The following is a 55,141-nucleotide window of genomic DNA, read 5'->3' as shown; positions in this document are numbered from 1 at the left end:
CGACATCGTCGACCTGCTGCCGTTCAACTTCGCCAGAACCGAAGCCGCCTGACACAATACGATTCCAAACGTTGATCCGATGCCAATCAACGGGTTGGCGTCAACGTGCAGCGAAAATCGCGCTTACGAACAGTGGGCAAAGGTTCACAAAGTTTATCGTGGCATGGACGGCTGGATCGATGAGGCTAAGATACCGCGCTGGTACGGGACAACCGACGAGGAGCCATATATCACCGCTTCAGCTGAGCCGAGCGGTCTTGTTTTTGAAGGTAATGTCGAGCCTATTTTGTGGACGGGTTGGATATCGGTCATCTGTGCGAGGTTGACGATAGCGCTCGGCACCACTGTTCATGATGCAGAAATGTAGAAGCGGTTCCCGACGTTGGCTTGAATGACTTATAATGGCGCATTGTTTCCATCTCCGTCACAGGGCAATCTTCAACACGGGACAATGCGTTAAAGTCAAGGTGCTAAGCAACCAGCGCTTACAGTTTTTACGGGTCGCGAAGTCTCTATACCGTGCGGAAAGTGCTGCCCTTAGATCCGCGCTAAACGAGACTCTTGGGAAATCTCCGGCGCGTAAGCCAGAACAGAACGCCGGCGCAGTATAGGATAAATCCCCCTGGCATTGCGCGCCGCAAAACATCTCGTATTTCCGGCGAAACCTTTAAAGGATAAAAGAAATCAGCCCGATCCGCGGGTATCATAAACATGAACACCAAGGCAAAGCCGCCAAGTGCAACGCAAATCCACCCCATGGTTCTCGGAGAGATCATAAATCCGAAAAATTTCATATGTTTATTGGGTGGCTCATACAGCGGTGCAACAGTCAATGCGCCCACTCTGTCTCGTATGGTACAGTGGAATTTGAGAGACTCCCCCTCGCCCGAATGCAAGATCTCGATCTTTACGCCTTCCTTTGGCGCGAAAAAATCAAATTTCGCTACGAGAGTCTTAGCGTCCTCCTGCAAATTCAAACTCGCTTTATTTTCAGGCCTCGAAGATCTGATTAACTCGTAGTTTAAAATACGACCGTCTCCCTCTAGCTTAAATATTAGTGAGCCATCGTCAGCAATATCATTTGGAATCAACCTATCACGACCAATATTCCAGACGATAAATTGCGAGAGAGTTACTCGCCTCAATACAATATCATCGAATATTATTTTCAATTTATTAGATAGCTGTGGGCTGCGATTTCCAACAAAGTTGGTATGCCTGAAATAGCAGAAGATCCCTCGTTTTGGTTTTGAAAGTATATATAGCCAAACCGTTACAATAATACCGACAACGCCTAACCCCGCTCCTATCAGAAATTGCGGTTCAACAAGGCTGGCTAAATTCATAGAAGTAGGTCTCCAAAAGACGTCTGGAAAGAACGTTCATTCTGAACAATACTGTTAAAGAATGGCAACTATAGAATGCATTTTTTTCTGCGCAAGTGTCCCAGCGCGCAAATCAATCGCACTCTTGATAAGGGTGAGATCAGTGGTTCAATCCCACTCGGCAGTACCAGTTTTCTTTAGAAAAACAGGGGGCTATGACAGAACATGCTCGCCCATCTATTGGGCAACTCGTCTGCAACGCAGAACGGAACGCCAATCGCGGCGAAAATCTTTACAGTGAGTTCGAAATCTGTTCTGGAGTTTTCACGGGCGAAACGAGCAACGCGACCGAATGACCTTGACCCCGCGATACCCTTTTGCTCGCAACTCATCCGAAACCTCATCGACCGTGCGCGTGTTATTGGGGCCGACGATCACTTCGGCAATCGCCCCGCTTGGATCCCACCGGCCGGACCTGTACCTCCCAAACTGCATATCGAAGTACGGCACTTCAACATCGCCCCTTGTCCGAAGTAGTGGGTCACGAGCGGGGATCTCTGTCCCGTCACGAAGAATTCCTACCGGGATATTCACTTTTCCATCGACCGATGGTCGAGACATACTCGAAAAAATCAGTCGAACCTCGTCCTCATGCTGCCAGGTGTCCTCTTTGGTTGCTGTGATTAGACTGAGAAGCGAGGTTACGGCACCAATTCGCAGTGCAATATCATCCTGGCGACCAACCAATGGCGCTGCAATTTCGGCCACTGCAGTATGCAACGCGCCGAGATGCTCGGACTGCACGTATCTGACACGCTGGACACGCAGAGACATGTGATCAAAAGCTGAAGGTCGGAACCCAATGCAATATCCCCTTCCACGGTCCGTGTACTCTTGCCACATGGGAAGCTTGTCGGACTGGAGGGACAAGCTGAACGAGTGCATCCAAAACCGCTGCCGCAGAGTTTGGAGTTGAACCTTCATGCCGGCATAGGCGGCACGGACTTGAGGCAATGCTTCCTCGCGTATCACTTCCATGAGTACACGATCCACGATCTCAGCAAGCTGGAGTTCCTTTGGATCGTTTGCGTATTGGAGATCACTTAGCCAAATTGAACCGTTCGAAGTAATGCCGGCGAAACCAGCAGCGGAACAGGAGTGATAAAGCATCGAGGTTGGTCGATAGTCGTAGAAAGCCATGGTTCTCGAATCAGAAGAGTTAGATCTCATCCACTACATTGACTTGAGCACCTTGACATCAGTTTCGACAGCAATGTCATAGGTACGCCTTCCTTCATCGCCCTTCAGCCCCATCCCCTCACCCCTCCAACTCCACAATCGCACACCCATACCCCTCAAGCTCCAGCCTCCCCGCCACCATCTTCTCCCCATCCAGCAGATCCCGCCCGGCCGGCACGCCGCCCACCATCACCGCCTGATCCGTATAATTCTGCACAAACAGCAGCCGCCGCTCCTCGTTCATCCGCATCGTCACCTCCACACCCTCGGGCAGCCCGCCGACCAGCGGCTCGATACCGGCAGGCGTAAACAGGCGTTCGGTCAGCGCCTCGGTCAGCTCAGGCGTGAGATAGGTGCCGAGATAGACCACCTGGCCCTTGCCGACCTTGCGGGAGGTCGCCATCGGCTGGCCCTCGGCGTAGCGGTTGGACCAGGCGGCGATCACCTCGACGTCGGGCTCGATGGTGAGGTTTTCGTAGAAATGGCCGGCCGTCATTTCGCGGTTGCCGATCTTGAAGCGGCGGTGGCGGCGGTTGCTTTCGGCAGGCTTGGCGGGCGGAATGACAAGTCCGCCGGAGCGCTCCATCACGTCGAAGAGCCCGTTGGCGCCGGGGGCGGCGAGACGGCCGAAATCTTCCACGCGCACGCCCGTCAGCTTGGAAAGCGCGGTCCCGGGCGCGGTCTCGCGGATGACGTGGTTATCCCCAGTGCGGGTGCCGGTGCGCGCGCCGATGACGACGGTGCCGCCTGCTTCGGCGAAGGCTTCGAGCTTTGCCGTCCATTCGTCCTTCCACATCACCCAGTGCGGGACATAGAAGAGCTTCAGCCTGGAAAGATCGTCCTCGGGATGGATGAAGCCGCAGGCAATCCCCCTGTCATAGCAGTGCTGATGCAGCAGGATCGCATCGTCCTGCGGGCTCGGCAGGCCGATCGGATAGGTCTTGTGGGCTTCCTGATTGTCGAAATCCGAGCCGGCAATGCCGACATCCATGCGCACATAGGTGCCGAGGATCTTGGGCTCCAGCGCCGTCATCTCGCTCGCAAAGCGCTTGGCCTCCTCATAGCGATGGCGGCCGATATCGTCGTGGTCGATGATGCCCATCCAGTAGATCTCGGCGCCGAAATGGGCGGGCCGCCAGCGGAAGAACATCAGGCCATCGGCGCCATGGGCAACCGAGGAGAGCGCCATGCGGCGCAGCTCCCCCGGCTCCGGCGTCAGCGTGCAGAAGCCCGGCTGGCTGCCGAAGCCCGATTGCTGCTCGGGAACGATGTAATTGCCGGAGAAACCGCGGCAGATATCGAGGTGCAGCGCCTGCACCTTGGCGTGGTTTCCAAGCCGCTGGAACTCGTCATAGAGCAAGGGATAGATGTCGTAGCCGACGAAATCGAGATCCTTGCTGAACTGGCCGCGGAAATCGATATCCCTCAGGCCCCCGAGATTGTGGAAGACGAACCAGCTGGGTTTCACATCCCGCAGGATCTCCACCTGGTCGTGCTGGAAGCGCGCCGTGGAGAAGGCGAGGAAGCGGTGGTAATCCTGCACATGGCCGGGGCTCGGAAAGGTCGGGCCGAATTCGATCGGCAGCACCACCTGATCGAAGCTGTCATAGGCCGTCGCCCAGAAATCGCCGCCCCAGGCCGCGTTGAGCTTTGATATCTCGCCGTATTTGCCGGCAAGGTATGCCTGGAATTCGGTGAGCGTCGCCTGGGAAAAGCTCTCCGGCATGCTGGTGTTCAGCTCGTTGTCGGTCTGCCAGCCGACGACGAAAGGATTGTCGCGATAGTGCTCGGCCATCGCCCTGGTGATGCGCCGGCTGTGCTCGCGGAAAAGGGGGCTTGCCGTGTCGCAGTGCTGGCGCGAGCCGTGGCTCATCGGCCGACCCTTGCCGTCGACCCTTAAAATTTCAGGGTGTGCTGCCGTCAGCCAGCGCGGCGGGGTCGCCGTCGGCGTGCACATGATCGTGTCGATGCCGTAGCGCCCGAGCATTGATATGGCGCGGTCGAAGAGATCGAAATTGTAGGCGCCGAGCTTCGGTTCCAGAATGTGCCAGGCGAATTCGGCCATGCGCACGACGTTGAAGCCGGCCTTCGCCATGCGCTCGGCGTCGCGCTCCCAATAGCTTTCGTCGACATGCTCGGGATAATGCGGCGCACCGACGAGAAAGCGATCTGTCTTGACGGTGTTCCATACGGAGAGGGTCTTGTCGGACACGGGCTGATCTTTCCTATCTGTCGAGAATGGTCTTGCGGGCGCTGATCGTGCGGCCGCCGTCGGGGGAAAAGAGATAGAGTTCGCTGGCATCGAGCTTCAGCGCCACCTTCTGGCCGGCGGCAAAGGGCGCGACGTAGCTGAGCTGGGCGGTGATGTTGCCGGTGCCGCTTTCCGAGGCGATGGTGCGGAGATTGCCGGCATCGACATAGAGAATGGTCTCGCGGCCGAGATGCTCGACGAGGCGCACCTCGCCATGCACGGCCCCGTCCCCACTGCCCTCGGCAACCACGGAGATCGCCTCCGGCCGCACGCCGAGCGTGAGGCCTGTGCCTTTCGCAAGCGTCGTCGGCTGGGCAAGCTCCACCGTCAACGGTGCAAGGCCGGGTGCGGAAACGGTGACGCTACGGCCAGACACATCATCGAGGGTGACGCCGAGGAAATTCATGCGCGGCGCGCCGAGGAAGCCGGCGACGAAGAGATTGTCGGGGTTGCGGTAAAGCTCCAGCGGCGATCCCACCTGCTCGATGATGCCCTGGTTCAACACGACGATGCGGCTTGCCATGGTCATCGCCTCCACCTGGTCGTGGGTGACGTAGACCATGGTGGCGCCGAGTTCGGCATGCAGGCTGCTGAGTTCCACGCGCATCTGGGTGCGGAGCGCCGCATCGAGGTTCGACAGCGGCTCGTCGAACAGGAAGACCTCGGGCGAGCGGGTGATCGCCCGGCCGATCGCCACGCGCTGACGCTGCCCGCCGGAAAGCTGCTTCGGCCGCTTTTCCAACTGGTCGGTGATCCTGAGGATCTTGGCGGCGCGGGCGACCGCCGCATCGATCTCCGCCTTCGGGCGCTTCGCCATTCTGAGGCCGAAGCCCATATTCTCAGCCACCGTCATATGCGGATAGAGCGCATAGGACTGGAACACCATGGCGATGCCGCGTTCGCCCGGTTCCTGCCGGCTGACATCGCGGCCGTTGATCAGGATCTGGCCTGAAGAGATCGCCTCCAGCCCGGCGATCGATTTCAGCAGCGTGGACTTGCCGCAGCCGGATGGTCCGACCATGACGATGAACTCGCCCTGCGCCACGGAAAGATCGATGCCGCGCAGCGCATGATAGGCGCCGTAATTCTTGTTGATCTCGCGGAGTTCGAGACTGGTCATATCCTGGCCCTCTCTTGTTGAAACGGAAGACGCTCGCTCATCCCTTCACCGCGCCCATGGTCAGGCCGGCGATGAAATGCCGCTGCATCAGGAAGAACATCACGACGGGCGGCACGGCGACGACGATGGTGCCCGCGGAAATCAGGTTCCAGGCCGAGACCCACTCGCCGCGCAGATTGGCAAGGCCCGCCGTAACCGGCTTGACGCTGTCGCTGACGGTCAGCACCACGGCCCAGAAATAATCGTTCCAGACGAAGGTGAAGATCAGGATGGCAAGGGCGGCAAGCGCCGGCTTGACCAGCGGGATCACCACATGCACCAGCGTCTGGAACGGGGAAGCGCCTTCGGCGCGCGCCGCCTGGAACAGCTCGTCGGGAAGGGCTGCGATGAAATTGCGCATGAAGAGTGTCGCAAAGCCCGTCTGGAAGGCGACGTGGAAGATGATCAGCGCTGCCGTCGTATCAATCAGGTCGAGCTGCACCATCAGGTCGCGCACCGGGATCATCATGATCTGGTGCGGCAGGAAATTGCCGCCGACGAAGAGCGCGAAGATCAGCATGTTGCCGCGAAAGCGGTAGCGCGACAGCACGAAGCCGGCGAGCGTCGACAGCACCAGCACGCCGATGACAGAGGGAATGGTGATCGTCAGGCTGTTGAGGAAATAGCGCGCCATCGGCGTGTCGGTGAAGACGGCCCGGTAATTGTCGATGACGCCGATCTCGGTCGGCCAGCCCCAGAGATTGCCGCCCATCACATCCGCCGTCGAGCGGAAGGAGGTCAGCACGATCGCAAACAGCGGGCAGAGCCAGGCCAAGAGCACGATGACGACGGCGAGCACATAGACGCGGCGCTGCCAGATCGCGGTTTCGGGAATGGGACGAGGATACATCAGCCTCCCCTCTCTTCGCTGCGGATGATGTGGGTGAGATACCAGGCGATGAAGACGGCCATGATCACGAAGAGCACCGTGGCGATCGCCGCGCTATAGCCGAAGCGGTAGGAAAAGATCGATTGCTCGTACATCTGGTAGGCAAGCACCGAGGAGGAGCCGAACGGCCCGCCTGCGGTCATGACCGAGATCATGTCGAATGAGCGGAGCGCCCCGACCACGGTCACGGCAATGGCGATGAAGGTCACCTGCGTCAGCTGCGGCAGCACGATGTGGCGCAGCATGTTCCAGCCCCTCGCCCCGTCCACGCGGCCCGCCCCGATCAGCTCTTCGCTCAAGTTGTTGAGACCGGCGAGATAGAGCACCATGCAGAAGGTGATCTGCGGCCAGAGGGCTGCAATGACGATCGCGAAGGTCACGAAATGCTCGTCGGAAAGAACCGCCGGCGCCACCGCCCCGAAAGCCCGGAAGATCAGCGCGAGCAGCCCGAACTCCGGCGTATAGACCCAGGTGAAAACAACTCCGACGGTGACCGAGGCGAGCACCAGCGGAATGAAGAACAGCGACTTCAGGAAGCGCATGCCTGCGATTTTCTGGTTGACCAGCAGCGCGATGGCAAGCCCGATCGGCGGCGCCGCCATGAACATGACGAGCCAGATCAGGTTGTTCTTCAGCGACACGTAGAATTGCGGATCGCTGTAGAGCTCGATGTAATTGCCAAGCCCGATCCAGACCATCGGCCCGAAGCCATCCCACTCGTGAAAGCTGATCCAGACACTCCTGACCGCCGACAGCAGGATGACGATGAAGAATAGCAGGATCGCCGGCGCGATAAGCAAAACCGGGGTAAGCCACCACCGCTGGCGGCGCCATAATGTCTGCATTTTGAGAACCTCGTTGTGACAGGGGCAGGCATGCCTGCTCCGGCTGCCCGAGCATCAAGCCTTCCCTGGGGAGTGGAGAGATCCCCACTCCCCAGGCAGGAGCAGTTCGGCCTGCCCCTCTGGGAGAGCCCTCAGATCTTATAAATCCGCTTCCGCGTCCCCTCGAGGCGCGTGAGGATCGCCTTGCGCCGTTCGGGCTTGGCCATGAACTCCTGGAAGCCGACGAGGCCGGCCTGGGCCATGTCGGGATCGCTGTCGCGGTCGTAATATTGCGAGGCGCCCTGCACCGTCTTCATCGTCTCCACGGCGACGTTGACGAGCGGATCCTTGCTCGGCGGCAGGTCGTGGCGCGGCGGCACGTTGCCACCGGGCTCCATATAGATCGCCAGATTCTCCGGCTTGTAGAAATAAGCGAGGAAATCGCGCGCGCCCTGCTTGTTCTTGGCCTTGGCCGGAATATGGACCGAATTGACCGAGAACTCCTCGAAATGGCCGATCTTGGGGTCGAGCACCGGGAAGGTCGCATAGGTCAGCTGCGGCAGGTCCTCTTCGGTGAAGGCCGAGCGCAGGAAGGCCCCGAGGTTCATCATGCCGGCCTTCTTTTGCGCCAGCAGCGCCGCCGCCTCCTGCCAGCCGAAGGAGGTGTGGTTCGGCGTGAAGAAGCCCTTTGATATCATCGCCTCCCACTGGTCGAAGACCGGGGTCAGCGCCGGATCGAGATAGCTCATCTCGCCGTTCATCAGCGCCATGTGCCTGTCCAGCCCATTGATGCGCAGGTTCATCTGGTCGAACCAGCCGGCCGCCGGCCACAATTCCTTGGTGCCCATCGCCACCGGCGTAATGCCTGCCGCTTTGCACTTGTCGCCATAGGCCATGAATTCCTCGGCGGTCTTCGGCATCGTCAGCCCGTACTGCTCGAACACGTCCTTGCGGTAGAACATGCCCCAGAGCGTGCCGCCCGTGGGAAGGCCGTATTGCTTGCCGTTATCGGTGACGGCGCCGACCGTCGCACCGAACACGTCCTTGTATTTTTCCTTCTCGAAGAGATCGGAAATATCGTCGAACAGGCCGCGCTTGACGAAGGCGCGCATGCGGTTTCCCGAAAACCAGAAGCAAATATCAGGCGCGCCGGCGACGAGATAATTGCGAATGGCCGTCTTGTGGGCCTCGTGGTCCATATTGTTGATGACGACGTTGACGCCGGCTTCCTTGCCGAAACCAGCCGCGATCGTCTTCAGCGCATCGAGTGCGGCGGCATTGTTTTCGGACGAAATGATCGTGACGTCCTGCGCCTGCGCGATCGCGGGGATCGGAAAGCTGCCGACCGCCGTACCTGTGACGGCGGCTGCGGAAACCATGCCCGCCCCCTTCAGGAAGCTTCTGCGCGTGGTTGCCGGAAATTGCTTCGAAAATGCCATTGAATTCCTCCCAGTTGATCGATCAACACTGCCTGGCGAGCGGCCTCCTCCTTGGAACGCGCTCGCAGGCATTCAACGTGCCGATCCGTTCATGATCTCAGGCGTATAATCCGCTTGGCTCAGTTGATCGACGGCCGAACTTATGCATAAATCGAAACCGCCCGCAATAATTAATTTACAAAATTAAGGAATGCATCGTGAAGCTCAAAGGCGACCAGACCACGGCGAGAGCCATGAACCGACGCCTCATCCTCAACCTTCTCCGGCGCGAGGGGCCGCGCAGCCGTGCCGATATCGCGACGGTGATCGGCCTCAGCCCCGCCGCCGTCACCTTCGTCGTTTCAGATCTTCTGGAGGAAGGCATCGTCATCGAGGGCAAGACCGTGCCCGGCCTCACCGGCCGCCGGCCGATCCCCGTCGAGATCAATTACGAGCATTCGCTCGCCCTCGGCTTCAAGCTGATGGTGGATTCGGTGGAATGCGTGGCGACGGACCTTGCCACCAACCCCGTCGCCGCCATGCGCGTAAGCCTTGCCGACCACGATCCGGATGCCGTCGCCGACCTTCTGGCGGGCACCGTGCCTGAACTGGTGAAACTCGCCGGCCGGCCGAAAGCCAAGCTTGCCGGCATCGGCATCTCCATGCCCGGCGTCATCAACCACGAGCAGACCGCCTGCGTGCGCAGCCACCGTTTCCAATGGGACAACGTCCCCCTCGCCTCGCTGGTCGCAAGCCGCGTCCACGTGCCGGTCTGGCTGGAGGACGACACCAACGCCTATGCCATCGCCCAGCAGCTCTTCGGCCTCGGCCGCCAGCACCGCAACATGGCGGTGCTCGCCGTCGGCGTCGGCATCAGCTGCGCCCTCGTCATCGACGGCAAGCTTTATCGCGGCGCAAACGGTGCCGCCGGCAAGTTCGGCCACACGCTGTTCGAGGAGAACGGCCGCCTCTGCGAATGCGGCAAGCGCGGCTGCCTGATGGCCTATCACTCCGAACTCTCGATGCTGCGCCGCTGGCGCGAGGCGACCGGCAGCAGTGAGGAACTCGGCCTGCCCGAACTCTGCCAGGCGCTCGCATCAGGCGATGCCACCGCGACCGCCCTCGTCGCCGATTCCGGCCGCGGCATCGGCACCGCGCTTGCCAATCTCGTCAACATCACCGACCCCGAAGTCATCGTCGCCGGCGGCGAAGCCGTCTCCCTCGGCGACCCCTTCCTCATTCCGCTCCGCGAGGCGCTGGCCGCCCGCACCTTCCGCGCCGCGCCGCCGCTTTTGCCCGACTGGGAAGACAACTCCTGGGCCAGGGGTGCGGCCGCCCTGGTGACCCAGAAGATCTTCGACTTCGAGTCATCGGGCGGGGTGACGGATGTTGGGACGCTTGACGTGAGAGGCTCGACCTCAGCGGCTTGAGGGGTGTGACAGCAGGTTGGCTCTGTCAGGCAGGGCATGCCGTGCCGCCCCCTCATCCGCCTGCCGGCACCTTCTCCCCGCTGGGGAGAAGAGATTCGCGGTGACGCCTCGCCTTTGGTCTACCGCCATGGCTTGAATGTGTATTCGACAGTGCCACAAGTCTCTTCTCCCCTCGGGGAGAAGGTGCCGGCAGGCGGATGAGGGGGCTACGGTTGCCGTCGAATGTTGGTGGCCGGTTGCATTTCGCTCTCACGCGACTAGTTTTTATACCGAGCCCCAGAAAAACGACCGCGAGCAAGCCATGTGCCGAAACATAAAACCTCTGTTCAATTTCGATCCGCCAGCAACGGATGAAGAGATTCATGATGCCGCGCTTCAGTTCGTGCGGAAGCTGAGCGGAGCGGCCAAGCCGTCGAAGCGCAATGAAGCCGCGTTCGAACGCGCGGTCAGTTCGATCGCTGCCTGCGCCCGCGAACTGCTCGATTCAATGGAGACGTCTCAACCGCCTCGCGACCGCGAGGAAGTCGCGGCGAAGGCGCGCGCGAGGACCGCGATGCGGTTCGCGTAAGAAGGTCCCGCCCTCACGGGAAAGTCAGTGCAGATACACTGGCTTACAAAAATGCGGGTTTCCCGACACATCCCTGGTTCAATCATCGAGTGAAATCCCATTGCGGCCGATGAGCCGAGAATGGTCGAGTCAGGAAGGATGACACGATGAAAACGATCCAGGTTATAGCGCTCGCCCTCGCTCTCGGCACCGCCGCGGCAGCGCATGCCGAACAGCCGCTGCAGCGCACCGATCTCGTGAAGAACGATATCGATGTGGCCGGCCACGAAGCCGTTCAGGTGCGCGTCGATTTCGCGCCCGGCGTTCTCGCGCCGAAGCATTCGCATCCTGGCGAAGAGATCGCCTTCGTCATCGAGGGCACGCTGGAATACCAGCTCGAAGGCCGGGAGCCGGTGACCCTCAAGGCCGGCCAATCCCTGTTCATTCCCTCCGGCACCGTCCACTCCGCAAAGAACGTCGGCAACGGCAAGGCGTCGGAACTGGCGACTTACATCGTCCGCAAGGGTGAGCCGCTGGTCGTGCCTGCCAAGTAAGCTGCTTGGGGTTGGCGTCGCTGACATTCAAAGGTGTGCCGTGTGGCCCCCTCATCCGGCTGCCGCCACCTTCTCCCCGCTGGGGAGAAGGGACGCGTGGCGGCGCCTCGCTTCGATCTACCGCTTGCTTCAATATGTATCCGGCGGTGCGTCATCCCCTTCTCCCCGGCGGGGAGAAGGTGGCGGCAGCCGGATGAGGGGGCTGCACGGCACAACGTTAGCCAACACTCTTCCCTAATCCCTCATCCCCAAACAACACCCTCAAAACTCATCCCACTGACCGCTCGCCAGCGCGGCATTGCCTTGCGCCTGATACGCCTTGCCGACCTTGGCCCTGAGTTCGCGCGCCGGAGAGCCCGCATCCGCAGGTTTTGCCGGCGCCGGTCGCCGCGCCTGGGAGGCGGACGTCTTTTCGATGTTGAATAGGCTGAGCATGTCGGCGATGCGGCCGATCTCGCGCACCAGCGCGTGGCTTGCGGCCGTGGATTCCTCCACCATGGCGGCGTTCTTCTGCGTGCCCTGGTCCATGGCGTTGACGGCCATGTTGATCTCGGCGAGCGCGGTTGCCTGCTCGCGCGCGGCTTCGACGATCGAGCCGATGTGGCGGTCGATCTCCTTGACCTCGTCGGCGATGACGGTCAGCGCCTCTCCCGTCTCCCCGACCAGCGAAACGCCGGTCTTCACGTGCTCGCCCGAGGTGTTGATCAGTGCTTTGATCTCCTTGGCCGCCTTGGCCGAACGCTGGGCAAGCTCGCGCACCTCCTGGGCAACGACGGCAAATCCCTTGCCGGCCTCGCCGGCGCGCGCGGCCTCGACGCCGGCGTTCAGCGCCAGCAGGTTGGTCTGGAAAGCGATCTCGTCGATGACGCCGATGATGCTTGATATTTCGCGTGAGGAGCTGTCGATTGCGCCCATGGCCGTCACCGCCCGCTCGACGATCCGGCCGGATCTTTCCGCACCGGTGCGCGCCTTGGCGACCAGATCGCCCGCCTCTTCCGCGCGCCGGCTGGAATCCCTGACCGTCGTAGTGATCTCTTCGAGTGCGGCCGCCGTCTCCTCGATCGAGGCGGCCTGCTGCTCGGTCCGCCTAGCGAGATCGTCGGCCGCCGAGCGGATCTCCTGCGCTCCCGCGTTGATCTGCGCGGCGGCGGAATCGATCTCGCGGATCGTGCCCGTCAACTGCTCGAGCGCGTTGTTGAAATCATCGCGCAGCCGGTGATAGGCGGCGGGCAGCTCATCGGTGATGCGGTAGCTGATATCCTTGGCGACGATCGCGGCCATCGCCTTGCCGAAGCAATCGCTCACCAGCTTCTGTTCGCTAGCGATCGCTTCCGCCTGCGCCTTCTGCTTGGCGATTTCGGCCTCGTCGATATAGACCGAGATGGCGAGATCCATGTCGAGCATCGCGGCCTTGACCAGGCTCGCGAGCGCCTTGCCGAACTCCGCCGGCTTCATGCTCTTCCGGGAAAACATCCCCTGGGGGAACATCTCCTCGACGGCGCTCCGGATCAGATGATCGACGATGATGGCGTAGCCGCCGATATACCATCTCGGCTCCAGGCCGATGCGGGCGTGCACGGTGCCGATGGTGCGGACCTTGCCGACGTAATCCTCGCTGAAATTGCCGTCGGAAATATGGGCCCAATGCCCCAGCTGGGCGCCCTTGGCCCGGGCGATGTGATCGTCGGAGGAAAAGAAGCGTTTGACTTCGGGGCTGTTGCGCAACTGCGCATAGAATTTGTCGAGACCATGCGGCAGTTCCCGCGCGATCAGAGCTTTCAGTGAACGGATGCCGGCGCGCCCCTCTTCGTCGAGCCCCATGAATTCGAGGCGGCGTTCGATGTTCTGGCCTTGCGCGGCGGCATCAGCCTGCCCGGAAGCGGCGCGCTGATGAGAGTGGAGACCGGTATGCGCATGGGAATTGTTCTGCATTGATGCCCCCTTGGAAACGGAATTCGGTAAACGATGCGGAGCGGGAATCCATCCCCGAAACCCTTGTTCCTGCAGCCTGTCATGCAGTCCCACGCCCGTCAGCTAAGATCGAATTGATGGCCCTATGGTTTCCAAGAGGTAAATGGCCTCGACAGGCCGGCACTCTTCGTGCGCGCATTGGATAGAAGTGCCGGTTTCGGATATCGTCTCGGCGCAATGCTTCCGCTACAAGAGATGATCGTCCGATCGGATGCTATACAGACTGCAAAATGAGTTGCATTTCAACAACTTAGATCCGCACCCGCAAGTTGCAGCGACTCACCCTTTTTCGTTCGCCACGCCTCCATCGAAATCGAGTTTTGCTCGAGATCGGCGCCAACTTGGCAATGGCGTCCCGTTGAGATCCGGCGACGTCATCCGCGCCGGCGGCTCCACCCATATCAAGCGCGCGGCCCAGACTCCGCTCGACATGGTTCTCGAGGTGACGCGACGGCAAAAGGCCGGGGCGATGGAAACCAAGGCATCCCCGGCCCGAGCGGCGCCTTCGCGCCAGATCAAGCGACGCCGGCCAACCGCAGCAACTCGTCATTCTCGTCTGCAACACCCTCCGTCAGCCGGGCGGCGGCGATCGGGGCAAGCCAGGCCAGGATGGCGCCGACCTCGGCGCCTGACATCGCAGCATAGGTCTCGACATAGTCCATCGCCCGTTCCGGCACCGCATGGCGCAGCAAGAGATAGGTCCGGCAGACATCGGCCAGCGGATTGCCGCAGCAGGCGTCGAGCCAATCGACGATCATGGCCGCCTGCCCCGCGCCGTGAATGTTGAAGGGGTGAAAATCACGGTGGCAGACCCTGTCGCCATCGGGAAGAGATTCCAGTTCCGACAGAAGCCGGTGTCTCGACGAAGCATCTAGGCCCTCGGCCCGCCGGATCGCGGCCTAAAGCCTTGCCGTCAAAGACGGCAAACCATCGTCGGACTGTTGGTGAAGTCTCCGATGCAACTGCGCCATCTCCTCAAACGGCGCACATGCGGACACGAACCGTTCGGCAAAACAGGAACCGGGCGCGCGGTCCATCACCACGCCCCAACGCCCGTCGAACTCTCCAACCGCATGAACCTTTGGCGCCGGCAGCGAAAGCCTTTCGACGATCGCAAGGTTTGCCCCCTCCCTGAACGCCGACGCCTTGGCGGCGGCGTGCTTGTAGAGCTTGAGCGCCAGCGCGCCATATTCGAAGACCTCAGCCTCCTTGCCCGAGCCAAGCAGCCGGCCGATTTCGGTCATTGCGGTGCCTCCGGTTTCTGAGTTCAGGACTAGGGCGTGGGTGGTCCCGAGAAAAGATCCTGCTATTTTAGATCGGATGGCCTTTCACCGCCCGGACAGACGGCTGGTCTGGGGCGTTGACGGGGCGCCTATTGTTGGGGGGCGGAATGGATCGTCTCGACGCAATGCGGGTCATTCTTGCGGTCGTCGATGCCGGCAGCCTGTCGGCGGGCAGCCGTAAGCTCAATGCACCGCTTCCCAGCGTCAGCCGCAAGGTCGCCGAGCTGGAACGGCATCTTGGCACCACGCTCATCGTTCGCACCAGCCGGAATATACAGCTGACCAGCGCAGGGCGTGATTATGTCGAGGCGGCGCGGCGGATCGTCGCCGATCTCGACGAGGCCGAGCGGCGCGCCTCGGGCGAGTACCAGACGCCACGCGGCGAACTGGCGATTACCACCTCGGTCGAATTCGGCGCGCGTATTGTCCAGCCGATCGTGCTTGCCTTCATGGAGCAATATGCCGATGTCACGGTCCGCTTCCTTGCCGTCGATCGGATGGTGCATCTGATCGACGAGCAGGTCGACATCGCCATTCGCCTCGGGCCTCTCGCCGACAGCGCGCTCCATGCCGCCAGGGCTGGCAACTATCGAATGCTGACATGTGCAAGTCCCCGCTATCTCGACCGGCGAGGAACGCCGCAACATCCGCTCGAATTGATTGACCATGACGGCATCCTCTTCGGCAATCCCTCCAAATTCTGGACCTATCATGTCGGCGGCGACGAACTGGTGGCGGCCCCGTGCACGAGGCTTTCGGTCAGCACGGCGGCCGGCAATCTGATGGCGGCGCTCAGCGGCGTGGGGATCGCACGCCTGTTCGATTATCAGCTGCGGGATGAATTCCAGTCGGGCGCGCTCGTCCCGATCCTGACCGAATATGACGGCGAAGCGCGGCCGGTGCACATCGTCTATACTAGACAAGGACTGCTTCCGCTGAAAGTGCGCGCCTTCATCGACTTTGCAGCGCCACGATTGCGCGCCGCCTGCTGCGGGGAATCGGCCGGGCCACTGGAGCCATACGGCTCTCACGAAAGCTCAGAACAACTCTAATCCCTTGTTTTGCGCACTTCCGGGCATAATCGCCTCGCGCTTGTCTGGAGTTGCATGGGGCCTGGAATTGGTTGGGGCCTGAAATTGCATGGGGCTTGTCGGATTCGAGAGCCTGACTCTCGCATTCCCGTTCTACCAGCTGCGGGGTGCTGCCGCTTATCTTCGGCATCACAAGGCCGGCCGGCACGTAGACGCTCAGGGCGACCTCTCAGCAACCGCCAAGAACCAGGAATAATGACATGCCGCAGCATAGGCAGCAGCCGAAGGTCGATATCGGTTCCATCGCGATCGATACCGACATCACGCTCCGCAGAATGGTCATCCATCCCGAGGAGTCGAAAGGGACCGTGCTCCTTCTGCACGGCTTTCCAGAAACCCTCCACGCGTGGAAGGACATCGCGCTTGCGCTCGCCGACGATTATGAAGTCCACGCTTTCGACTGGCCTGGCTTCGGGCTTTCGTCGCGCCCGCCGGCCGATCGTTTCTCCTATGCGCCGCGGGATTATGCACGCGTCGTGAAGGACTATGTCGATCGCGCCGGCATCGACCGGTCGACGCTCACCATCTACGCGACCGACATCAGTGCTCTGCCGGTTCTCCTGCTTGCGCTGGAGGAGCCCGGCATCGCGAGATCGCTCATCGTCGGCGACTTCGCGCCCTTCGACCGGCCGGCTTATATGTGGGAGAACCTCCAGGCGCTGAAGTCGAAGCCCGCCTCCGATCAGGTTCGGGCCTTCATGAACGCCAATCGCGAGAAGATTCTCGCAAATACATTCTGGCGCGGTCTTCCGAAGCAGGCCCACTACGAATTGTCACGCGAATTCCGGGACGACATGGCACTCGGCTGGAGCCATGGCGAAATGACCTCGGTGGACGCCTTCTATCACTATTACTCCCATTTCACGCGCGACCAGGATTATTTCGAAGCGAATCTGGCAAGGCTCGCGACGTCAGTGACCGTGGTCTGGGGCAGCGAAGACCTCTACATCAAGAAGGAAATGGGGATCGAACTCGCGGATCGGATCCGGGCGGACCTCAGGCTTCTCCCCGGCATCGGACATTACCCGCATCTGCAGGCTCAGAAGCAGACAATCGAAGAAATTCGCGCCTCCTTCCGATGATCCCCAACCAAAAGTGAACATCATGAACACCATCGTGAAAGCCGCGGCCGTTCAGATCAGCCCCGTGCTCTACAGCCGTGAAGCGACCGTCGAAAAGGTCGTCCGGAAAATCCATGAGCTCGCCCGGAAAGGCGTGCAGTTTGCCACTTTCCCCGAGACCCTGGTGCCCTACTATCCCTACTTTGCCGCGGTCCAGACGCCGTGGCAGCAGCTCTATGGCACCGAGTTCGCAAGGCTGCTCGACCAGGCAGTGACGGTGCCCTCTCTAGCGACCGAGGCGATCGCCAAGGCGGCGCGGGAGACGGGCATGGTGGTGTCGATCGGCATCAACGAGCGCGACGGCGGCACCCTCTACAACACGCAATTGCTCTTCGATGCCGACGGCAGCTTGATCCAGCGCCGCCGCAAGATCACGCCCACCCATTATGAGCGAATGATCTGGGGCCAGGGAGACGGCTCGGGTCTGCGTGCCGTCGACAGCAAGGTCGGCCGCATCGGGCAGCTCGCCTGCATGGAGCACAACAATCCGCTCGCGCGTTATGCGCTGATAGCCGATGGCGAAGAGATCCATTCGGCCATGTATCCGGGCTCCTGCTTCGGCGAGCCTTTTGCGCAAAAGATGGAAATCAATATCCGCCAGCATGCGCTGGAGTCCGGCTGCTTCGTGGTGAACGCGACGGCCTGGCTCGACTCCGCCCAGCAGGCTGAGATCATGAACGACACCGGCTGCGCAATCGAACCGATCTCTGGCGGCTGCTTAACCACGATCGTCGCGCCCGACGGCAGCCTGCTCGCCGAACCGCTGCGTGAGGGCGAGGGCGAGATCATCGTGGACCTCGACTTCACGCGGATCGACCGGCGCAAGCAGGTGGTGGACATGCGCGGCCATTATGCCCGTCCGGAATTGCTCAGCCTGCTGATCGACCGCACGCCTGCTGCCTATGCCCATGAGCGTGCCGCGCATCCGGCAATCGATGCCGGGCACGGCACGAACGTCTGCTGATGCGGCGGCACCGCGCCCGACCAAACCGATCCCTCAACAATTATGCAGCAGCCAGTCATCCCGCCCGCGGAAACGGTGTTGCCATGAAAGGATTCGACATGACCTCGAAGATATTGCTTGGCCTTACAGCCTCGCTGCTGGCGCTCGCACCCTTGCCGGTGCTGTCGCAATCCGCCGCTCCGGCTGCCACGGCACAGGTCTCGCAAACCGATCCCTTCGCCGACGTCGTGCATCACGTCGCCCGCGTGAATGGCGTGCGTTTTCACTATGTGGTCGCTGGCTCGGGCGAACCGGTGGTGCTGCTTCCCGGCTGGCCGGAAAGCTGGATTGCGTGGCGGAAGATGATCCCGCTGCTGACCGCCGCCGGGCGGCAGGTCTATGTGATCGAGCCGCGCGGTTTCGGCGACAGCGACAAGCCGCAGACAGGCTATGACCTCGATACCGCGGCCCGTGACCTGCACGATTTCTTCACGGCGACCGGGCTGAACCGCCCCGGCGGCGTCGACATCGTGGCGCATGATGTCGGCACATGGATCGCCCATGCACATGCCGTCACCTATCCCGGCGACGTCAAACGGCTCGTGCTGTCCGAGGCCCCGATCCTGGGCGTCTCGCCGCTGCCGTCGGGCGTTCCGAGCGAGGCGCTGAACCTCAAGCTCTGGCAATTCGACTTCAACCGGCTGCACGACCTTCCCGAAGTGCTCGTGCAAGGGCATGAGCGCGCCTATCTCACCTGGCTATTTCAGACCAAGAGCACGCGCAACTATGCGATCGAGCCCGCGGCGATCGACGAATATGTCAGGGTGTTCTCCGCTCCCGGCGCGGCGCGTGGCGGGTTCGAATGGTATCGTGCTGCTTTCAGCCCCGAAGGGGTCGCGCGGGAGGAAGCACGCGCCAAGCTGCGGTTGACGATGCCGGTGCTGGCACTCGGCGGTGGTGATGGACTTGCCGACAGGCTGCACGCTGCCGTCGCGACGATCGGCGATCATGTCGAGGGCGGTGCGCTGCCGGGTTGCGGGCACTTCCTGCCGGAAGAATGCCCCGATGAGTTCACGAACTCGGTCCTCGCCTTCTGGCAGAAAAATCCCTGATGGGGCGCAGCGGCGCTGGCCTTCCCCAAACGGTCAGCGCTCACGTGCATAGCAAGCTGGCGGAAAGCAGTGCCCGCCGAAACGGCAGGCCAAACCTCCGGCTTGTCTTCATTCGCGGCGGCATTTGCAGGGGACAACAGAACGAGGCTGGCAAACAACAAGATTGAAATGAATGGCCCAATCAAAAAACAACGAATGAAACCACGCATGATAATTTCTACTTCCCCAATAAAATCTCCCTTCGCGCACCTGGAGTCATAGAAGTCTTTATGTTTTTGCTGCGGCGAAATTCGCCGGTCCCAAATAGATTCCTCACCGCCCCAAAATTCTTGCCGCCAAACCAAAGCAAAACCCACCACCTCTCCGTGTCATCCCCTTGCCGTGCACCCGCCCACCGCCTATCCTCCGACCGGCGGTCGCGCTCCGATTCAGGAGCTGCATTTGGGGGAACCGCAAGGGATTGACGATGCTTCGTATGTTGACCGGATTTTTCAGCCTTCTTCTATTGTCGTGCCTCGCCTCGCCGGCCCTTGCGTCGGATGAGTTCTGCCCGCAAAGAGAAACAATCCTCGCCTTCAGCGATATCGTGCTTGCCGATTGGGCCACCTTCGCGCCATCGGCTCCCTACAGGTATGGCGCCGAGGCCGCCTATCTGAAGATCCGCTATACGCCGCTTCCCGACGAGCAAATCCCCGTCCTGCTGGCAAACCTGCTTCAGCAAAACAAATACGCGTCCGTCGACGATCTCGCCGGGGCTTGGTACTTGCACCATTTCGGCTACAAGGCCATTCAAGTCTCGGCTGGCGCGAAATTCGACCAAACCTTTTCGGGTATTGGCATATCCGGCATCCGAGCGCTGCTGCTGCAGGAAGGCGGCGAAGACGTGCTGATGAAGCACTTCGCCGCTACTCCCTTCATGCCGCTCAACGATTCGGGCCAAGCGTTCACTGTTGAGGGCGGCATCGTTGCCGCTGCCATCGCCGATCAGCCGGACGAATTCAAGGAGAGGGTCGTCCAGGCGGCGGAAGCCCACGGCTTGAATGATATCGCAAACTCCGTCTCCGCCAGCGAAACCGATCCCCTGGCATGGCATCGATTCATGGCGCGCGGCGGGGCAAAGGACAACCTGGACAAGCTGACCTACTACGCCAATTTTGCGGGGGCCATGGTCGGCCATCCCAGGGTCAAAGCGGCTAAAACGCTCAAGGAGGAGCGGCTCCAGCGAATCATGGCGGGCGCAGCGTTCGAGCCCCAGGAGAGCTTTCTGCAGCACATGAGGGCAGTTGACCGCGAGGACGAGATCGCGGCTCGCGTTGCTGAGCGTCTGGTCCTGTCAATGTTGGATAAGGGCGTGGTCAGGAGGAGCGGCACGATGGATGCCGCGTGGCTGTTTGAATATCGAGCCGCCGTGGCTCTCTCCGGGCGATCGGCGATCGAGACGACTTTCGACTCCAGACCCTATGACGGCAATCGCTACGTCAGGACATCAGCTGTCTTCACCGTCCGCAATGTCATAGATCGCCTGCTCGCCGTCGAAACGCTGCAGCCTTACCTCACAGGCGAAGCCGATACCATACCGCCAAAACCCGAGGATTTATCCAACAAGATCGACTGGCCGCGCTGGACCGAGATGGCAGCCAAGGTTCGCGATGGCGCCGTCTCGCCGATCCTCGCCGCCGATCTGGAAACCTTCGGCATCGTCACGGAACTTCTCCTCGCCAAGGGCGATCAGGAGGCTTTGCGGGCCTTCGTCCAGCAGGCGCCGAGCGGTGAAGCCCGCCTCTCCGTCGCCAATGACTTCGCCATGCGCCTCGCCCGCGCCTGCGCCGCCTATCTCTACCATCCGGGCGAAGCCTTCACGCTCAACGGGCGTCCGATCTTCAAATTCGATACGCCATGAAGGAATGGGCTGTGCCAAACAGCCGAACCAGGAAATACGTTGCCGGGCGGTAATGCTCAGTTAAGGGGATAGATCATGCGCCTTAACCAAGTGACTGTTACGATGCCTGACCTGGATGCGGGTTGGAACTTCTACCGCACGCTCGGTCTCAAACCCGTCGTGGACGCCCGCCCCCGCTATGCGCGTTTCGTCTGTCCTGATGGCGACAGCACCTTCTCCCTCCATCAGGGCGAGAGTGGCGGCGGCGGAACCACGGTGTATTTCGAGTGCGAGAACCTGGACGAGACGGTCAGCCGACTGAGCAGTGCCGGCCTTCGCTTCGCGAGTGGACCTGAGGATAAAAGCTGGCTCTGGCGCGAGGCGGAATTATCAGATCCGGGCGGCAACCGTATCATCCTCTATTATGCCGGACAGAACCGCATCGAGCCGCCCTGGCGGGTGGATGTGCGATAACACGGAAACCGCCGCGCCTTTCGCAAATACGCGAGCCTGGACCAATCCCACAGTGATGAGAGGTTGTCATGTCTATCGCTACCTTGCCTGCGCCGCCTTATTATGTGGTCTGCTTCTCCTCGCAACGAACGGAGGTCGAAGACGGCTATGGTGAAATCGGCGCCGTCATGGTGGACCTGGCGAAACAGCAGCCCGGCTTTCTCGGTTTCGAAAGCGCTCGCCGGCCGGATGGTTTCGGCATCATCAACTCCTATTGGCAGGACGAGGAGAGTATCCGGGCCTGGAAAGCCGTCGTCGATCACGTCGAAGCGCAACGCCGGGGCCGCGCGGATTGGTACTCGCGTTACGAAATCCGGGTGGCGCTCGTTCAAAGAGCCTATGGATTCGATGGAACGCACGCCAAGGAGTAGCCTTTCGCACCGGATGGGAGGTCGTGATGTCCGACCACTGTGAGGTTCTTCAAGTCTGGATTGCCGGCCGGACGATACCAGTGAATTTCCGCATCACCGGATGACGGCGGGCTCCCACGACTGGCAACGGAGCCGACGTTCTGAAGTGGAAAGCAGCGCCCGGCCAAACGGCAGGCGCTGCCTCCCTCGCGAACATCGGGGCGTCGAACGTAACGCCTTACTTCTGCGGCTGCGCCGGCGGCGGGGTGCCGATCTTTTCCAGGACCTTTTTGGCGAGAGCCGGGTCGCTCTGCGCTGCCGTCAGGATCGACGAATATTCCTCGACGGAGATGTCGTGAGAGGCCTGGACGGTGTCGACCATCTGCTTCTTGGCCTCATCCTGCAGCTTTTGCTTGGCAGCCTCATCCTTCGTCGCGTCGATCTTGGCGGAATATTCCTGCCTGACCTTGTCGACCTGCAGATAGGCAACGGCAAAGGCCTCGAGTTTCTGATCGCTGACGGGCGCGGCCGCCCCGTTGCTGCCCGCCTGTCCCTGCACCGGCGCCTGGCCTTGGGCGGGCTGCTGCGCCTGCGCCATTTCAACGGCCGATGCCGGGCTGAATGCAAGAAGGCTGAACACCGCGGCGGTCATCGTTGCGAGGGATGTATAACGAGTGATCATTTTCATTCCTTTTCCGGTGATTTGAACGGCGGCAACACCGCCTCGGTCGATCGCTCAGCCTCTCACAGGCTGGCGAGGTCGCGACGATGAAGCCTGAAATGGGCTCGATGCGGCGATAACGGGGTTATTTGCTGACGATTGAGCGGCAGCTTTGTGACCGGCGACCGGAGCTCAGCGACTAACGCGCAAACCTTCGCGCGCCCATCACGCAGAAGATGACGGCGACCGTCACGCCGAGCATCGCCCACGTCACCGGCTCGTGCAGAAGGGTGGCGGCCACCGCCAGGCCGAAGAAGGGCTGGAGCAGCTGCAGCTGGCCGACGGCGGCGATGCCGCCTTGCGAGAGGCCGCGATACCAGAAGATGAAGCCGATCAGCATGGAGAACAGCGAGACGTAGCCAAGGCCGACGAGCGCCGGCGTCTCGATCCCGGCGAAACTCGCCGGCCGGTAGAGGAATGCGACCGCGATCATCACCGGCAGCGACAGCACCAGCGCCCAGGAAATCACCTGCCAGCCGCCGAGCGTGCGCGACAGCTTGCCGCCTTCGGCATAACCGAGGCCACAGACGAGGACGGCCGCCAGCATCAGGAGATCGCCGGCCGGCGAGGCCCTCAGCCCTTGCGCCACGGCAAAACCCGCCACGATCGTGCTGCCGAGAATGGAGAAAATCCAGAAGGCCGGCTTCGGCCGTTCGCCGCCGCGGATCACCCCGAAGGTCGCCGTCGCAAGCGGCAGGAGGCCGATGAAGACGATCGAATGGGCTGATGTGACATGCTGCAGCGCCAGCGCCGTGAGCAAGGGAAAGCCGACCACGACGCCGAGCGCGACGAGGGCAAGGGAGAGGATCTCGCGCCCCGCCGGCCGCTTCTGCCGGAAGACGATCAGCAGGCAGAGCGCCAGCAGCCCCGCGATCGCAGCGCGCGCGACCGTCAGGAAAACGGGATCGAACTGCGCCACCGCCACCCGCGTCGCCGGCAGCGAGCCGCTGAAGATCACCACTCCGATCAAACCGTTGACCCATCCTGCCGTCATGCGTTCCATCTTGCGCTCCATGCGCGGCACGCCCTTCCAAAGGCATGCCGTCCAAAACCGCGCGGCGATCCTTGCGAGAACGAACATGCGCGAAAACAATGATCTAAGGCGCGTTACCTGAATCGGTTTCACAGCAACGCGCGACAATCCTTATCCGCCGGCACGGATGGTCATGACAGTGACGGTCTGATACGGTTTGGCAAAACTGTTATGGCTCTGGAAGCAGTACAGATGAACGAAGAGATGGCTGGGCGCACCCGCGTCGAGACTGTAATGGCGACGATCCGCCAGCGCATCGCCGGGCGCAGCCTGACGCCGGGGGCAAGGCTGCCCTCCGTGCGGGGCCTGGCGGCAAGCATGAAGCTGTCGACCTCGACCGTCGTCGACGCCTATGAGCGCCTGGTCGCCGAGGGCGCGATCCTTTCGAGGCCGGGTTCCGGCTTCTATGTCGCCAACCAGGCGGCGCCCTTCGCGCTGGCCGAGGCCGGGCCGAAGCTCGACCGGGCGGTCGACCCCTTCTGGATCTCCCGGCAATCGCTGGAGGCGGATGAAACCGATCTCAAGCCCGGCTGCGGCTGGCTGCCGCCCTCCTGGCTGCCGGGCGATAGCATGCGCCGGGCGCTCAGAACGCTTGCCCGCGCAGAGGGGGCTGCCCTTGCCGATTACAGCCCGCCGCTCGGCCTGCCGCCGCTGCGCCAACTGATTTCCCGCCGCATGGGCGAGCGCGGCATCGAAGCCTCGCCGGATCAGATCATGCTGGCCGATTCCGGCACGCAGGCGATCGACCTCATCTGCCGCTTCCTGCTCGAACCCGGCGACACCGTGCTGGTCGACGACCCCTGCTACTTCAATTTCCATGCGCTGCTGCGCGCCCACCGGGCAAAGATCGTCGGCGTGCCCTACACGCCGTCAGGCCCCGATCTCGAGCTTTTCGCCCACGTCGTCAGCGAACATCGGCCGCGGCTCTACATCACCAACTCAGCCATCCACAATCCCACAGGCGCAACGCTTTCCCCGGTCACGGCCCACCGGGTCCTCAAACTCGCCGACCAGTTCGATCTCACCATCGTCGAGGACGATATCTTCGCCGATTTCGAATATACGCCGGCCCCGCGCCTTGCCGCCTTCGACGGGCTCGAGCGCGTCATCCATATCGGCAGCTTCTCCAAGACGCTCTCGGCCTCCGCCCGCTGCGGCTTCGTCGCCGCCAAACCCGAATGGATCGACGGCCTCACCGACCTCAAGATCGCCACCTCCTTCGGCGGCGGTCGGATGACGGCCGAGCTGGTGCTGAGCGCCTTGAGCGACGGCGGCTACCGCAAGCATATGGAGACGCTGAGACACCGGCTGGCCCGGACGATGGGGGAGGTCGCAGCGAGACTGAAGGGCTTGGGCATCACCCCGTGGCTGGAGCCCCAGGCGGGAATGTTCCTCTGGTGCCGCCTGCCCGACGGCATCGATGCCGCTGACGTGGCACGGGCAGCCCTCAAAAAGCGGATCGTGCTTGCCCCGGGAAACGCCTTCAGCCTCTCACAGTCGGCGACGAACTTCATGCGGTTCAACGTGTCGCAGACGCTGGATCCCAGGGTGTTCGAGGTGTTGGGGGATGTGTTGGCGAGGTAGAGGGCCTGGCCCCCTCATCAGGCTGCCGCCACCTTCTCCCCGAGGGGAGAAGGGAGATGCCGAAATGTCTCGCCTCCACAAAGGCCGTTCTTAAGAACGAAGCTCCGCGCCTTGCTCCCTCTTCTCCCCTCGGGGAGAAGGTGGCCCGAAGGGTCGGATGAGGGGGCCGCACGGCACACCCCTCTCTTCATCACCCCACCCATCAAAACGACCGATTGTGCAAAGAAAACGGCACTAGTAATTGGCCTTCAGGAACGCGCTCATGGTCTCGGGCGCACGTCCGAGCATCCTCGCCAGCGTCGGGTCAACGGCGCTAAATTCCCCCGCACGAGCTGCGCGGTAATATCCCAGCATGACGGCAATGGAGCCAGCCGGCATGCCTGCGTTGCGCGCTGTCGCTTCCACGCTCTCCTCGCTCACAACTGTCCGTGCGATCGGCTTGCCCAGCAATCTGCCTGCGAGTTCTGCGATATCGGCAAGATCAAGCGCCTCGCTGCCCGTCAGCGGCGCGGTGGGGCCGTCGATCACCTCGTTCCCGGCGAGCAGGGCAGCATCGGCGGCCGCGAGGTCGTCATGCGTCGCCCATGCATCCTTGCCGTCTTCAGGACCTTCCAGCTTGCCCGCGTCGAAACCGCGTTTGTTCATCATCAGCGCACTTGCCGCATAGAAACCATGACGCATGGCCGTCCAGGCAATTCCCGACTCCGCCAGCATCGTCTCCGTGGCGGCATGATCTCGGCCAGGCGGGAAATGAGAAGTAGCGGAGCTTGACACCTGACTTGTGTAGAAAATGCGCTCCACGCCAATTTCGCGCGCGATACCTATGGCGATAGCATGCTGTTCCAATGGGTCGCCACCTGTTGCAGCGGCGTTGGATGAGATCAGGAGAAGACGCCTGGCACCGGCCCAGGCGTGGCGCAGACTGGCGGCGTCGCTGAAATCCCCTTGGCGCACGCGAACTCCGCTTGCCCAGATATCCGAAACTTTTTTCGGATCACGCACGCTGACGCCGATCTCGTCGGCAGGCACATGAAGCAGCAAGTTTTCCACGACCTTGCGGCCGAGTTTGCCGGAGGCACCCGTGACGATGAACATTGCTCTATTCCTTCAGTTTGATGCCATTGTTCGGACGATGGCTGCGGAAACCAACCTAATTGCAGTTCATTTCATTGATAATCGGCCAGATCTCGAATAGCCTGTTCTCCATGAAGAACAATGTGTCGCCGAACGACCTTCAGGTGTTTCTGACTGTGCTGAACGAAGGAGGTTTCCGGGCTGCAGCAAAACGGCTGGGCGTCGCGCCTTCGAAAATAAGCACGACGGTTTCGCGGATCGAGAAGCAACTCGGTGTGCCGCTTCTCCTGCGAACCACCCGGAGTATCCGGGCCACGGAACAAGGTCAGGCACTGGCAAGCCGCATCCAGCCTTTAATGATCGAAATGGACGCGGCTTGCCTGGAAACGACGCGCTCGGCGGACGTCGCACAAGGACGCTTGAAACTCAACGTTCCCGGTGCGGTCATGCCTGATATCCTGCCGCGTCTCATCGTGGAATTCCAGCAAAGGCATTCGAAAGTAGAAGTCGAGATCGTAGTGGAGAACAGTCTCGTCGACATCGTCGAGGCAGGATGGGACGCGGGCATCCGCTATGGCGGGTCTATCGAGAAAGACATGATCTCCATTCCGATTGGTCCTCGTCTCCAGCAGATGGCGCTTGCAGCGGCACCGTCCTACATCGAGGAGCACGGCCAACCTGAAAATCCAGCCCAACTGACGGACCATGACGCGATCCGATACAGGCTGCCCGGCGGACCGCTTCTTCCCTGGGCGTTGCGAAACGGAGACAAAACGGCAAATGTGAAGCCTTTGACGCGCCTGGTTCTGAGCGTGAACGCATTGAACACGGGATTGAGCTACGCCCGTGCCGGGCTGGGTATCATCGGCACGTTCCGCAACTGGCTTGACGATGACTTGCGTGCCGGGACCCTGGTTCCCGTATTGCCCGACTGGTGGGCTGAGCAGGAGGGGCCACGCCTCTATTATCCAAGGCGCTTCACATCCACGCCGCTGCGTGCATTCATCGATGTCTGCCGCAGCGAGGCCACGATGAGGTAAACCGCTGTCATTCGTCCGGCTCAGATCAACAGGAGCCTTTAGGACGGCACGGACAACGTGGTGACGGACACCGGTTACCCACGTCTCGTCCCTCGCCCTCAGGACGAGGCTCACCGCCGGCGCACGGAGTAAATTCGCCTGTACGTTCAAGAATTGCTTCAGCACAGGCGCGGATTTAGCCGTGCTGCCACTCCCCTTATCGGGCGAAAGCCTCGAACGGGTTGTCATGGGTCAGGCCTATCAGGGTTGCGTCGTCCACACCCCGCCGTTTCAGCTCGGGCAGCAGGACCGTGGAGAGATGGGTGTACGGCTTGGGCGTCCCGCCCATCGGCAGCGCCGGATCGAACCAGCCCCGGTCATGGCTGAGCAACAGGCGGTCGCCGCAGCCCACCTCCAGCGCCTTGATCACCAGCTCCGCCACCTCGTCATCTCCCGCCCGGCCGACATGGTCATATTCGATCCAGGCGCCTCGCTCGGCAACGGCGACATTATAGGCGAAGTCCTTTTCTTCCTGCGTGTGGATCGAGATGAACCTGTCGGCCCGATAACCTTCCGCCTCGATGATATCGAGCTGATCCATGACAACCCGTCCCCGGATCGTATGACTGCCTATGACGGCGTCAGTCTGTGCTGCGGCGCGCGCGGCTGCCCGCAGGATTTTCGTTTCGAGCGCCGTCATGCCGTCATCGCCGGCGCTGAGCTTGATCCAACCTGCCTGGAACCCGGTCTCGCCGATCTGCACCGTCAGCTCGCGCAGCATCCACGCCTCCATCTCCTGCTCGGAAGCATGGCGGACCCATTCCGGAATCCAGGGTTCACGGTAGTTGCCGGTGGGAACGACGATCGGAAAATCCGTCGCAAGCGACACGGCAAGATCGATATCCGCACGACGTCCGACGCCGCCCGTCGAGCATTCCACCAGCGCCGTCACCCCGAGCCTCTTGATCCGCTCGATTTCGGGCGCCATCAGTCGAACGACGTCTTCGATCTCGGCTTCGGCATAGCCGGGCTGGTCGGGCGTTCTGAGATCGACGAAGACGTGCTCGTGCGGCAGGATCATCCCAAGTTCGGATTTGCGCTTGGGCCCGAGCGTCGTGCGCAGATGTTTCAAACTCTTCCCCCCGGTCACGTCAACTCTGCGTCCAGCCCCCCGCTGGCGCGAAGCCTCGACACTGCCGCGAAACTAGATCGCCAAATGATGAAATCAATCGTTCACTGGCAGAGAGCGGCTGCGCAAGCGCTGTTTGGATGCCTGCCGTGCAGCCCCCTCATCCGGCTGCCGCCACCTTCTCCCCGAGGGGAGAAGGGATTTTGTCGCAGCGCCTCGTCTTACTCTATCGCTGCCGTTGAAAATATGCGCGACGGCGCGTCATTCCCTTCTCCCCTCGGGGAGAAGGTGGCCCGAAGGGTCGGATGAGGGGCTGCACGGCACCCGCCATCCAAAATAGCGGATGCAAGGTTCACCCGCACTCACGGCCGGCGCACGGCGCGGATCTTGCCGCTGCCGCCCCCGCCGCAGAAGAAGCGGTCGGCACCGTCGGATTCGAGGCCGGAAACGCCGAAGCCTTCGGGCATGTCGAGCCGCTCCAGCACTTCGCCCGTCTCTGGGTCGACGCGCCGGACGTCGCTTTCGTCGCCTTCCCAGGTGCCGTGCCAGAGCTGGCCGTCGACCCAGGTGACGCCTGTGACGACGCGGTTGGATTCGATGGTGCGCAGGATCTTGCCGGTCTCGGGATCGATCTGATGGATCTTGCGGCCGCGATGCTGGCCGACCCAGAGCGTGCCCTCGGCCCAGGCGAGCCCGGAATCGCCGCCATTGCCGGGGGCCGGAATGGTGGTCAGGATCCGGCCGGTCTTGGGGTCGACCTTGTGAATGACGGCCTCGGCGATCTGATAGAGGAATTCGCCATCGAAGGCCGTGCCGGCATGGGAGGCGACCTCGATGAAGCGCACCACCTCGCCGCTGTCGGGATCGAGCGCGTTCAGCCTGTCGCCAGAGGCGAACCAGACGTGCCGGCCGTCGAAAGTGACGCCGTTGACGCGGTCGGCCTCCGGAAAGGGTCCATATTCACGCAGGATCGTCGCAGCCGATTTCTTCATTTCTTGCTCCTTATGGGTTGTCTCATACTAGTCGCTCGGCAGCGGTCCGGGGAGTAACAAGATCGTCGGGAAACCGGAGAGCGGCGGGCTCATCCAGCGCCGCGCCCGCCCGCGCCCGATCGCCTGCACCTTGTCCTCGCCGGCGAGCGATTCCAGCGCACGCTGCACGGTGCGGGGGCTGGCGCCAAGCGCGATCGACAGCGCCGAACTCGACCACGCCTCGCCATCGGCCAGAAAGGCAAGCACCGCCGCATGCGGCCCTTCGACGAGCGGCGCGAGCACCGCGATCTCGCCCGAGCCGCGCGGCAAAAGCGCAAAGCCGCGCTTCGTCGCCAAGACCTCGGCCAGCCCGGCAAGCTCCGCCCGCAGCCGGCCGATCTCGACCCGCAGCCGGGCGCGATGCGATTCGTCGGCGTGTTTGCCGCGAAAGGCGCGGGCAATCAGCACCCCCCGCGCCACATCCCCCGGCCAGGCTTCGGCAAGCGCGCGGGCGAGCGCAAAAAGCACCGGCCGGCTCGCAAGCGGCACGACCGCACCGTCCGCGCGCACCACATGGCGGCAGGCATCGACGACGAGCGTGCTGGAAAACAGCGCCTCCACCTCGGCAAGCCGCAACGGGCGCTCGTCCCCGCGCGAAACCAGCCGCGCCGCCGGGAGGTCGAGCACGCGGGCGGCGGTTTCGACCTCCGCCGTCAGCACGGGCATACCGGCCTGGCGCGCCGCAAACCCCGCCCGGTCGAGTGCGGCCCGCGCCGCCTCCGTCCGCAGGCGGCGAACAGCGATGCCGGCGGCGACAAGCTCATGGGCGGCCCGCAAAGGCGGCGGCAGCGGCGTCGGGTCGAGACGGCCAAGCGCCCGCTCGGCTTCATCAAGCCTTCCGATCAGCACCAGCCGGCGAATGGCGATATTGCCGGCATGGGCGGCATTGACCCGGTCGCCATGCGCCTCCAGAACCTTGGCTGCCGCATCCAGCGCCTTCGGCGGCCAGGTGAGATCGCGCGAAACGAGCGCGATCTCGGCCTCGGCGACGACGCAGCGAGCACGCGCCACCGCCTCCCGCGGCCCGAAGGCGCGCGCGGCACTTTTCAGCAGCGCCTTGGCGCGGACGAGATCGCCGAGCTGCGCCATGGCGATGCCGCGCAGCGCTAAGGCCGGCGCGTCGTCACGCAACGCCACCCGTTTCAAGGCACCCAGCGCATCGCCCGATGCCAGTGCGCGTGCTGCGGCCGTAATCAGCGAGTCCATTCAAATCCCGTCACACTTGTCACTCCCGCCATCCGTCCGCCCGGCCGTAATCTTCTCTCGACCGGCAGCAATCGTGCCGGATGCTACGACGACTGACAGGCAAAGGAGAAGTCCCATGACGATAGCACTGAATGCAACACGCCAGGAATGGCTGGCGGCAAGACTCGATCTGCTCGAGGAAGAGAAGGAACTGACACGCCGAAGCGATGCACTGGCGGCCAAACGCCAGCAATTGCCTCGTGTGAGGATCGACAAGGAATATCGCTTCTACACCGAAAGCGGCGATGCTTCGCTGAAGGATCTCTTCGGCGGGCGCTCGCAGCTTCTCGTCTATCACTTCATGTTCGGGCCGGATTACAGTGTCGGATGCCCCTCCTGCTCCACGATCGCCGACGGCTTCAACGGCTTCTTCGTCCATCTCCAAAACCACGACGTCGCCTTCACTGCGGTCTCGCGCGCCCCGCTCGAAAAGCTTCAGGCGTTCAAGCGGCGCATGGACTGGAGCTTTCCCTGGGCCTCTTCCGCCGGCAGTGATTTCAACGCCGATTTCAGCGTCTTGTTCACGCCCGAGCAGCAGCGAGCGGGCGGCATAGAGTATAACTATCGGCGCGAACCGCCCGCCCCCGAGCCGCTTGCGGGCAAGACGGTCGGGGAATGGCAGAGCCGCGACGGCGAAGGACCGGTCGGCCAGATCGCCGCGATGACCGGCACCGACGTTCCCACCTACACCCGCGACCGGCCTGGTGTCAGCGCCTTCGAACTCATCGACGGCGCCGTCTACCACAGCTATTCCACCTATGCGCGCGGGCTGGACGGCATGTGGGGCATTTACCAGTGGCTCGACCGCGCCCCCAAAGGCCGCAACGAAACCGGCATCTGGTGGCGCCACCACGACCGCTACGGCACGGAGTGACGGCGATGGCCCTTTCCCTCCACCATGCGAAAAGAGGCGGCGATCTTGCCGCCTCGGATGCAATAACTGCCTCGGGCGCGATAGCTGCCCCGGACGGCGCCGCCGGCCTCAACACCGCCGAATGGCTGTCGCTGGCCGCCGCCGCGGACGGATCGGCAGTCAAGCCTCCCGTCCCGGCAGCCCAAAGGACCGCCCGGGGTGGCCAGACCGTGCTGACCGCCGATTTTCTGTCGTTCGCCGCCGCGCCGACATTCGCCCTCATGGGCCTGCTCACGGCAGCAACCGGCAGCTCCGACATGATCTGCATGACCACGCCCGATGCCTTTCCGCTCACGGGGATGACATCGATGTACCTGCTGATGAGCGGCTTCCACCTCTCGCCATGGCTGCGGCTTGCCGGTCGGAGAGCGCCGACGCTCAAGAGAGCCTCATCCTGAGGTGCCCCGCAAGGGGCCTCGAAAGACGAGGCGGGCGCTCCGACGCCGGATCGATGCAAGAAGAAGCGCTGCGGGATGTCCTTCAGGCTTCGGCCTTTGGCCTACGCATCTCAGGATGAGGAGCGTTGGAGGATGCCGCCCCCGGCCATTCCCGCACCCGGAGCCGGGCGCACTACGCCCTGAAATGTTTCCTGAGAATTGCAGCCTTCTCGGGCCGGGCGGCGAGCTGCTCGTACTGGAACACCATGATCGCCGCGGGATCGGCATTGCCGGCCTCGGTCAATTCGGCGTCGAACTGCTCGGCCGTGATGTTGCCGGGCCGATAGAGCGCCTCGGCCTGAACGTAGAAGCATACCGGTTTGCCTGTGCTCATCCTGATATCTGCGAGCAACTGCTCTTTCCATAAAGCCGTCTGGCCAAGCATCTGGGTGAAGGCCATGGGGGCGATCATGTCGGCGTGGCGGGCGAGGCTCGCAGCGTCCTGGCCGGCGCGGATTCTGATGGCGCCGTCGAGGTCCGTTTCCCGCCAAGGAAGGGTGTGGACCGCAAGTGCCGCGCCGGGCGCCAGCGCGCGGATCTCGTCAAAGAGCCGCTCTGCTACGTCGCTGATGCGCCGGCATTTCCACTCGGCCCACGGCTGCAGCAGGTGGCGGTGGATGTAGGCCGGCGCGTTCCCCCGATCGACAGCCTCCCCGCAAGCCTTCTCGAAGCGCGACAGGCAGAGCGAGCAATAACAAGCGTCCTCGATGCCGGCCGCCGGACCGTCAAGGACGACCCGCTCCCAGAACAGGAAGTGCCGGATGAAATCGAGGCTGACGACCGCTGGCGTCAGCCTGCCCAGATCCCGGCGCAGCGCCTTGATGACGCCGTCGAGGTAATTCTCCCGGCTCGGACAGACGAAGTGGAGCCAGTCTTCTTCGGCGGCCCGTCTCCCGAGGCTGGTAACGGCGTAGTCCTCGGGATGGCGGGCGAGATATTTCGGATCGCAGAAAACCGGAACGTTCAGCCATGAACGCAGCCCCTCGCTTTCGAGCGCGCGCACCATTCGCCCGTCTTCGAGGAAACCCGGATGCAGACACGGCGTGTCGATCCCCCACTCCAGGCAGGACCGGGCAAAATCACCGGCGTCGATCGCCGTGTCGAAAACCATCAGGCTGCGTATCTGGGTCATGGTTGATTGCTCTCGGAGTTCCTAGACGGCCGATGGGATCGGGAGGAATCCCATTCGGCCGTGAGCCGAATCTGCCCGACGTGACGGAAGAAAAGCAAGCGCCACGCTCATGCGCGTGTTGCGGCAGCCGCGGCCTACCGACGCTCAGGAGAGCCTCATCCTGAGGTGCCCCGCAAGGGGCCTCGAAGGACGAGGCGGGCGCTCAGACGCCCGATGGATGCAAGAAGCAGCCCTGCGGCATGTCCTTCGATTCTCCGGCTTCTGGCCTGCGCATCTCAGCACGAGGAGATTTGGCCCGGCTGCTCGCCGATATCACGCCCGATAATCTGCATGGCGAAACCAGCTTCGGCCCGCCGCTGGGCAAGGAAATGCTGTGATGGCCGGTCGTTATGTCCCCGATGCCGGGGATATCGTCTGGCTGCATTTCGATCCCCAAGCCGGACATGAGCAGGCCGGGCACCGCCCTGCTCTCGTCGTCAGCCCAACGCTTTACAACAGCAAGACCGGCCTCATGCTCTGCTGCCCCATGACGACATCAATCAAAGGCTACCCCTTCGAAGTTTTGATCGCCGGCAACCGTCCCGGCATCGTGCTCGCCGACCAGGTGAAGAGCCTCGATTGGGTCGTACGCAAGGCGGCCTACAAGGGCAAGGTGTCGTCGTCCGAGCTGGCCGAGGTGCGGGCAAAGATCGCCGCTCTTATCGGCCACCCATAAGCAGCGCACGGCAGGACTCGTCAGAGACGTTTCACCCGCCAGCGGACATCCTTCTTCATAGGAGCGTAACCCTGGTGGGCGCGTGTCCGTTTGCAAGCAGGAACTCGATGGATTCCGCCGGCCACCCCTTCTGCTCCAGCCATTCCGCAAGCTCTTCCCTCGTGGTGAAGACCGGGCTCACTGGAGAGCCTTCGCTGACATTTTCGTAGAGCTGGAAGGCGGTCTTTTCAGCGGCGTCGATGTAGTAAAGCGGCTCGTGATGCGCGCCCACCACCAATTCACCTTCCTCTTCCGGGTGCTGCCAATCGGCCGGAACTCGGACTATCTCGACTCCCAAAGGTCAATCTCCTTACATCTGCGGCGACCTGAAATGCTTTTAAAGAGCATCGGCATTTTTGGGTTGGGCGCAAGATCCACCAACAGTCAGCCCGCCCGTTTTGCTCCTCAACTCAAACCATCACGCCCCGCCAAGACTCCGCGCGATCGCCTCCCAGCTCCCCGCATCCGGCGCCAGCAGCAGCCGGCCGCTAGTCATGGCGGGCCGATACGCCTCGGCGGTCAGCAGTGCACTGTGGCCGCCGGCTTCGCGGTGGATCAGCACGCCGGCGGCGTGGTCCCAGGGTTTGAGTTCGGCGTTGAGCGAAAAGCTCATCGCGCCTGTCGCCACGGCCCGGTATTCGAAGGCCGAACAGCGCCATGTCGTGGTGCGGGCAAAGCGCGGCAGGCATTGGGCATAGGCCGGCTGCTCCTCGGCGGGGAACATGGGGAGCGGCAGGAAGCCGTGCATTTCGCCGACCGGGACGGAGGGCGCGACGCTGAGGCGGGTTTGCCTGCTGTCGCGGGCAATATGCCATGCGCCCTGCCCCTGCCGGGCGACGAGGAAATCGCCGGTGACGGGGTAATGGATCAGGCCGGCGACCGTCTCTCCGCCGGAAACGATCGCCACGATCATGCCGAAGAGCGGCACGCCGTGGGCGAAATTCCAGGTGCCGTCGACGGGATCGATGACGACGGCGAGATCGGCCCCGGCAAGCCGTCGCAGAAGGGCGGGATCGGCCGAGACCGCCTCCTCGCCGATGATGAGCGCGCCGGGGAAACGCGCCGAGAACGCCTCGGTCAGCCGCCGCTCGGCGCCGAGATCGGCATCGGTCACCAGATCGTCGGGCGCGGTCTTGGTGCGGATGCCTTCGGCGGTGACGCCGAGGAAGCGGGGCAGGATTTCTGCCTCCGCCGCCTGACGCATATCCTCCATCAGCGCGGAGAGAAGCGCGTCGGAAATCTCCCTCACTTCGGGCGCGCCTCGATATAGGCCTTGAGCGCGGCCGGCTGGTCGGTCTGGATGACGCTGATTCCAGCCGCCATCATACGGCCCCAGACCGCATCGGGATCGGCGAGCGCCGCGCTGTCGGTCAAGCCGCAGCAGGAGACCTGATCGAGCGTATTGACCCAGAGCGAGATCCCGCCCTCGCGAAGACGTTGATGCTGGCCGGCCAGCGTCTCCAGCCGGTCGAACTTGGCTTCGCACATGAACGGCCTGATCGAGAGGATCGCCTCAGCTGTCCGATCGGCGCTTTCCTCCCGGAAGAAGGCCATCCCCATGAAGGGGATGCCGTCGATCCCGCGCTGCCCGGCAAGCCAGGACAGCGCCTCCGGCGTACCGGCCGGCGCCTTGAGATCGACCTGGTCGGCCATATCAAGCTCTTTGACCTTGGCGGCGACGATGCCCATCATCTCGCGATCCTTGAGGTCGAGATCGACGAAGATCCGGCCCCGGACGGTTTCCAGCACCTGTTCGAGCGTCGGAATGGTCTCGGTCGTGAACGGCTGGTCCGGGCCGCCGTCGGCCATGCGCAGCCGGAGGCTGGTGATCTCGGCGATCGTCATTTCCTCGGGAATGCGGTCGATGCCCGCCATGCGCTCCAGCGTGTCGTCATGCAGGATGAACAGGCCGCCGTCGGCGCTCTGGCGGATATCCAGCTCGACGATGTCGTAGCCGCCGGCTATGGCGTTTTCGATCGCGGCAAGGCTGTTTTCAGGGGCGTGATGCCAGCCGCCGCGATGGGCGACGATGGCGCAGGCGCGCTTGGGGTCGGCAATATGGTCGATGTATTTCATGGGACTTCCTTTAATGTGCGCTGAAAACGCCGGGCATGGCCCTGCCGCTTTCCGCATCGAAGAGATGCAGACGGGCAGCAGGGAGATTGAGGGAAAGCTGGCTGTGGTCTGACATATCGACGCCGAAGGGTGTCGCGATCCTGACAAGCGAACCGCCGAGTTCGGCCGCCAGGATCGCGTGCGAACCGAGATCCTCGCGAAAACGCAGGGTGGACGTGACCGCACGCCCCTCGGCCTGGCCACTGACAAGAATATCCTCGGGTCGAATGCCGAGTTGATAGGCGCCGGCGAGCGGCGCTTCCGCCGCCACCTGACCATCGGCGAGCCTGAGCACGCGGCCGTCGCCGGTGACGGGCAGGATGTTCATCGGCGGCGCGCCGATGAATTTGGCGACGAAGACCGAGGCCGGTTGGTGATAGATCGCCTTCGGCGTATCGAACTGCTCGATGCGGCCCTTGTTCAGGATGAGGATGCGATCGGCGAGCGTCATCGCCTCCACCTGGTCGTGGGTGACGAAGACGGTGGTGGCGCCGATGCGCCGGTGCAGCTCGGCGAGTTCGACGCGCATGTCGTGGCGCAGCTGCGCATCGAGGTTGGACAGCGGCTCGTCGAACAGAAGCACGCCGGGTTCGCGCACGATGGCACGGCCGATCGCGACGCGCTGGCGCTGGCCGCCGGACAATTGGCCGGGCTTGCGCGAGAGGTAATCGGCAAGCCCGAGCATCTTGGCCACCGCCCCGACCCGCTCGACGCGCTCGGCCTTCGCCATGCCCGATACCTTCAGGCTATAGGCGATATTGTCGAAGACGCTCATATGCGGATAGAGCGCATAGTTCTGGAACACCATGGCGCAGCCGCGGTGTTTCGGCTCCAGATCCTGCACCTCGCGACCGCCGATGAGGATCTTGCCGCCGCTTACTCGTTCGAGCCCTGCGATCATCTGCAGCAGCGTGGACTTGCCGCAGCCGGACGGGCCGAGCACGACGGTGAATTCGCCGGCCCGCAGCTCGACATCCATCGGCGGAATGACGGTGGTTTCGGCGTCATAGGCCTTGGTGACGCCTGAGAGCGTGATATTGGCGGCAGCGGCGCGAATGGCCATGTCGATCGCATTCATCGCTATTTCTCCGTGAGAACGAGGCCCTGGACGAGGTAGCGCTGCAGAAGCGCGATCATCGCGAGCGGAATGATGGAAACGATGATGGTGGCGGCCATGATCATCGGGAAATCGGGAACCTCGCCCTCGGTGTCGGGCACGAGCCGGGCAAGGCCCACGACGGCGGTCTGCATGTCCGACGTCGAGGAGGCGACGAGCGGCCAGAGATATTGCGTCCAGCCGCTGAGGAAGGTCAGCACGAAGAGCGCGGCGAAACTGGTGCGCGAGAGCGGCAGCAGGATGTCGAAAAGGAAGCGGATCGGCCCTGCCCCGTCCATGCGCGCCGCCTTGAAGAGGTCCTTCGGCAGGGTGAGGAAGAACTGGCGGAACAGGAAAGTGCCGGTGCCGTGCGCCACGAGCGGCGCGACGAGGCCGATATGCGTGTTCAGCACGCTCCATTCGAGCTTCACCGGCGCGCCGAAATATTGAGCGATCAGCCCGTTCAGGCCGGTGACATCGAGCAGCGCATTGACGGGCGAAAACACGTTCGAGGCCACCTGGTATGTGGTGATGACGCGGATCTCGATCGGAAGCATGATGGTCGCAAGGATCAGCGCGAAGGCCACACCCGCCCAGCGAACGCGGAAATAGACGATGGCATAGGCCGACAGAAACGACAGGACGCAGGTGGCGAGCGCATCGCCGAAGGCGACCACCAGGCTGTTGATCATCTGGACCGGGATATGCGTCTCTGCGAACACCCGCGCCATGTTGGAAAACAACTGGTCGCCGGGATACCAGGCAAGCCCGTTGCGCAGCATGAACTCGTAGGATTGCGAGGCAGTGGAGAGCGTCAGATAGAGTGGGCCGAGGATATAGGCGATGCCGGCGATGAGGACGAGGCCGGCGGCGATGTTGAGGGAACGCGCGTTTTCGATCATGGCTTACCTGTCGTAGCTGACGCGCCGGCCGAGGAAGAAGAACTGGGCCGCTGTGAGGAGGATGACGAAGACCATCAGGATCGCCGTCAGGGTGGAGGCGCCGGAAAGGTCGTAGCCGGAAAAGCCGTCGGTATAGATCTTGTAGACGAGCAGCGTCGTCGCCCCGCCCGGCCCGCCTTTGGTGATCGTATCGATCAGCGCGAAGGCCGAGGTGACGCTTTCGGTGAACTCGAGGACCAGCGTCAGGAAGAGCTGCGGCATGATCAGCGGCAGCTGAACGTCGACGATGCGCCGCCACGGCCCTGCCCCGTCCATCGCGGCTGCCTGGTGCATGGTGCGCGGGATCGATTGCAGGCCGGCGAGCAGGATGACGAAATTGAACGGGATGCCGCCCCAGACATGCGCCGCGATCAGCGTGATGAAGGCGTCCGTGCCATCGATGCCGGGAGCCCATATGCCGGGAAAGGCGGAATTGAGCGGCGCGAGAATCCCGACGAAGGGATTGAAGATGAAGGCGAAGACGACGCCGATCGAGGCGCCGGCAACGCCCTTCGGCCAGATCAGCACGTTGCGCGCCGGCAGCGCCAGGCGGATCTTCCGGTCGGCCGCGACCGCCAGGATCAGCGGGATCAGCACCGCAAGCGAGGATGCCGTGACCATGAAGACGACGGTGCGCCAGCCCGCCTCCCAGAATTCGGGATCGGAAAGAACCCTGGCGAAATTGTTCCAGCCGACGAACATCGAGCCGCCGCCGAACGGGCGCTCGAGGAAGAAGGACCAGTAGAAGGCCTGGAAGATCGGCACGTAAAAGAACAGCACGATCAGCAGCATCAGCGGCGCCACCAGGAGAAGCGGCAGCCAGCGATGGCTGAAGAGCGAAGATTCAGAGGTCATGACGAAGCCCTGCATTGGAAGAGCGGCACGGGGCGAGCCGAGAACGCCCCGTGCCTGACGCGCGGACGCTTTGAGCGCCCGTGCGTGGGGTTTCGAAAATCAGGGCAGCTTCACGCCCTTGTAGGTCTGCTCGAAGCGGCGCAGCAGCTCGTCGCCACGCTTCTTGGCGTTATCCAGCGCCACCTGCATGGTCTGCTGGCCGGCAAAGGCCTTCTGCGTCTCTTCCATGAACACCTGGCGGAACTGCACGTAGAAGCCGAGGCGGACACCGCGCGTATCGTCCGTGCGCGGCTGGTTCATCGAGTCGATGCCGACAGCGGCCGTTGCATATTTCGGGGAATTCGCGTCGCCGCTTTTGGCGATCGCATCCATCACATCGTTGGTCACGGGCACGTAGCCGGTGGCTGATGTAAACGACATCTGCTGCTTGGGATCGCGCACGAAATCGAGGAAGGCCTTGGCGCCTTCGATTTCGGCCTTGTCGTGGCCCTTCATGATGTAGATCGAGGCGCCGCCGACAAAGGTATTGTGGCGCTGATAGCCCGCATACATCGGCGCCAAGCCGACGGTCAGCTCGTACTTGCCTTCGAAAGCCTTGGCGGAGGCTGTATAGGAACCCGAGGAATTCTCCATCATCGCGCATTCGCCGGCATTGAAGGCGGCGGTGAAATTGCCGGCCTTGGTATCGGTCCCGAGCCTGACGAGACCCTCCTTGCGCCAATCGACGAGATTCTGCAGATGCTTGGCGACGAAGGTGGTGTTGAAGACATATTCGGCATCGAGGCCGTCATAGCCATTGTGCTTGGAGGCGATCGGCAGGCCGTGCCGGGCCGAGAACTGTTCGAGCACGCGCCAGGTGTCGCCATCGGTGACGAAGGGGCAGGCGTGGCCTGAAGCTTTGAGCTTGCCGGCGGCCTCGATGATCTCTTCCCAGGTGGTCGGCGTCTTCGTAATCCCGGCTTTTTCGAGCTCGGTCTTGTTGGTGTAGAAGAGCAGCGTCGAAGCATTGTAGGGCTGCGCGAAAAGCTTGCCGCCCGATGTTTCGTAATAGGCGCGCGCGCCGGCGATGTAGTTGTCCCACTTGACGTCGGGCAGCACGTCCTCGACGGGCTCGACGGCGTCCGACAGCATCAGGTCGAGCGTGCCGGCGTCGAAGAACTGGATGAGGACGGGATGGTTCTTGGCGCGGAAGGCTGCGATCGCCTTCTGCATCGACACCTCATAGCTGCCCTGGCCGACGCAGGTGATGTGATGGGCGCTCTGTGCTGAATTGAACGCCTTGCACTGGTCCTGGATCGCCGTCTCGGCGACACCCGTATTGCCGTACCAGAATTCGATATTGGCCGCCTGCGCGGAACACGCGCCAGCCATCAGCGCGGCCGCAGCCGTCAGCATGGAAATCTTCATCTTGCCCTCGCCTGTTTTGCTCGGCCGGGTTCGAGCCCGGCGTCGTGACGGCGCTTTATTACACAGAGTGTGTAACAATTTTGCGACGGACTCAAGACGCTTGTGACTGGAAAAACGTGCTGTTATAGGGTTGCATGACAGAAACGGCCTGGCGCCGACGATGGATTACTACACCTGCTTGGTAATTGTTTTGGCGAAGAAAGTGTCGATATGGCCTATTTTCCGGAAACGCTGATCGCGCCGCGCTTCCTGCGTCCGGGCGAAAGCGGCATCGTTTCGTCGAATGAGCGCGACCTCTTGAAACTCATCTGGCGTCATCCCGGCCTCTCCCGCTCCGAAGTCACCGCCCATACCGACCTCACCCAGCAATCCGTCTACCGGATCATCGATCAGCTGGAGGAACGCGGCATCGTCTGCTTCGGCTCGCCGAAACCCGGCACCGGCCGCGGCCAGCCGAGCCCAACGCTTAGGCTGAACGGAAGCTACGCCTATTCCTGCGGCATCTCGGTCAATACGGATGTGATCGGCATCTGCCTGATGGATATTTCAGGCAAGGTGCTGGCCGAAAGCAGCGTCGCCCTGCGGGACCGCTCGATGGCCCAGTCGCTCGACCTCGTGCTGGAGCAACTGACCGAACACCAGCGGGAGAACAATCTGACCGACGAAACCTTCTTCGGCATCGGCTTTGCCATCGCCGGCTTCCACGTCAGCGGCACCCGCTACAACGCACCGTTGCCGCTGCATGAATGGTCGCTGATCGAACTCGGGCCGTTGCTGACGGAGTTCTTCGGCAAGCCGATCTGGGCGCATAATGGCGCAAAAGCTGGCACCGTCGCCGAGTCCATGTTCGGCGCCGGCCGTTACATCAAGCACTTCGCCTATCTGAGCTTCAACTACGGCTTCGGCGGTGGCCTGGTCAGCAACGGCGAACTGCTGCACAACGGCGTCGGCAATGCCGGCGAATTCTCGGGCATGTACGACGCCGAAGAAAGCAAGCGCCGCCCCGCCCTGCAGTACCTGATCGAAAATATCAACCGGAACGGGCTCGACATTCCCTCGATCACCTACATGCGCAAGCATTTCGATCCGAAATGGCCGGGGGTCCTCGAATGGGTGGATGAAGTGACGCCCGCCTACAGCCGCCTCGTCAACGCGATCTGGGCGATCTTCGACCCACAGGCCATCGTCTTCGGCGGCCAGATTCCACCGGCGCTCGCGCAGATGCTGATCGACCGCACCGAAATCTACGACCGCCCGCGCTACGGCGTGCCGCGCCCCCGCCCGAAACTTGTTATCTCCGAGATCTCAAGCGACGCCTCGGCGATCGGTGCCGCAATCGCCCCGTTCAAATCGGCTTATTATTGAGATTGGGCGCTTCGAGCCCAAAACCGACTCCCGCTCAGCCGCTTACGCCAATTCCCTCCGTTTCCGCTTGAGGAAATGGACCGTCACGGCACGCAGGCGAAAGCCTTTCGGTATCCATATCATGTACGGCATATCCCCAATGCGCCGAAGGATTTCGAGCAGAGCTGTCCATTCATAAATTGATAACCCGCATCACGGACGCTCGCGCCGCAGCCGGCGAGCACGTTCCATTTGCTCCCATCATGCAGGTCTAATCACCGCCGATGAATCGCAGCTTCACTGCTTGGCAGGGGGATCACACGCTGCGCATAAAGTTAGGAATTGATGTCGATATGATGAACAGACGGACGTTGGCGATCGCTTCGCGCCCTTCATCACCTGGACAGACAACGACGAAGATCGCTGGCGGTAACGGGCACGGAAGAACGAAGATTGGCCTGATCGTTCTCGTGAGCTTCTGTCTTGGTCTCCAAAGCTGTGAGGACCGGAACCCCGTTACCCCGCTTGTGAACGTGATCGTTGCAGCACTCTCCACAGCCTTCCCGGACACCGGTACTGAAACGACCGCTTCGGCGACAAACAGCGAAAGTCAAAACAATTCCCAGACGACAGAGCCGCAGCCGGATTCAGCCGCCGGCCAAAAAGCTGCCGAGCAAGTCTCCAAGACACCGACATCGACGACGAATGGCAACGCGACATCCGCAAACGCTGCCGCCGGTGCCAATCCTGCCGTTGACGCCAATACAGTGACCACAAGCAGTGGCGGCAGGAAGTTTATCCATCCCGGCTTGCTGCAGACCCAAGCTGATTTCGACCGCATTATAGCGATGCTAAAGGCGAAATCTGAGCCGACAGTCAGTGGTTGGCAAAGGTTGATCAACAATAGCCATTCGTCGCTAAAATACTCACCTCGACCGGTTTCGCTTGTTATCCGCGGGAAAAATCCTACCCACCCTGAAAACTATGCGCTCCTTTTCAATGATGCGGCTGCGGCATATGCCTTGGCTTTGCGCTGGAAAATCGGTGGGGACGACGCCTACGCCGACAGAGCCGTCAAGGTGTTGAATGCCTGGTCGTCGACATTGACGGCGGTGGACGGCAGCTCGGACAAGTTTCTGGCATCTGGCATCTACGGCTATGAGCTGGCCAATGCGGCGGAGATCATGCGAACCTACAAGGGATGGTCCGCCGATGATTTCTCAAAATTCCAGAACATGATGCTTACGATATTCTATCCCATGAATCATGATTTTCTGGTCAGGCACAACGGCGCCAAGATAGACCATTACTGGGCCAACTGGGACCTGTGCAATATTGCCTCCATGCTGGCCATCGGCGTTCTGACGGATCGAGAAGACATCTACAAGGAAGCCATCAACTACTTATACAATGGCGCCGGAAATGGCGCGTTCCACAAGATGTTTTGGAAGGCATACGACGGGGGATTGGCCCAGGGCCAGGAAGCCGGGCGCGACCAGGGGCATGCGATGCTCGATATCGCCCTTATTAGCGCGATTTGTCAGATGGCCTGGTCCCAAGGTGACGATCTCTACGGCTACGACAACAATCTCGTGCTTGCAGGCGCGGAATATGTGGCCAAATACAACCTCGGTTATGACGTGCCGTACACCACCTACAAAAACAGCGACACCACTCAAACCTCAATTTCGGAGGGAAGCAGGGGGCCGAACGTCAGACCTATGTGGGAGATGTTCTACAACCATTACGTCGTTCTAAAGGGACTCGACGCTCCTTACGTTTCCACCTTCACCACCCTGGCACGCCCGGAAGGTGGCGGAGGCGATTATGGACCCAACAGCGGCGGTTACGACCAGCTTGGCTACGGCACGCTTCTCTATACGCTTCATTGAGGCTTCGCTCCCACTCTCCTCATTCCTGTCCTCGGGCTTGACCCGAGGACAGGAATGAGGGTGGGGAGACGTTCGCGCAACATTCTCCAAGGTATAGCGGAGGACAGCATGTCAAGCGCCGTACAACTGATACGCAACACCCTCCGCCCCCGATTGTCTTCCTCCCCAAAACTATGCAATGACCCATCCACCTTGAGACGCAACGGATAGAGGCGCGGCATGAAGAAGATCGGTTTTCTCTCGTTCGGGCACTGGACGCCCTCGCCCCAGTCGCAGACGCGCTCGGCGGGCGATGCGCTGCTGCAGTCGATCGACCTTGCGGTTGCGGCCGAAGAACTCGGCGCCGACGGCGCGTATTTTCGCGTGCATCATTTTGCCCGTCAGCTCGCCGCGCCCTTCCCGCTGCTGGCAGCCGTCGGCGCCAGGACCAGCCGGATCGAGATCGGCACCGCCGTCATCGACATGCGATACGAGAACCCGCTCTATATGGCCGAGGATGCCGGCGCTGCCGACCTCATCGCCGGCGGGCGGCTGCAGCTCGGCATCAGCCGCGGCTCGCCCGAGCAGGTGATCGACGGCTGGCGCCATTTCGGCTACGCGCCGCCGGAGGGCCAGAGCGATGCCGACATGGCCCGCCATCACGCAGAAGTCTTCCTCGAAGTGCTGGGCGGCGAAGGCTTCGCCAAGCCGAACCCGCGGCCGATGTTTCCGAACCCGCCGGGCCTGCTGCGCCTCGAGCCGCATTCGCAAGGCCTGCGCGAGCGGATCTGGTGGGGCGCAAGCTCCAACGCCACCGCTGTCTGGGCGGCCAAGCTCGGCATGAACCTGCAGAGTTCGACGCTGAAGGACGATGAAACCGGCGAGCCCTTCCACGTCCAGCAGGCCGACCAGATCCGCGCCTACCGCGAAGCCTGGAAGGCGGCCGGCCACACGCGCCAGCCGCGCGTTTCCGTCAGCCGCAGCATCTTCGCGCTCGTCGACGACCGTGACCGCGCCTATTTCGGCTATGGCGGCGACGAAGGCGACAAGATCGGCTTCATCGACGAGAAAACCCGGGCGATCTTCGGCCGCAGCTACGCCGCCGAACCCGACGTGCTCATCAGGCAGCTCGCCGAAGATCAGGCAATCGCCGAGGCTGACACGCTGCTGCTCACCGTGCCCAACCAGCTCGGCGTCGAGTATAACGCCCATGTCATCGAGGCGATCCTGACCCACGTCGCACCGGCGCTCGGCTGGCGCTGAGGCCGCGCGCCGCATTGATGGCTTGATCCACGAACAGGCTTTGGGCGCGAGCATCACCCGGCCCATCCCTGCGCTTGTCAAAGAGCGAGGATGGCAATGCCGTGTGACGCACCTCTGCCCTGTGTCCAGCCGAGACGGGTCCCCTCCCCAACCCCTCCCCACAAGGGGGAGGGGCTAACCCGAGGCACCGCTTCGCTCCTCCCGAAACGTCGAAGATTTAGAAAGCCGGTGCGGCAACTTAAGCCCCTCCCCCTTGTGGGGAGGGGTTGGGGCGGGGACTTCTATACTCTATCCCTCACACAGGCCGAACCGCCGTCATCCGCTTCACGTTCTGATCCATTGGGTCATTTCGACCCGATCAGTCTCGTCCTCTGGCATGAAGTTGATGCAGGCCGCTCCCATGGCATGCGAGGGGAGATGCCCGGCAGAACAGAGGGGTGCCTCTAGGCACGCTCGCTCCTTATCCCGTGCCTCTCACAGGCACGGGGCAGCGGCTGCGGCAAACATTTGGCGTCCCCTCGCTTGCCGCATCGGCGCCCCAAACCTTGACCCATCGCATGACCGACCGAGTTATGGCCATAGAACCGCTCGAGTTGCCTCATGCCGCGCACCAACCTGAACGATATCCTGATCTTCATGGCCGTCGTCGATGCCGGAAGCTTTGTCGCCGGCGGTGAGGCCATGGGCCTGTCGCGATCGGCCGCAGGAAAGGCGGTGATCCGCCTGGAAGAGCGGCTCGGCGCGCGCCTGCTCAACCGCACGACGAGGACGCTGAGCCTGACCGACGAAGGACGCCTGTTCTACGAGCGCGGGCTTGAGATTCTCGCCTCGGTCGACGAGGCGGAAGCGAGTGTGGCCGGGCATAGCGGCACGCCGCGCGGCGTTCTCCGGCTCGCCGTTCCCGGCGCTTTCGGGCGGCTCGTGGTGCTGCCGCTGATTGAAAAATATCTTCGCGCCTGGCCCGGTATCCAGGTCGAGATGAGCTTCACGGATCACCTCGCCGACATCGTCGAGGAAGGCTTCGACCTCGCGATCCGGATCGAGGCGAGCGCATCGACGTCGGACACGCGGCTCGCCTCGCGCGTGATCGCCGCCTGCAAGGCGCGGCTCTGCGCCTCACCCGCCTACCTCGCCGAGCGTGGCGAGCCGCGCTATATAGAGGATCTCGCTGCCCATGACTGCCTGTTCTTCACCAGCCGCAATCAACGGCAGGGCTGGCGCTTTCGCGGCGAAGGCGGCGGCTGGGTCAAGGCGCCGGGGCGCAGCCGCCTGCGGCTCGACAGCGGCGAAGCGTTGCGCGACGCGGCGCTGGCGGGCCTCGGCATCGCCCTCCTCCCGGATTTTCTCGCCGCCGCCGACCTTGCCGCCGGCCGCCTCCGCCATCTCCTGCCCGACGTCGAGGCCGACGATGCAAAGATCGTGACCCTCTATCCCGACAAGCGCCTGCTGGAACCGCGCGTGCGCCGCTTTATCGACCTGATGGTCGAGGAGCTTGGACGCCACGGCTAGAAGCAAGCGCCTTGTCGAAGCCGCGAAAGCTCTTCAGCGCCAGCGGAACAAGGGTCGCGCAGAGATAGGCAATCCCGCTGAGCAGCAGGGCCGCGGCAAGGCCGATCGTGCTGATCAGGGCGCCGCCGACGAGGCCGCCGAAGGGGATGAGAGCAAAGCAGAGGGCGGCGTTCATCGCCGTCACGCGGCCGGTCAGCGGCTTCGGGATGCGCTCGAAGATCACCGCCGACAGGATGGGGTTGAGGAAGCCGGAGGCAAATCCTGCGACAACAAGGGTCGCGAAGACAGAACCAAGCGGCGCATCGATCGCAAGCACCAGAAAACGCGGAAATCCGGTGAGAAGGAAGGCCACCGTATAGACCATCAGGCGCGGCATCCGCTCGCCGATAACAGCCGCGATCGCAGCCCCGGCGATCGAAGCGCCGATAAAGGCAGCCAGCATTGCGCCGAGCAGCTCCGGGCCGTGGCCGGCCTCCCGCGTCCAGACGGGCAGCAGCACCGCCCCATAGGCCTGATCGAAGAGATTGGTGATCGCCACCATGGCGACGATGCTGACAAGCACCGCATCGCCACGCAGAAAGCGCCAGCCTTCGCGGAGATCGTCGAGATAGGAGGAGACCTTCTCCGGCCGGACATCGGCCGTGGCTGTTAGCGCAGGTGCACGCAGCATCCCGGGTATGCCTACTCCGACGATCAGCGCGGCGGCGGCAAAGGTGGCGGCATTCACGAGGAGCGCTTGGCCGGGGCCGATCAGCCCGATCAAAGCGCCGGCGCCAGCCGCACCCGCCGTCGAGGCCAGGCGCTCGATCGCGGCGGCGACGCCGGTCACCCGCTCGAGCGGCACGTCCGCCAGCGTCGCGATATCGGGAACCATCGCCTGTTTGGCGGCATCGGACGGGCCGCGCAGCACGCCCATGGCAAAGACGACGGGCAGCAGCACCGGCACGCTCAGCATGCCGAGGAAATCGAGAAGCGGCACCAGCCCCACCACGGCGACCGAAGCGGCGTCGCAGGCAATGGCGATGCGCTTGGCGCCGACCCGGTCGATCAGCGGCCCGCCGAGCGCCTTGGCGACGACATAGGGCAGCATTTCCATCATCGCCGTCAGCCCCGTCAGGAGAGGGCTGCCGGTCGCGCTCAGCACCAGCCAGGGAATGGCGATGGTCGAAAGCCGCGTGCCGGAAAGCGAAAGCGCCTCGGCGGCGGCGAGCGCCAGGAAGGGACTTCCCCTTCTCACGGCTCGTCCTCCCCCTCGCGGTGCGGAAGGCGGCCCGGATAGGGAAAGGCGTGCAGCATGACCGAGAAGGGAACCATGTCAGGCTTCCCGGACGCCTCCCCCAGCGGCGGGGCCGCCCGCATCGCTTCGAGGATGATGTCGGTCAGCCGCTTCGTCAGCGCCTCGGCCTGTTTTGATGTCATCGGGATGATGATGTCGCTCGCGGTGCTCGCCTTGCGCCATTCGACCGGCAGCTCGGCATATTCTTCCAGCGCCTGCTGCATCTGGCCGACCTGCAGCGAGAGCACAGCCTGGCTAAAGGCGAGATCGAGATCGAGCGCCTCCCCCTCGGCCTCGCTCGCCGGCACCGTGGTCAATTCATGGCTGGCGCGCCACCAGCGGTCGCGCTTGGAGGTATGCGGCACCTCCTCGATGAAGCCGTATTGGGCGAGCTGGCGCAGATGGTAGCTCGTCGCACCGCTGTTCAAGCCGAGCCGCACCGCGAGCTGCGTCGCCGTGGCGGGACCATCGACCCTGAGCATGCCAAGCATGCGCAGCCGAACCGGATGCGCCAGCGCCTTCAGCGCCGTGGGTTCGGGCACGACCCGGCTGACGGTGCGGGAGGCTGTGGTATCTGCGGGAGGCTGGGGGCGCGGATCTTTCATGCCCCAAGCATATATTGCAAAGGAAATTTTGCAAACATATCTTTGCAAACTCGCGTTACAGTCCGGAGATACCGGCGCAACGCGCGCCGCCGCCGCCCCGCTCCGGATCTCTTCAATCCCAACGGATGGCCGCGGTCACCGGCAACCGATAATGGCCGGTTGCCGGTGACGGAGCTGCAGAAATTTCATCAGCCGCGACAATCACAACTCCGTCGCAGGAACGGACGGAGCTGGACATAGCAGGCCGTCAGCTCAGGAGCGGCGCATCGCTGCCGTTGATCGTCAGATCGAGCACGCCGACATCCGTGTGGCCGGCGGCATCGGCCATCTTGTAGCTCACCCTCTCCGTCAGGTGCTCTCCCGCGCCGAGGTTCTGCACGGCATCGAGCGAATGGTCGAGTTCATAAGTGAACGACCCGTCCGGTTGCAGCTTGAAGGTGCCATAGTCACCCTGAACGATGGTCTCGTGCGCCGGACCCGACTTGGCATCGACACGAACGCCGTCGAAGAAGCGGAGATAAAGGGTCGATCCGCCCGGATTGATCTCGTTGCTCAGCAAATTTCCGGAGATCGCGTCATCTTCCGAGAACGACAGGTGGTCGTCGACCGCAACCGGCTTCGACGTGACACCCTTGATTTCCAGGTTGAATACGGCGGTATCGGTGTTGCCGCCGCCGTCGGAAATCTTATAGCTGATATGTTCGAAAAGGCTTTCGCCGGCCTCGAAGCCGACCTTCTCGGAAGCATGCAGCTCATAGCTATAGCTTCCGTCCGCCTTGACGAAGAATGTGCCATGCTCACCTTCGATGGTCGTGATCACGCCCGGCGCCTTGGCATCGACACGCTCGCCATCAAAGAAGTTCAGGATTTTCTTGCCGTTCGATCCGGCAACATCATTGTCGAGAATATTGCCGCTGATCGCATCGGTTTCGAAAAAACTGGCGGAATCATCCACAGCATTGGGCTTTACCGGCATACCATTTTCCTCCCCTGAAAAGGTTCAACATCGGCCCAGCGCTGGAGATAAAGACGAAATATTCTGTCAAAGTCAAACCTATATTTATGAAACACCAAAAATGGATTTTAGAAATAACAACTATATGTTGATAGTTCTTTATTGCCATAACAATGAGTTAGAAGCCTCGCCACATAGCCCGAGCTTAAAGCCTACAACGCAGGGATAGGCCTGCAACACTGAGCTGATCACGGCGGCCCCGCATTGATTGCAGGGCATCGCGCTAATCCTCCGGCAGAGCAAAGACGGCGCAAGGTTCGGCGATGCCGCGCAGGGCGTGCTCGCCGAGCGGCGTCAGGGCGGTCTGCGTGTTCGCCGCCACCGCGCCCGAGATCAGCACGCTGCGGCCGAGCGGCTTGCAGAGCCCCTCCAGCCGGCTGACCAGATTGACCGCCGGGCCGATGGCGGTGAAATCAAGCCGGTCGGCGGCACCAATATTGCCCCAAAGGATCTCGCCGAAGTGGAGTGCCGCGCCGAAGGGCAGCGGCGCCAGCCCCTGGGCCTGGCGTATCTGGTCGAGATGGGCCATGCCGGCGCGGCTGGCGGCAACGGCCCTCAGCGCCGCCTCGCAGGCATTGCGATCCGCGCGGGCAATATTGTCCCCTTGGCTCGCGCCGTCCGCTCCCGGCTCGGCGGAGGCTACCGCAACGGGAAAGATCGCCAACACGCCGTCGCCGATGAATTTCAGCACTTCGCCACCGAAGGCGTGCACGGCGCCGGCGACGCGGTCGAACCAAGCATCGAGCGCTGCTATCATCGCATGCGGCTCAGTCACCTCGGAAAGTGCTGTAAAATCGCGCAGATCGGCGCAGAGAAGAGCGGCGCGGATGGTTTCGCCCGTGCCGCGGGCAAGCGCCCCGGCCTGCACCCGGGCAGCACTGCGCCGGCCGAGATAGGCTTCGAGCAATGCCGCCCGCGCCTCACGCGCCGCAAGGGCTGCAAGCGGTGCTGCGGCAAAGCGCGCGACGTCGCCCAGCCGGGCCGCATCATCGGCAGCGAAGGTCCCTGCCCCATCGGCAATGCCCGCCCAGCCGAGCAGCAGCCCGTCCTCGGAAGGCCCGATCCTCTCCTCCCACACCGGCCCGAGCCCGGCCAGCCAATCGCGCCCGGCCTCGCTTTCGGGAGCCGCGGCAAAACCCAGCGCCTCGATGACCGCCCCGGTCTCGGCCCGCCACAGCCATGTGCGCCGCGCAATGATCGGATGCGGCACCGAAAGCGTCAGCGCGCCGCCCGCAAGCGGCAGGCCATCGGAAAGCAGCCGGCGCCCGAGCTCGGCCAGAAATCGTTCGGGACCGGGCGACGCGGCCGCCTCGTCAACCAGCCAGGCAAGGGAGGAAGGCAGATCCATATGTTAACATTGGCATCACAACAGGACGCGGGCAACCCCGAGACGTTCGCCCACGAACCCTCCCGTAGCCCTTCAGGACGCCGCCGGCCTCCGGAGGCTGTCGGGTCGGCGGGCTCAGCGGCGGACGCGGTAGCGGATGTGCGTGGCCTCGGGTGTATCGATCACCCGAACGATCTCCAACTCGACGCGCGATGGTAAGACTTCGAACATTCGGCGGCCACCTCCGAACAAGACTGGAATCTGGTGTATTTGCAGTTCGTCGAGCACGCCAGCTTCCAGCGCCCGTTGCGCCGTATACGCGCCGAGCATCAACACGTCCCGGTCCCCGGCGGCGGCCTTCGCCTGCGCCATTGCGCTCTCGATCCCGTCGCTCACGTATTTGACCAACGGATAATTCGCGACGGATGGCCCGGGCGGCCTGTGACTGGGTACGAAGATCGCGACACCGTGATTGTCACCGCCCCAGTGATCGACCTGCTCCACGGTTCGTCGACCCGCCAGAATCGCACCTGGCGCGTTCCATTCGTCCCACAATTGTCCGACCGGTCCGGTCGGTCGGGAAAAATCCCCGTACCACTCGTGCAACCGCATAAAGTCGTCGCCGCCGGGATTGCCCACTTCATCGTTAGGCCCCGCGATATACCCGTCTAATGACATGGACATGAAGAGCACTGATGTAGACACTTTTATCTCCTGTGGTCTTTTTCCAAACTGGGGCGGTGGGAATTCGGTCTTGATGTTCCCAAGGACGCTCGAGCGACGCTGACGCCGACATCCCGAATACGGATTTTGGGTACTGCCCTATCTCACAAGGGGCCGAACCATGCTCGAGCCGACGAGGCGCGAGCTCGTTTAGTTCGTGGCGATCCCTGCTTCCCTTCGGCTCTTGCGCCCGCCGCCATCCCCCGCAGCTCCTGTCAACCCCACCGTCAAACAACCCTGTGGAAAACCATTCATCATGGTGGAAAACAAAGAAAAAAACACTTTAAACTTGCGCGGATTTGATTCCATTATGCGCCCGTTGTCTCGTGTGATTGAGGGGTTGCGATGGGCACGACATACTGGCCGAAAGATCCGCTTGATGGAAATGACATGACGCTGCTGACGTCGATCCTTCGGCGATGGTGCACGCGTTACGGGATCGAATTCACCGCCGAAGAGAGCAAGCGGAAAGCCAGGGAACTCGTCGAATGGTTCGAGTTCGGCGTCAAGGATCCGGTCGAGCTCGAAGAGCTGATCGACGGCAAGTACTGGCTGGTCAGCCAGATCTGAACGCCCGCAGGCGCGCATGAATGAGCGCCTGCAGACGCTCATGAAAAAGCCGGCGAACCATTGCGCCGGCTTCATCGATCTGTCTCTGAACGAGACCTTTAGTAATCGTCACGCCAACGGCGTTCGCGATCCCAACGCCGCCCCTCGCGCCAGCCTGGGCCATCCCAGTCGCGGCGGTGATGCCGTTCCCAGCCACCGCCCCAGCCCCAGCGCGGCGGACCGCCGTAGAAGACCACCGCCGGCGGGCGGCGCCAGTTCGGCCTGCACTCACCCCAGCCCGTCATGTGCCAGCCGCGGCCGCACTCGTAGTCGGCCTTGACGATATTGCTCTGAACGTTGATTGACCCGACCGGCATCGCTTCAGCTGTGCCAATCGAGAGGCTGCCAGCGAGCAAGGCAGCCGCGATAGAAAGTGCCTTCATAACGAACTCCAATTCAATCCAGCCAAGCCCACCTTAGGGCTGCCAAATTGAACCGGGGATGAATTGCATGTTCATGTTTGCTGGCGAAAAAGCGCCTTTCCGGACGGCCGGGCGGCACGCCGCCCGGTTGCTTTTCTCCGCAATGTCAGTCGGTTGCGGACGCGGTGACACCCTCGGAAAACCGTTCATTTCCTGCCGCCAAAGACATCCGGACCGGGATCGCGCCCGGCTGCGACCTCGGTCAGCCGCCCGAGATAATGCACCCAGCCTTCCGTATGGCCGGCGCATTGCTCGGCGCTCGGCAGGCCGCTATGGGTGAGCCGCAGCAGCGTTCCGTCCGGCTGCTCGATCAGGTCGATCTCGACCAGGCTCGATCCAGGCGGCACCACCTCGCTGCCGTCCCAGCCGAAGCTGTAGGCCAGGCGATGAACCGGCACCACCTCGCGAAACGAGCCGCGCGCGAAGCGGGCGCCGGTGACGTTGACGAGATAGAGCCCGCCCGGCTCAGGCTCGATCTGCGCCTCCGTTCCCATCCAGCGCAGGATTTTCTCCGGATCGGTCATCAGCGCAAACACCGCAGCAGGCGGGGCCGCGATATGCGCCTCGCGGCGCACGACGAAAGGGTCTTGCATCACATTCTCCCATGGTTGCTGCTCTGCCTACTATGACGCGGCACGACATGCTTTTTCGACATGGATCTCCCCACGGGAAGCATTTAGGCGCAAGGACACGCTCAGCAAGGGCAGGAGTGCCGCCTCGTCCTTCGAGGATAAGGCTCTCTTGAGCGGCGTTGCAGGCCGCTGACGTGGCGATCCCGCATCCGCCCACAACGCATTTCCGCCTCTTGCCAGCCCGCCGCCCTGCCCTTATGTTCGCGCCGTTCTCAGGGCGGGGTGAAAGTCCCTACCGGCGGTATGCGATTTCGATTGCGAGCCCGCGAGCGCCTTCCTTGGAAGGGTCAGCAGATCAGGTGAGATGCCTGAGCCGACGGTCATAGTCCGGATGAAAGAGAACGCGCGTTCCTGCTGCCCTTGCCGGCAGCCGGTGAACGTTCGTGATCGCCTTGGGTGACGTGTCTGTACGCCAAAGGAGATGACCATGACACCCACCCGCTATGCCTTCATCAAAGCCGGCTGGCACGCCGATATCGTCGACCGTGCCCTCGAAGGTTTCCAACAGCTTGTTCCCGCAGAGCAGATCGACGTGTTCGACGTTCCCGGCGCTTTCGAAATGCCGCTGCTGTCGCGCGATCTTGCGGCGAGCGGCCGCTACGGCGCCGTCATTGCCGCCGCCTTCGTCGTCGACGGCGGAATCTATCGCCACGAATTCGTCGCCCAGGCCGTCGTCGACGGGCTGATGCGCGCCGGCATGGATACCGGCGTGCCGGTGCTGTCGGTCTCGCTGACGCCGCACCACTATCAGGAAACTGAGCACCACCAGCAGATCTACCGCGCTCACTTCGTCGAGAAGGGCCGCGAGGCCGCCCGCGCGGCCCTGATGATCGGAAAGACGCGCGCCGCTCTTGCCGCTTGATGGCGACGCCACGAAGGAAGGCGGCGGGCACTGTTCCCGCCGTCTCGATCCCTCGCCCGGTGCCGGCCGCATCGGACAGAATAATTGATTCGACGCCCCCGCCGCGCTGTGGTCCACTTACCCTCGACATGTATCGCCATTCTTAATGCGTCCAACCCTCAAGGGAGCTGAAGATGAGCAATGCTATGCGCAGTGAAACCCCCATCGAAACCCCGAGAACGCGGCCCGTCGACACCAAGCTCGAAGTGGTCGTCATCCCCGTTTCCGACGTCGACCGCGCCAAACGTTTTTACGACGGCCTGGGCTGGCGGCTCGACGCCGACTTCGCCAATGATGCCGATTTCCGGGTGATCCAGTTTACCCCGCCCGGCTCCGGCTGCGCGATTATCTTCGGGAAAAACATCACCGCTGCCGCCCCCGGCTCCGCCCAGGGCCTTTACCTCGTCGTCTCCGACATCGAGGCCGCCCGCCGCGATCTCATCGCCCGCGGCGTCGAGGTGAGCGAGGTCTTCCACGACGCCGCAGGCGTCTATGCCGGCAAGGATGAACCCTATCTCTTCGGACGGCTGCGCATCGCCGGCCGCGATCCCGACCACCGCAGCTACCGCTCCTTCGCCTCGTTCAAGGATCCCGACGGCAACGGCTGGCTGTTCCAGGAAGTCACCACGCGCCTGCCCGGCCGCATCGACGCCGACGAGACGGCCTTCTCGACCTCGAGCGACCTGGCCGCAGCACTCCGCCGCGCCGCCACCGCCCACGGCGAACACGAGAAACGAACCGGCGGCAAACACGACGACAACTGGCCGGACTGGTACGCCGAATACATGGTCAGCGAACAAGCGGGCCGGGAGTTGCCATTGTAGGTGACGGCAGACGTAGAGAGCACCCGCCTCGCCCTTCCTCAGGGTGAGGCTCTCTTCGATGCCGTGGCCACACCCCCTTGTAACTTGACGCCATCCGCCAGCAGCCTAGCTAGCGCTTGCGGTGACGGAGCCGAGCCCGCAACCCCCTCGGGTTTAAAAGCCTGTGGCAGAGCAAGGGATGGCTCCGTCGTTCCATCGAACCCGAACAGTCGCTTGGGCCGCTCGCGAAGGCGAAGCCCGCTTGGACAAGGATGGGATCAGATGGACGTTGTGGTTGGCATTGATGTTTCGAAAGACCGGTTGGATGTGCATGTACTGCCGTCAGGCAAAAGCTTTGCCGTTGCCAATGATGATGAAAGCCTGGATGGGCTTGCCGCAAGGCTCTTGAGCCTGAAGGCGGATGTCGTCGCGCTGGAGGCGACGGGTGGCTATGAG

54 protein-coding genes, 1 pseudogene and 1 riboswitch are annotated in these 55,141 nt (G+C 62.5%); of the genes and pseudogenes, 24 read left to right on the top strand and 31 right to left on the bottom strand.

Going from position 1 to position 55,141, the window contains the following annotated elements; genetic code table 11:
- Nucleotides 1-548: 548 nt before the first annotated feature.
- From EFD55_RS30605 to EFD55_RS30575, 7 genes are all read right to left on the bottom strand, one after another.
- Nucleotides 549-1,346: a hypothetical protein gene (locus EFD55_RS30605; protein WP_125850544.1), complete on the bottom strand. Its 798-nt coding sequence runs from the start codon at nucleotides 1,344-1,346 to the stop codon at nucleotides 549-551.
- Between the two features lie 303 nt (nucleotides 1,347-1,649).
- On the bottom strand, nucleotides 1,650-2,525 hold the full coding sequence (locus EFD55_RS30600) for a DUF2971 domain-containing protein (protein ID WP_165504905.1): 876 nt from the start codon (nucleotides 2,523-2,525) through the stop codon (nucleotides 1,650-1,652).
- 118 nt (nucleotides 2,526-2,643) lie between these two features.
- Nucleotides 2,644-4,776 carry a beta-galactosidase gene (locus EFD55_RS30595; RefSeq protein ID WP_125850540.1) on the bottom strand — a complete coding sequence of 711 codons (2,133 nt, stop codon included), beginning with the start codon at nucleotides 4,774-4,776 and terminating at the stop codon, nucleotides 2,644-2,646.
- A gap of 13 nt (nucleotides 4,777-4,789) precedes the next feature.
- A complete protein-coding gene (locus tag EFD55_RS30590; RefSeq protein WP_125850538.1) occupies nucleotides 4,790-5,935 on the bottom strand; it encodes an ABC transporter ATP-binding protein in 1,146 nt (381 codons plus the stop codon).
- Nucleotides 5,936-5,972: 37 nt separating this feature from the next.
- Nucleotides 5,973-6,824, bottom strand: a complete 852-nt coding sequence (locus EFD55_RS30585) for a carbohydrate ABC transporter permease (protein ID WP_125850536.1) — start codon at nucleotides 6,822-6,824, stop codon at nucleotides 5,973-5,975.
- Nucleotides 6,824-7,708, bottom strand: a complete 885-nt coding sequence (locus tag EFD55_RS30580; protein ID WP_125850534.1) for a carbohydrate ABC transporter permease — start codon at nucleotides 7,706-7,708, stop codon at nucleotides 6,824-6,826. The genes EFD55_RS30585 and EFD55_RS30580 overlap by 1 nt, the downstream gene beginning before the upstream one ends.
- Before the next feature lie 131 nt (nucleotides 7,709-7,839).
- Entirely contained in the window at nucleotides 7,840-9,126 is a 1,287-nt protein-coding gene (locus EFD55_RS30575) for an ABC transporter substrate-binding protein (RefSeq protein WP_125850532.1), read from the bottom strand.
- Between the two features lie 197 nt (nucleotides 9,127-9,323).
- Here EFD55_RS30575 and EFD55_RS30570 point away from each other — a divergent pair, with 197 nt between their 5' ends.
- The 3 genes from EFD55_RS30570 to EFD55_RS30560 all read left to right on the top strand — a co-directional run bounded on the left by EFD55_RS30570 (nucleotide 9,324) and on the right by EFD55_RS30560 (nucleotide 11,636).
- Nucleotides 9,324-10,535, top strand: coding sequence for an ROK family protein (locus tag EFD55_RS30570; protein WP_125850530.1), 1,212 nt, complete (start codon nucleotides 9,324-9,326; stop codon nucleotides 10,533-10,535).
- Between the two features lie 301 nt (nucleotides 10,536-10,836).
- Complete coding sequence (locus tag EFD55_RS30565) at nucleotides 10,837-11,103, top strand: DUF2277 domain-containing protein (RefSeq protein ID WP_125850528.1); 267 nt, start codon at nucleotides 10,837-10,839, stop codon at nucleotides 11,101-11,103.
- 146 nt (nucleotides 11,104-11,249) lie between these two features.
- Entirely contained in the window at nucleotides 11,250-11,636 is a 387-nt protein-coding gene (locus EFD55_RS30560; RefSeq protein ID WP_125850526.1) for a cupin domain-containing protein, read from the top strand.
- Between the two features lie 261 nt (nucleotides 11,637-11,897).
- Here the strand turns inward: EFD55_RS30560 and EFD55_RS30555 are convergent, their stop codons facing one another.
- The 3 genes from EFD55_RS30555 to EFD55_RS33975 all read right to left on the bottom strand — a co-directional run bounded on the left by EFD55_RS30555 (nucleotide 11,898) and on the right by EFD55_RS33975 (nucleotide 14,851).
- A complete protein-coding gene (locus EFD55_RS30555; RefSeq protein WP_125850524.1) occupies nucleotides 11,898-13,568 on the bottom strand; it encodes a globin-coupled sensor protein in 1,671 nt (556 codons plus the stop codon).
- 554 nt (nucleotides 13,569-14,122) lie between these two features.
- Complete coding sequence (locus EFD55_RS33980) at nucleotides 14,123-14,455, bottom strand: phosphotransferase (RefSeq protein ID WP_281040003.1); 333 nt, start codon at nucleotides 14,453-14,455, stop codon at nucleotides 14,123-14,125.
- A 51-nt stretch (nucleotides 14,456-14,506) separates the two neighbouring features.
- Nucleotides 14,507-14,851 (bottom strand): hypothetical protein, encoded by a 345-nt coding sequence (locus tag EFD55_RS33975; protein WP_245438642.1) that lies wholly within the window; start codon nucleotides 14,849-14,851, stop codon nucleotides 14,507-14,509.
- Between the two features lie 146 nt (nucleotides 14,852-14,997).
- On the opposite strand from EFD55_RS33975, the gene EFD55_RS30545 reads away from it, so the two are divergent.
- From EFD55_RS30545 to EFD55_RS30515, 7 genes are all read left to right on the top strand, one after another.
- Nucleotides 14,998-15,942: a LysR family transcriptional regulator gene (locus EFD55_RS30545; RefSeq protein ID WP_125850522.1), complete on the top strand. Its 945-nt coding sequence runs from the start codon at nucleotides 14,998-15,000 to the stop codon at nucleotides 15,940-15,942.
- A gap of 239 nt (nucleotides 15,943-16,181) precedes the next feature.
- On the top strand, nucleotides 16,182-17,063 hold the full coding sequence (locus EFD55_RS30540) for an alpha/beta fold hydrolase (protein ID WP_125850520.1): 882 nt from the start codon (nucleotides 16,182-16,184) through the stop codon (nucleotides 17,061-17,063).
- A gap of 22 nt (nucleotides 17,064-17,085) precedes the next feature.
- Nucleotides 17,086-18,066, top strand: coding sequence for a carbon-nitrogen hydrolase family protein (locus EFD55_RS30535; RefSeq protein ID WP_125850518.1), 981 nt, complete (start codon nucleotides 17,086-17,088; stop codon nucleotides 18,064-18,066).
- An 83-nt stretch (nucleotides 18,067-18,149) separates the two neighbouring features.
- Entirely contained in the window at nucleotides 18,150-19,157 is a 1,008-nt protein-coding gene (locus EFD55_RS30530) for an alpha/beta fold hydrolase (RefSeq protein ID WP_205909813.1), read from the top strand.
- A gap of 475 nt (nucleotides 19,158-19,632) precedes the next feature.
- Nucleotides 19,633-21,057, top strand: a complete 1,425-nt coding sequence (locus EFD55_RS30525; RefSeq protein WP_125850516.1) for a hypothetical protein — start codon at nucleotides 19,633-19,635, stop codon at nucleotides 21,055-21,057.
- A gap of 75 nt (nucleotides 21,058-21,132) precedes the next feature.
- Nucleotides 21,133-21,510: a VOC family protein gene (locus tag EFD55_RS30520; RefSeq protein ID WP_125850514.1), complete on the top strand. Its 378-nt coding sequence runs from the start codon at nucleotides 21,133-21,135 to the stop codon at nucleotides 21,508-21,510.
- A 68-nt stretch (nucleotides 21,511-21,578) separates the two neighbouring features.
- Nucleotides 21,579-21,920 carry an antibiotic biosynthesis monooxygenase family protein gene (locus EFD55_RS30515; protein ID WP_125850512.1) on the top strand — a complete coding sequence of 114 codons (342 nt, stop codon included), beginning with the start codon at nucleotides 21,579-21,581 and terminating at the stop codon, nucleotides 21,918-21,920.
- 217 nt (nucleotides 21,921-22,137) lie between these two features.
- Here EFD55_RS30515 and EFD55_RS30510 read toward each other — a convergent pair whose 3' ends face one another.
- Nucleotides 22,138-22,581, bottom strand: coding sequence for a DUF4168 domain-containing protein (locus EFD55_RS30510; RefSeq protein WP_125850552.1), 444 nt, complete (start codon nucleotides 22,579-22,581; stop codon nucleotides 22,138-22,140).
- A gap of 178 nt (nucleotides 22,582-22,759) precedes the next feature.
- On the bottom strand, nucleotides 22,760-23,623 hold the full coding sequence (locus tag EFD55_RS30505) for a DMT family transporter (RefSeq protein ID WP_125850510.1): 864 nt from the start codon (nucleotides 23,621-23,623) through the stop codon (nucleotides 22,760-22,762).
- Between the two features lie 201 nt (nucleotides 23,624-23,824).
- Here EFD55_RS30505 and EFD55_RS30500 point away from each other — a divergent pair, with 201 nt between their 5' ends.
- Nucleotides 23,825-25,237 carry an aminotransferase-like domain-containing protein gene (locus EFD55_RS30500; protein WP_125850508.1) on the top strand — a complete coding sequence of 471 codons (1,413 nt, stop codon included), beginning with the start codon at nucleotides 23,825-23,827 and terminating at the stop codon, nucleotides 25,235-25,237.
- 234 nt (nucleotides 25,238-25,471) lie between these two features.
- Here the strand turns inward: EFD55_RS30500 and EFD55_RS30495 are convergent, their stop codons facing one another.
- Nucleotides 25,472-26,332 carry an NAD(P)H-binding protein gene (locus EFD55_RS30495; protein WP_125850506.1) on the bottom strand — a complete coding sequence of 287 codons (861 nt, stop codon included), beginning with the start codon at nucleotides 26,330-26,332 and terminating at the stop codon, nucleotides 25,472-25,474.
- A 59-nt stretch (nucleotides 26,333-26,391) separates the two neighbouring features.
- Here EFD55_RS30495 and EFD55_RS30490 point away from each other — a divergent pair, with 59 nt between their 5' ends.
- Nucleotides 26,392-27,351, top strand: a complete 960-nt coding sequence (locus EFD55_RS30490) for a LysR family transcriptional regulator (RefSeq protein WP_245438640.1) — start codon at nucleotides 26,392-26,394, stop codon at nucleotides 27,349-27,351.
- A gap of 196 nt (nucleotides 27,352-27,547) precedes the next feature.
- Here EFD55_RS30490 and EFD55_RS30485 read toward each other — a convergent pair whose 3' ends face one another.
- The 3 genes from EFD55_RS30485 to EFD55_RS30475 all read right to left on the bottom strand — a co-directional run bounded on the left by EFD55_RS30485 (nucleotide 27,548) and on the right by EFD55_RS30475 (nucleotide 30,696).
- Entirely contained in the window at nucleotides 27,548-28,462 is a 915-nt protein-coding gene (locus EFD55_RS30485; protein WP_125850504.1) for a phosphotriesterase family protein, read from the bottom strand.
- A 359-nt stretch (nucleotides 28,463-28,821) separates the two neighbouring features.
- Complete coding sequence (locus EFD55_RS30480; RefSeq protein ID WP_125850502.1) at nucleotides 28,822-29,451, bottom strand: Vgb family protein; 630 nt, start codon at nucleotides 29,449-29,451, stop codon at nucleotides 28,822-28,824.
- A gap of 27 nt (nucleotides 29,452-29,478) precedes the next feature.
- Complete coding sequence (locus EFD55_RS30475) at nucleotides 29,479-30,696, bottom strand: helix-turn-helix domain-containing protein (protein ID WP_125850500.1); 1,218 nt, start codon at nucleotides 30,694-30,696, stop codon at nucleotides 29,479-29,481.
- Between the two features lie 115 nt (nucleotides 30,697-30,811).
- Here EFD55_RS30475 and EFD55_RS30470 point away from each other — a divergent pair, with 115 nt between their 5' ends.
- Both EFD55_RS30470 and EFD55_RS30465 read left to right on the top strand, forming a co-directional pair.
- Nucleotides 30,812-31,609 carry a DUF899 domain-containing protein gene (locus EFD55_RS30470; RefSeq protein ID WP_125850498.1) on the top strand — a complete coding sequence of 266 codons (798 nt, stop codon included), beginning with the start codon at nucleotides 30,812-30,814 and terminating at the stop codon, nucleotides 31,607-31,609.
- Between the two features lie 5 nt (nucleotides 31,610-31,614).
- The gene (locus EFD55_RS30465) at nucleotides 31,615-32,046 is read left to right on the top strand and encodes a hypothetical protein (RefSeq protein WP_125850496.1); all 432 of its coding nucleotides are present in this window, start codon (nucleotides 31,615-31,617) and stop codon (nucleotides 32,044-32,046) included.
- A gap of 172 nt (nucleotides 32,047-32,218) precedes the next feature.
- On the opposite strand, the gene EFD55_RS30460 is transcribed toward EFD55_RS30465, so the two are convergent.
- Complete coding sequence (locus EFD55_RS30460; RefSeq protein WP_125850494.1) at nucleotides 32,219-33,217, bottom strand: hypothetical protein; 999 nt, start codon at nucleotides 33,215-33,217, stop codon at nucleotides 32,219-32,221.
- A gap of 239 nt (nucleotides 33,218-33,456) precedes the next feature.
- Between EFD55_RS30460 and EFD55_RS30455 the strand changes: the two genes are divergently transcribed.
- Both EFD55_RS30455 and mazF read left to right on the top strand, forming a co-directional pair.
- The gene (locus tag EFD55_RS30455; RefSeq protein ID WP_205909814.1) at nucleotides 33,457-33,594 is read left to right on the top strand and encodes an AbrB/MazE/SpoVT family DNA-binding domain-containing protein; all 138 of its coding nucleotides are present in this window, start codon (nucleotides 33,457-33,459) and stop codon (nucleotides 33,592-33,594) included.
- Nucleotides 33,594-33,932: an endoribonuclease MazF gene (gene mazF / locus EFD55_RS30450; protein WP_125850492.1), complete on the top strand. Its 339-nt coding sequence runs from the start codon at nucleotides 33,594-33,596 to the stop codon at nucleotides 33,930-33,932. The genes EFD55_RS30455 and mazF overlap by 1 nt, the downstream gene beginning before the upstream one ends.
- Before the next feature lie 55 nt (nucleotides 33,933-33,987).
- On the opposite strand, the gene EFD55_RS30445 is transcribed toward mazF, so the two are convergent.
- The 7 genes from EFD55_RS30445 to EFD55_RS30415 all read right to left on the bottom strand — a co-directional run bounded on the left by EFD55_RS30445 (nucleotide 33,988) and on the right by EFD55_RS30415 (nucleotide 40,385).
- Nucleotides 33,988-34,269: an SseB family protein gene (locus tag EFD55_RS30445; RefSeq protein WP_125850491.1), complete on the bottom strand. Its 282-nt coding sequence runs from the start codon at nucleotides 34,267-34,269 to the stop codon at nucleotides 33,988-33,990.
- A 120-nt stretch (nucleotides 34,270-34,389) separates the two neighbouring features.
- Nucleotides 34,390-35,220, bottom strand: coding sequence for an inositol monophosphatase family protein (locus EFD55_RS30440; protein WP_125850489.1), 831 nt, complete (start codon nucleotides 35,218-35,220; stop codon nucleotides 34,390-34,392).
- Nucleotides 35,217-36,047, bottom strand: a complete 831-nt coding sequence (locus EFD55_RS30435; protein WP_125850487.1) for a glycerophosphodiester phosphodiesterase family protein — start codon at nucleotides 36,045-36,047, stop codon at nucleotides 35,217-35,219. The genes EFD55_RS30440 and EFD55_RS30435 overlap by 4 nt, the downstream gene beginning before the upstream one ends.
- 10 nt (nucleotides 36,048-36,057) lie before the next feature.
- Nucleotides 36,058-37,164, bottom strand: coding sequence for an ABC transporter ATP-binding protein (locus EFD55_RS30430; protein WP_125850485.1), 1,107 nt, complete (start codon nucleotides 37,162-37,164; stop codon nucleotides 36,058-36,060).
- Between the two features lie 2 nt (nucleotides 37,165-37,166).
- Nucleotides 37,167-38,084, bottom strand: coding sequence for an ABC transporter permease subunit (locus tag EFD55_RS30425; protein ID WP_125850483.1), 918 nt, complete (start codon nucleotides 38,082-38,084; stop codon nucleotides 37,167-37,169).
- 3 nt (nucleotides 38,085-38,087) lie between these two features.
- On the bottom strand, nucleotides 38,088-38,978 hold the full coding sequence (locus EFD55_RS30420; RefSeq protein WP_125850481.1) for a carbohydrate ABC transporter permease: 891 nt from the start codon (nucleotides 38,976-38,978) through the stop codon (nucleotides 38,088-38,090).
- A 99-nt stretch (nucleotides 38,979-39,077) separates the two neighbouring features.
- Complete coding sequence (locus tag EFD55_RS30415; protein WP_125850479.1) at nucleotides 39,078-40,385, bottom strand: extracellular solute-binding protein; 1,308 nt, start codon at nucleotides 40,383-40,385, stop codon at nucleotides 39,078-39,080.
- Between the two features lie 210 nt (nucleotides 40,386-40,595).
- Between EFD55_RS30415 and EFD55_RS30410 the strand changes: the two genes are divergently transcribed.
- The 4 genes from EFD55_RS30410 (at nucleotide 40,596) to EFD55_RS30395 (ending at nucleotide 46,372) form a co-directional block, all read left to right on the top strand.
- The gene (locus tag EFD55_RS30410) at nucleotides 40,596-41,750 is read left to right on the top strand and encodes an ROK family transcriptional regulator (protein ID WP_125850477.1); all 1,155 of its coding nucleotides are present in this window, start codon (nucleotides 40,596-40,598) and stop codon (nucleotides 41,748-41,750) included.
- Between the two features lie 263 nt (nucleotides 41,751-42,013).
- Entirely contained in the window at nucleotides 42,014-43,621 is a 1,608-nt protein-coding gene (locus tag EFD55_RS30405; protein WP_245438638.1) for an alginate lyase family protein, read from the top strand.
- Between the two features lie 219 nt (nucleotides 43,622-43,840).
- Nucleotides 43,841-44,863, top strand: a complete 1,023-nt coding sequence (locus tag EFD55_RS30400; protein WP_125850475.1) for an LLM class flavin-dependent oxidoreductase — start codon at nucleotides 43,841-43,843, stop codon at nucleotides 44,861-44,863.
- A gap of 600 nt (nucleotides 44,864-45,463) precedes the next feature.
- Entirely contained in the window at nucleotides 45,464-46,372 is a 909-nt protein-coding gene (locus tag EFD55_RS30395; protein ID WP_125850473.1) for a LysR family transcriptional regulator, read from the top strand.
- Here the strand turns inward: EFD55_RS30395 and EFD55_RS30390 are convergent.
- The 5 genes from EFD55_RS30390 to EFD55_RS30370 all read right to left on the bottom strand — a co-directional run bounded on the left by EFD55_RS30390 (nucleotide 46,332) and on the right by EFD55_RS30370 (nucleotide 51,288).
- On the bottom strand, nucleotides 46,332-47,609 hold the full coding sequence (locus EFD55_RS30390) for an MFS transporter (protein WP_125850471.1): 1,278 nt from the start codon (nucleotides 47,607-47,609) through the stop codon (nucleotides 46,332-46,334). The genes EFD55_RS30395 and EFD55_RS30390 overlap by 41 nt on opposite strands.
- Nucleotides 47,606-48,253, bottom strand: coding sequence for a winged helix-turn-helix domain-containing protein (locus EFD55_RS30385; RefSeq protein ID WP_125850469.1), 648 nt, complete (start codon nucleotides 48,251-48,253; stop codon nucleotides 47,606-47,608). The genes EFD55_RS30390 and EFD55_RS30385 overlap by 4 nt, the downstream gene beginning before the upstream one ends.
- 247 nt (nucleotides 48,254-48,500) lie before the next feature.
- Entirely contained in the window at nucleotides 48,501-49,229 is a 729-nt protein-coding gene (locus EFD55_RS30380; RefSeq protein ID WP_125850466.1) for a cadherin-like domain-containing protein, read from the bottom strand.
- 262 nt (nucleotides 49,230-49,491) lie between these two features.
- Nucleotides 49,492-50,616: an adenylate/guanylate cyclase domain-containing protein gene (locus EFD55_RS30375; protein ID WP_125850464.1), complete on the bottom strand. Its 1,125-nt coding sequence runs from the start codon at nucleotides 50,614-50,616 to the stop codon at nucleotides 49,492-49,494.
- A 114-nt stretch (nucleotides 50,617-50,730) separates the two neighbouring features.
- Nucleotides 50,731-51,288: a dihydrofolate reductase family protein gene (locus EFD55_RS30370; RefSeq protein ID WP_183736897.1), complete on the bottom strand. Its 558-nt coding sequence runs from the start codon at nucleotides 51,286-51,288 to the stop codon at nucleotides 50,731-50,733.
- Between the two features lie 375 nt (nucleotides 51,289-51,663).
- On the opposite strand from EFD55_RS30370, the gene EFD55_RS30365 reads away from it, so the two are divergent.
- The gene (locus EFD55_RS30365) at nucleotides 51,664-51,888 is read left to right on the top strand and encodes a hypothetical protein (protein ID WP_125850460.1); all 225 of its coding nucleotides are present in this window, start codon (nucleotides 51,664-51,666) and stop codon (nucleotides 51,886-51,888) included.
- Nucleotides 51,889-51,986: 98 nt separating this feature from the next.
- Here the strand turns inward: EFD55_RS30365 and EFD55_RS30360 are convergent, their stop codons facing one another.
- Together EFD55_RS30360 and EFD55_RS30355 are read right to left on the bottom strand one after the other, a co-directional pair.
- Entirely contained in the window at nucleotides 51,987-52,310 is a 324-nt protein-coding gene (locus EFD55_RS30360) for a GCG_CRPN prefix-to-repeats domain-containing protein (protein WP_125850458.1), read from the bottom strand.
- Nucleotides 52,311-52,495: 185 nt separating this feature from the next.
- Nucleotides 52,496-52,942, bottom strand: a complete 447-nt coding sequence (locus EFD55_RS30355) for an SRPBCC family protein (RefSeq protein ID WP_125850456.1) — start codon at nucleotides 52,940-52,942, stop codon at nucleotides 52,496-52,498.
- Between the two features lie 243 nt (nucleotides 52,943-53,185).
- Nucleotides 53,186-53,328, top strand: a riboswitch (FMN riboswitch).
- Between the two features lie 80 nt (nucleotides 53,329-53,408).
- On the opposite strand from EFD55_RS30355, the gene EFD55_RS30350 reads away from it, so the two are divergent.
- From EFD55_RS30350 to EFD55_RS33970, 3 genes and pseudogenes are all read left to right on the top strand, one after another.
- Nucleotides 53,409-53,843: a 6,7-dimethyl-8-ribityllumazine synthase gene (locus tag EFD55_RS30350; protein WP_125850454.1), complete on the top strand. Its 435-nt coding sequence runs from the start codon at nucleotides 53,409-53,411 to the stop codon at nucleotides 53,841-53,843.
- Nucleotides 53,844-54,016: 173 nt separating this feature from the next.
- Nucleotides 54,017-54,706, top strand: a complete 690-nt coding sequence (locus EFD55_RS30345) for a VOC family protein (RefSeq protein WP_125850452.1) — start codon at nucleotides 54,017-54,019, stop codon at nucleotides 54,704-54,706.
- Between the two features lie 261 nt (nucleotides 54,707-54,967).
- A pseudogene (locus EFD55_RS33970) lies at nucleotides 54,968-55,141 on the top strand (IS110 family transposase); the annotation flags it as partial.

Source organism: Rhizobium pisi (genome assembly GCF_003938655.1).
In the GTDB taxonomy this organism is placed as follows: domain Bacteria; phylum Pseudomonadota; class Alphaproteobacteria; order Rhizobiales; family Rhizobiaceae; genus Rhizobium; species Rhizobium pisi.
This window is presented reverse-complemented; position numbering and strand designations above follow the sequence as displayed.

Excerpts from the sequence above, each read along its gene's own strand:
- EFD55_RS30605 (WP_125850544.1), bottom strand. The coding sequence starts at position 1,346 with ATGAATTTAGCCAGCCTTGTTGAACCGCAATTTCTGATAGGAGCGGGG.
- EFD55_RS30600 (WP_165504905.1), bottom strand. The coding sequence starts at position 2,525 with ATGGCTTTCTACGACTATCGACCAACCTCGATGCTTTATCACTCCTGT.
- EFD55_RS30590 (WP_125850538.1), bottom strand. The coding sequence starts at position 5,935 with ATGACCAGTCTCGAACTCCGCGAGATCAACAAGAATTACGGCGCCTAT.
- EFD55_RS30585 (WP_125850536.1), bottom strand. The coding sequence starts at position 6,824 with ATGTATCCTCGTCCCATTCCCGAAACCGCGATCTGGCAGCGCCGCGTC.
- EFD55_RS30580 (WP_125850534.1), bottom strand. The coding sequence starts at position 7,708 with ATGCAGACATTATGGCGCCGCCAGCGGTGGTGGCTTACCCCGGTTTTG.
- EFD55_RS30575 (WP_125850532.1), bottom strand. The coding sequence starts at position 9,126 with ATGGCATTTTCGAAGCAATTTCCGGCAACCACGCGCAGAAGCTTCCTG.
- EFD55_RS30565 (WP_125850528.1), top strand. The coding sequence starts at position 10,837 with ATGTGCCGAAACATAAAACCTCTGTTCAATTTCGATCCGCCAGCAACG.
- EFD55_RS30560 (WP_125850526.1), top strand. The coding sequence starts at position 11,250 with ATGAAAACGATCCAGGTTATAGCGCTCGCCCTCGCTCTCGGCACCGCC.
- EFD55_RS30555 (WP_125850524.1), bottom strand. The coding sequence starts at position 13,568 with ATGCAGAACAATTCCCATGCGCATACCGGTCTCCACTCTCATCAGCGC.
- EFD55_RS33975 (WP_245438642.1), bottom strand. The coding sequence starts at position 14,851 with ATGACCGAAATCGGCCGGCTGCTTGGCTCGGGCAAGGAGGCTGAGGTC.
- EFD55_RS30545 (WP_125850522.1), top strand. The coding sequence starts at position 14,998 with ATGGATCGTCTCGACGCAATGCGGGTCATTCTTGCGGTCGTCGATGCC.
- EFD55_RS30540 (WP_125850520.1), top strand. The coding sequence starts at position 16,182 with ATGCCGCAGCATAGGCAGCAGCCGAAGGTCGATATCGGTTCCATCGCG.
- EFD55_RS30535 (WP_125850518.1), top strand. The coding sequence starts at position 17,086 with ATGAACACCATCGTGAAAGCCGCGGCCGTTCAGATCAGCCCCGTGCTC.
- EFD55_RS30530 (WP_205909813.1), top strand. The coding sequence starts at position 18,150 with ATGAAAGGATTCGACATGACCTCGAAGATATTGCTTGGCCTTACAGCC.
- EFD55_RS30525 (WP_125850516.1), top strand. The coding sequence starts at position 19,633 with ATGTTGACCGGATTTTTCAGCCTTCTTCTATTGTCGTGCCTCGCCTCG.
- EFD55_RS30520 (WP_125850514.1), top strand. The coding sequence starts at position 21,133 with ATGCGCCTTAACCAAGTGACTGTTACGATGCCTGACCTGGATGCGGGT.
- EFD55_RS30515 (WP_125850512.1), top strand. The coding sequence starts at position 21,579 with ATGTCTATCGCTACCTTGCCTGCGCCGCCTTATTATGTGGTCTGCTTC.
- EFD55_RS30510 (WP_125850552.1), bottom strand. The coding sequence starts at position 22,581 with ATGATCACTCGTTATACATCCCTCGCAACGATGACCGCCGCGGTGTTC.
- EFD55_RS30505 (WP_125850510.1), bottom strand. The coding sequence starts at position 23,623 with ATGGAACGCATGACGGCAGGATGGGTCAACGGTTTGATCGGAGTGGTG.
- EFD55_RS30500 (WP_125850508.1), top strand. The coding sequence starts at position 23,825 with ATGGCTCTGGAAGCAGTACAGATGAACGAAGAGATGGCTGGGCGCACC.
- EFD55_RS30495 (WP_125850506.1), bottom strand. The coding sequence starts at position 26,332 with ATGTTCATCGTCACGGGTGCCTCCGGCAAACTCGGCCGCAAGGTCGTG.
- EFD55_RS30480 (WP_125850502.1), bottom strand. The coding sequence starts at position 29,451 with ATGAAGAAATCGGCTGCGACGATCCTGCGTGAATATGGACCCTTTCCG.
- EFD55_RS30475 (WP_125850500.1), bottom strand. The coding sequence starts at position 30,696 with ATGGACTCGCTGATTACGGCCGCAGCACGCGCACTGGCATCGGGCGAT.
- EFD55_RS30470 (WP_125850498.1), top strand. The coding sequence starts at position 30,812 with ATGACGATAGCACTGAATGCAACACGCCAGGAATGGCTGGCGGCAAGA.
- EFD55_RS30465 (WP_125850496.1), top strand. The coding sequence starts at position 31,615 with ATGGCCCTTTCCCTCCACCATGCGAAAAGAGGCGGCGATCTTGCCGCC.
- EFD55_RS30460 (WP_125850494.1), bottom strand. The coding sequence starts at position 33,217 with ATGACCCAGATACGCAGCCTGATGGTTTTCGACACGGCGATCGACGCC.
- EFD55_RS30455 (WP_205909814.1), top strand. The coding sequence starts at position 33,457 with ATGTCCTTCGATTCTCCGGCTTCTGGCCTGCGCATCTCAGCACGAGGA.
- mazF (WP_125850492.1), top strand. The coding sequence starts at position 33,594 with ATGGCCGGTCGTTATGTCCCCGATGCCGGGGATATCGTCTGGCTGCAT.
- EFD55_RS30435 (WP_125850487.1), bottom strand. The coding sequence starts at position 36,047 with ATGAAATACATCGACCATATTGCCGACCCCAAGCGCGCCTGCGCCATC.
- EFD55_RS30430 (WP_125850485.1), bottom strand. The coding sequence starts at position 37,164 with ATGAATGCGATCGACATGGCCATTCGCGCCGCTGCCGCCAATATCACG.
- EFD55_RS30425 (WP_125850483.1), bottom strand. The coding sequence starts at position 38,084 with ATGATCGAAAACGCGCGTTCCCTCAACATCGCCGCCGGCCTCGTCCTC.
- EFD55_RS30420 (WP_125850481.1), bottom strand. The coding sequence starts at position 38,978 with ATGACCTCTGAATCTTCGCTCTTCAGCCATCGCTGGCTGCCGCTTCTC.
- EFD55_RS30415 (WP_125850479.1), bottom strand. The coding sequence starts at position 40,385 with ATGAAGATTTCCATGCTGACGGCTGCGGCCGCGCTGATGGCTGGCGCG.
- EFD55_RS30410 (WP_125850477.1), top strand. The coding sequence starts at position 40,596 with ATGGCCTATTTTCCGGAAACGCTGATCGCGCCGCGCTTCCTGCGTCCG.
- EFD55_RS30405 (WP_245438638.1), top strand. The coding sequence starts at position 42,014 with ATGAATCGCAGCTTCACTGCTTGGCAGGGGGATCACACGCTGCGCATA.
- EFD55_RS30400 (WP_125850475.1), top strand. The coding sequence starts at position 43,841 with ATGAAGAAGATCGGTTTTCTCTCGTTCGGGCACTGGACGCCCTCGCCC.
- EFD55_RS30395 (WP_125850473.1), top strand. The coding sequence starts at position 45,464 with ATGCCGCGCACCAACCTGAACGATATCCTGATCTTCATGGCCGTCGTC.
- EFD55_RS30385 (WP_125850469.1), bottom strand. The coding sequence starts at position 48,253 with ATGAAAGATCCGCGCCCCCAGCCTCCCGCAGATACCACAGCCTCCCGC.
- EFD55_RS30380 (WP_125850466.1), bottom strand. The coding sequence starts at position 49,229 with ATGCCGGTAAAGCCCAATGCTGTGGATGATTCCGCCAGTTTTTTCGAA.
- EFD55_RS30375 (WP_125850464.1), bottom strand. The coding sequence starts at position 50,616 with ATGGATCTGCCTTCCTCCCTTGCCTGGCTGGTTGACGAGGCGGCCGCG.
- EFD55_RS30365 (WP_125850460.1), top strand. The coding sequence starts at position 51,664 with ATGGGCACGACATACTGGCCGAAAGATCCGCTTGATGGAAATGACATG.
- EFD55_RS30360 (WP_125850458.1), bottom strand. The coding sequence starts at position 52,310 with ATGAAGGCACTTTCTATCGCGGCTGCCTTGCTCGCTGGCAGCCTCTCG.
- EFD55_RS30355 (WP_125850456.1), bottom strand. The coding sequence starts at position 52,942 with ATGCAAGACCCTTTCGTCGTGCGCCGCGAGGCGCATATCGCGGCCCCG.
- EFD55_RS30350 (WP_125850454.1), top strand. The coding sequence starts at position 53,409 with ATGACACCCACCCGCTATGCCTTCATCAAAGCCGGCTGGCACGCCGAT.
- EFD55_RS30345 (WP_125850452.1), top strand. The coding sequence starts at position 54,017 with ATGAGCAATGCTATGCGCAGTGAAACCCCCATCGAAACCCCGAGAACG.